General features: G+C 69.3%; 57 protein-coding genes and 1 riboswitch (2 of these 58 cut by a window edge). Of the genes, 28 read left to right on the forward strand and 29 right to left on the reverse strand.

Going from position 1 to position 55,656, the window contains the following annotated elements:
* The 4 genes from ACFSXZ_RS14000 to ACFSXZ_RS14015 form a co-directional block, all read left to right on the forward strand.
* Positions 1-30, forward strand: partial view of an ABC transporter substrate-binding protein gene (locus ACFSXZ_RS14000; RefSeq protein WP_378265198.1) — the final stretch only. Its footprint begins 936 nt before the window's first position; 30 of the gene's 966 nt are visible here — the last part of the coding sequence; its start codon lies beyond the left edge, outside the window; it ends in the stop codon at positions 28-30.
* Positions 31-186: 156 nt separating this feature from the next.
* On the forward strand, positions 187-1,824 hold the full coding sequence (locus ACFSXZ_RS14005; RefSeq protein WP_378265200.1) for a DNA repair helicase XPB: 1,638 nt from the start codon (positions 187-189) through the stop codon (positions 1,822-1,824).
* 111 nt (positions 1,825-1,935) lie between these two features.
* Positions 1,936-2,715 carry a DUF4253 domain-containing protein gene (locus ACFSXZ_RS14010; protein ID WP_378265202.1) on the forward strand — a complete coding sequence of 260 codons (780 nt, stop codon included), beginning with the start codon at positions 1,936-1,938 and terminating at the stop codon, positions 2,713-2,715.
* Between the two features lie 78 nt (positions 2,716-2,793).
* The gene (locus ACFSXZ_RS14015; protein ID WP_378266451.1) at positions 2,794-3,633 is read left to right on the forward strand and encodes a DUF72 domain-containing protein; all 840 of its coding nucleotides are present in this window, start codon (positions 2,794-2,796) and stop codon (positions 3,631-3,633) included.
* A gap of 311 nt (positions 3,634-3,944) precedes the next feature.
* On the opposite strand, the gene ACFSXZ_RS14020 is transcribed toward ACFSXZ_RS14015, so the two are convergent.
* Positions 3,945-4,517 carry a type 1 glutamine amidotransferase domain-containing protein gene (locus tag ACFSXZ_RS14020; RefSeq protein ID WP_378265204.1) on the reverse strand — a complete coding sequence of 191 codons (573 nt, stop codon included), beginning with the start codon at positions 4,515-4,517 and terminating at the stop codon, positions 3,945-3,947.
* 104 nt (positions 4,518-4,621) lie between these two features.
* Here ACFSXZ_RS14020 and ACFSXZ_RS14025 point away from each other — a divergent pair, with 104 nt between their 5' ends.
* Positions 4,622-5,593 carry an o-succinylbenzoate synthase gene (locus ACFSXZ_RS14025; protein ID WP_378265206.1) on the forward strand — a complete coding sequence of 324 codons (972 nt, stop codon included), beginning with the start codon at positions 4,622-4,624 and terminating at the stop codon, positions 5,591-5,593.
* A 118-nt stretch (positions 5,594-5,711) separates the two neighbouring features.
* Here ACFSXZ_RS14025 and ACFSXZ_RS14030 read toward each other — a convergent pair whose 3' ends face one another.
* A complete protein-coding gene (locus ACFSXZ_RS14030; RefSeq protein WP_378265208.1) occupies positions 5,712-8,090 on the reverse strand; it encodes a xanthine dehydrogenase family protein molybdopterin-binding subunit in 2,379 nt (792 codons plus the stop codon).
* Positions 8,091-8,231: 141 nt separating this feature from the next.
* Here ACFSXZ_RS14030 and ACFSXZ_RS14035 point away from each other — a divergent pair, with 141 nt between their 5' ends.
* Positions 8,232-8,450: a PspC domain-containing protein gene (locus ACFSXZ_RS14035; protein ID WP_378265210.1), complete on the forward strand. Its 219-nt coding sequence runs from the start codon at positions 8,232-8,234 to the stop codon at positions 8,448-8,450.
* 118 nt (positions 8,451-8,568) lie between these two features.
* On the opposite strand, the gene groL is transcribed toward ACFSXZ_RS14035, so the two are convergent.
* The 4 genes from groL to ACFSXZ_RS14055 all read right to left on the reverse strand — a co-directional run bounded on the left by groL (position 8,569) and on the right by ACFSXZ_RS14055 (position 13,091).
* The gene (gene groL, locus ACFSXZ_RS14040; RefSeq protein WP_378265212.1) at positions 8,569-10,197 is read right to left on the reverse strand and encodes a chaperonin GroEL; all 1,629 of its coding nucleotides are present in this window, start codon (positions 10,195-10,197) and stop codon (positions 8,569-8,571) included.
* Positions 10,198-10,623: 426 nt separating this feature from the next.
* On the reverse strand, positions 10,624-12,090 hold the full coding sequence (locus tag ACFSXZ_RS14045; protein ID WP_378265214.1) for a serine/threonine-protein kinase: 1,467 nt from the start codon (positions 12,088-12,090) through the stop codon (positions 10,624-10,626).
* Positions 12,091-12,113: 23 nt separating this feature from the next.
* Positions 12,114-12,320 (reverse strand): cold-shock protein, encoded by a 207-nt coding sequence (locus ACFSXZ_RS14050; protein WP_378265216.1) that lies wholly within the window; start codon positions 12,318-12,320, stop codon positions 12,114-12,116.
* Between the two features lie 156 nt (positions 12,321-12,476).
* Positions 12,477-13,091 carry an AIM24 family protein gene (locus ACFSXZ_RS14055; RefSeq protein ID WP_378265218.1) on the reverse strand — a complete coding sequence of 205 codons (615 nt, stop codon included), beginning with the start codon at positions 13,089-13,091 and terminating at the stop codon, positions 12,477-12,479.
* A 67-nt stretch (positions 13,092-13,158) separates the two neighbouring features.
* On the opposite strand from ACFSXZ_RS14055, the gene moeA reads away from it, so the two are divergent.
* The 4 genes from moeA (at position 13,159) to ACFSXZ_RS14075 (ending at position 18,841) form a co-directional block, all read left to right on the forward strand.
* A complete protein-coding gene (gene moeA / locus ACFSXZ_RS14060; protein WP_378265220.1) occupies positions 13,159-14,361 on the forward strand; it encodes a molybdopterin molybdotransferase MoeA in 1,203 nt (400 codons plus the stop codon).
* Between the two features lie 482 nt (positions 14,362-14,843).
* On the forward strand, positions 14,844-15,563 hold the full coding sequence (locus ACFSXZ_RS14065; RefSeq protein ID WP_378265221.1) for a phosphatidylserine decarboxylase: 720 nt from the start codon (positions 14,844-14,846) through the stop codon (positions 15,561-15,563).
* A 3-nt stretch (positions 15,564-15,566) separates the two neighbouring features.
* On the forward strand, positions 15,567-16,532 hold the full coding sequence (pssA, locus tag ACFSXZ_RS14070) for a CDP-diacylglycerol--serine O-phosphatidyltransferase (protein ID WP_378265223.1): 966 nt from the start codon (positions 15,567-15,569) through the stop codon (positions 16,530-16,532).
* 74 nt (positions 16,533-16,606) lie between these two features.
* Entirely contained in the window at positions 16,607-18,841 is a 2,235-nt protein-coding gene (locus ACFSXZ_RS14075) for an AAA family ATPase (RefSeq protein ID WP_378265225.1), read from the forward strand.
* Positions 18,842-18,848: 7 nt separating this feature from the next.
* Here the strand turns inward: ACFSXZ_RS14075 and ACFSXZ_RS14080 are convergent, their stop codons facing one another.
* The gene (locus tag ACFSXZ_RS14080) at positions 18,849-19,475 is read right to left on the reverse strand and encodes a LytR C-terminal domain-containing protein (RefSeq protein WP_378265227.1); all 627 of its coding nucleotides are present in this window, start codon (positions 19,473-19,475) and stop codon (positions 18,849-18,851) included.
* Complete coding sequence (locus ACFSXZ_RS14085; RefSeq protein ID WP_378265229.1) at positions 19,472-19,774, reverse strand: DUF3263 domain-containing protein; 303 nt, start codon at positions 19,772-19,774, stop codon at positions 19,472-19,474. Before ACFSXZ_RS14085 ends, ACFSXZ_RS14080 begins: the two co-directional genes overlap by 4 nt.
* Positions 19,775-19,904: 130 nt before the next feature.
* On the opposite strand from ACFSXZ_RS14085, the gene ACFSXZ_RS14090 reads away from it, so the two are divergent.
* The 5 genes from ACFSXZ_RS14090 to thiD (ACFSXZ_RS14110) all read left to right on the forward strand — a co-directional run bounded on the left by ACFSXZ_RS14090 (position 19,905) and on the right by thiD (ACFSXZ_RS14110) (position 25,061).
* Positions 19,905-20,477, forward strand: coding sequence for a peptide deformylase (locus ACFSXZ_RS14090; RefSeq protein WP_378265231.1), 573 nt, complete (start codon positions 19,905-19,907; stop codon positions 20,475-20,477).
* A gap of 147 nt (positions 20,478-20,624) precedes the next feature.
* Positions 20,625-21,539: a S1C family serine protease gene (locus ACFSXZ_RS14095; protein ID WP_378265233.1), complete on the forward strand. Its 915-nt coding sequence runs from the start codon at positions 20,625-20,627 to the stop codon at positions 21,537-21,539.
* Between the two features lie 180 nt (positions 21,540-21,719).
* Complete coding sequence (locus ACFSXZ_RS14100; RefSeq protein WP_378265235.1) at positions 21,720-22,286, forward strand: hypothetical protein; 567 nt, start codon at positions 21,720-21,722, stop codon at positions 22,284-22,286.
* Between the two features lie 307 nt (positions 22,287-22,593).
* Positions 22,594-24,243 carry a phosphomethylpyrimidine synthase ThiC gene (gene thiC, locus ACFSXZ_RS14105; protein WP_378265237.1) on the forward strand — a complete coding sequence of 550 codons (1,650 nt, stop codon included), beginning with the start codon at positions 22,594-22,596 and terminating at the stop codon, positions 24,241-24,243.
* The gene (thiD, locus tag ACFSXZ_RS14110) at positions 24,240-25,061 is read left to right on the forward strand and encodes a bifunctional hydroxymethylpyrimidine kinase/phosphomethylpyrimidine kinase (protein WP_378265239.1); all 822 of its coding nucleotides are present in this window, start codon (positions 24,240-24,242) and stop codon (positions 25,059-25,061) included. Before thiC ends, thiD (ACFSXZ_RS14110) begins: the two co-directional genes overlap by 4 nt.
* A gap of 130 nt (positions 25,062-25,191) precedes the next feature.
* Here the strand turns inward: thiD (ACFSXZ_RS14110) and ACFSXZ_RS14115 are convergent, their stop codons facing one another.
* Positions 25,192-25,872 (reverse strand): hypothetical protein, encoded by a 681-nt coding sequence (locus ACFSXZ_RS14115; protein WP_378265241.1) that lies wholly within the window; start codon positions 25,870-25,872, stop codon positions 25,192-25,194.
* Positions 25,873-25,901: 29 nt separating this feature from the next.
* Entirely contained in the window at positions 25,902-26,585 is a 684-nt protein-coding gene (locus ACFSXZ_RS14120) for a hypothetical protein (protein ID WP_378265243.1), read from the reverse strand.
* A gap of 133 nt (positions 26,586-26,718) precedes the next feature.
* Here ACFSXZ_RS14120 and thiD (ACFSXZ_RS14125) point away from each other — a divergent pair, with 133 nt between their 5' ends.
* Positions 26,719-27,561 (forward strand): bifunctional hydroxymethylpyrimidine kinase/phosphomethylpyrimidine kinase, encoded by an 843-nt coding sequence (thiD, locus tag ACFSXZ_RS14125; RefSeq protein WP_378265245.1) that lies wholly within the window; start codon positions 26,719-26,721, stop codon positions 27,559-27,561.
* 57 nt (positions 27,562-27,618) lie between these two features.
* Here the strand turns inward: thiD (ACFSXZ_RS14125) and ACFSXZ_RS14130 are convergent, their stop codons facing one another.
* The 4 genes from ACFSXZ_RS14130 to thiO form a co-directional block, all read right to left on the reverse strand.
* Positions 27,619-28,044 (reverse strand): MarR family winged helix-turn-helix transcriptional regulator, encoded by a 426-nt coding sequence (locus ACFSXZ_RS14130; RefSeq protein ID WP_378265247.1) that lies wholly within the window; start codon positions 28,042-28,044, stop codon positions 27,619-27,621.
* A gap of 130 nt (positions 28,045-28,174) precedes the next feature.
* Positions 28,175-28,933: a thiazole synthase gene (thiG, locus tag ACFSXZ_RS14135; protein ID WP_378265249.1), complete on the reverse strand. Its 759-nt coding sequence runs from the start codon at positions 28,931-28,933 to the stop codon at positions 28,175-28,177.
* A gap of 5 nt (positions 28,934-28,938) precedes the next feature.
* Positions 28,939-29,139 carry a sulfur carrier protein ThiS gene (gene thiS / locus ACFSXZ_RS14140; protein ID WP_378266452.1) on the reverse strand — a complete coding sequence of 67 codons (201 nt, stop codon included), beginning with the start codon at positions 29,137-29,139 and terminating at the stop codon, positions 28,939-28,941.
* Between the two features lies 1 nt (position 29,140).
* Positions 29,141-30,289, reverse strand: coding sequence for a glycine oxidase ThiO (thiO, locus tag ACFSXZ_RS14145; RefSeq protein WP_378265251.1), 1,149 nt, complete (start codon positions 30,287-30,289; stop codon positions 29,141-29,143).
* Positions 30,284-30,392: riboswitch (TPP riboswitch) on the reverse strand. It overlaps the preceding gene by 6 nt.
* A gap of 185 nt (positions 30,393-30,577) precedes the next feature.
* Between thiO and thiE the strand changes: the two genes are divergently transcribed.
* Positions 30,578-31,246: a thiamine phosphate synthase gene (gene thiE / locus ACFSXZ_RS14150; protein ID WP_378265253.1), complete on the forward strand. Its 669-nt coding sequence runs from the start codon at positions 30,578-30,580 to the stop codon at positions 31,244-31,246.
* A gap of 163 nt (positions 31,247-31,409) precedes the next feature.
* On the opposite strand, the gene ACFSXZ_RS14155 is transcribed toward thiE, so the two are convergent.
* Positions 31,410-32,483 carry an alkene reductase gene (locus tag ACFSXZ_RS14155; RefSeq protein ID WP_378265255.1) on the reverse strand — a complete coding sequence of 358 codons (1,074 nt, stop codon included), beginning with the start codon at positions 32,481-32,483 and terminating at the stop codon, positions 31,410-31,412.
* Positions 32,484-32,597: 114 nt separating this feature from the next.
* On the opposite strand from ACFSXZ_RS14155, the gene ACFSXZ_RS14160 reads away from it, so the two are divergent.
* Positions 32,598-32,996: a MerR family transcriptional regulator gene (locus ACFSXZ_RS14160; RefSeq protein WP_378265257.1), complete on the forward strand. Its 399-nt coding sequence runs from the start codon at positions 32,598-32,600 to the stop codon at positions 32,994-32,996.
* Here the strand turns inward: ACFSXZ_RS14160 and ACFSXZ_RS14165 are convergent.
* The 3 genes from ACFSXZ_RS14165 to ACFSXZ_RS14175 all read right to left on the reverse strand — a co-directional run bounded on the left by ACFSXZ_RS14165 (position 32,959) and on the right by ACFSXZ_RS14175 (position 36,123).
* Complete coding sequence (locus tag ACFSXZ_RS14165) at positions 32,959-33,777, reverse strand: hypothetical protein (RefSeq protein ID WP_378265259.1); 819 nt, start codon at positions 33,775-33,777, stop codon at positions 32,959-32,961. The two genes, ACFSXZ_RS14160 and ACFSXZ_RS14165, sit on opposite strands and share 38 nt — an antisense overlap.
* 139 nt (positions 33,778-33,916) lie before the next feature.
* Positions 33,917-35,398, reverse strand: a complete 1,482-nt coding sequence (locus tag ACFSXZ_RS14170) for an MFS transporter (RefSeq protein ID WP_378265261.1) — start codon at positions 35,396-35,398, stop codon at positions 33,917-33,919.
* Positions 35,395-36,123: a GntR family transcriptional regulator gene (locus ACFSXZ_RS14175; RefSeq protein ID WP_378265262.1), complete on the reverse strand. Its 729-nt coding sequence runs from the start codon at positions 36,121-36,123 to the stop codon at positions 35,395-35,397. Before ACFSXZ_RS14175 ends, ACFSXZ_RS14170 begins: the two co-directional genes overlap by 4 nt.
* 100 nt (positions 36,124-36,223) lie before the next feature.
* Between ACFSXZ_RS14175 and ACFSXZ_RS14180 the strand changes: the two genes are divergently transcribed.
* The 5 genes from ACFSXZ_RS14180 (at position 36,224) to ACFSXZ_RS14200 (ending at position 41,053) form a co-directional block, all read left to right on the forward strand.
* The gene (locus tag ACFSXZ_RS14180) at positions 36,224-37,258 is read left to right on the forward strand and encodes an SIS domain-containing protein (protein WP_378265264.1); all 1,035 of its coding nucleotides are present in this window, start codon (positions 36,224-36,226) and stop codon (positions 37,256-37,258) included.
* Positions 37,255-38,223, forward strand: a complete 969-nt coding sequence (locus ACFSXZ_RS14185; RefSeq protein WP_378265266.1) for an N-acetylglucosamine kinase — start codon at positions 37,255-37,257, stop codon at positions 38,221-38,223. The genes ACFSXZ_RS14180 and ACFSXZ_RS14185 overlap by 4 nt, the downstream gene beginning before the upstream one ends.
* Positions 38,224-38,643: 420 nt before the next feature.
* A complete protein-coding gene (locus ACFSXZ_RS14190) occupies positions 38,644-39,450 on the forward strand; it encodes an SGNH/GDSL hydrolase family protein (protein ID WP_378265268.1) in 807 nt (268 codons plus the stop codon).
* A gap of 245 nt (positions 39,451-39,695) precedes the next feature.
* Positions 39,696-40,175 (forward strand): DUF6932 family protein, encoded by a 480-nt coding sequence (locus ACFSXZ_RS14195; RefSeq protein ID WP_378265270.1) that lies wholly within the window; start codon positions 39,696-39,698, stop codon positions 40,173-40,175.
* A complete protein-coding gene (locus tag ACFSXZ_RS14200) occupies positions 40,175-41,053 on the forward strand; it encodes a hypothetical protein (protein ID WP_378265272.1) in 879 nt (292 codons plus the stop codon). Before ACFSXZ_RS14195 ends, ACFSXZ_RS14200 begins: the two co-directional genes overlap by 1 nt.
* Positions 41,054-41,246: 193 nt before the next feature.
* Here ACFSXZ_RS14200 and ACFSXZ_RS14205 read toward each other — a convergent pair whose 3' ends face one another.
* The 5 genes from ACFSXZ_RS14205 to ectA form a co-directional block, all read right to left on the reverse strand.
* Positions 41,247-43,991 carry an AfsR/SARP family transcriptional regulator gene (locus tag ACFSXZ_RS14205; RefSeq protein WP_378265274.1) on the reverse strand — a complete coding sequence of 915 codons (2,745 nt, stop codon included), beginning with the start codon at positions 43,989-43,991 and terminating at the stop codon, positions 41,247-41,249.
* Positions 43,992-44,300: 309 nt separating this feature from the next.
* The gene (gene thpD, locus ACFSXZ_RS14210; RefSeq protein WP_378265276.1) at positions 44,301-45,203 is read right to left on the reverse strand and encodes an ectoine hydroxylase; all 903 of its coding nucleotides are present in this window, start codon (positions 45,201-45,203) and stop codon (positions 44,301-44,303) included.
* 11 nt (positions 45,204-45,214) lie between these two features.
* The gene (locus ACFSXZ_RS14215) at positions 45,215-45,622 is read right to left on the reverse strand and encodes an ectoine synthase (protein WP_378265278.1); all 408 of its coding nucleotides are present in this window, start codon (positions 45,620-45,622) and stop codon (positions 45,215-45,217) included.
* A gap of 24 nt (positions 45,623-45,646) precedes the next feature.
* Complete coding sequence (gene ectB, locus ACFSXZ_RS14220; protein WP_378265280.1) at positions 45,647-46,900, reverse strand: diaminobutyrate--2-oxoglutarate transaminase; 1,254 nt, start codon at positions 46,898-46,900, stop codon at positions 45,647-45,649.
* Between the two features lie 38 nt (positions 46,901-46,938).
* Positions 46,939-47,439: a diaminobutyrate acetyltransferase gene (ectA, locus tag ACFSXZ_RS14225; protein ID WP_378265282.1), complete on the reverse strand. Its 501-nt coding sequence runs from the start codon at positions 47,437-47,439 to the stop codon at positions 46,939-46,941.
* On the opposite strand from ectA, the gene ACFSXZ_RS14230 reads away from it, so the two are divergent.
* A complete protein-coding gene (locus tag ACFSXZ_RS14230; protein WP_378266527.1) occupies positions 47,348-47,605 on the forward strand; it encodes a hypothetical protein in 258 nt (85 codons plus the stop codon). The two genes, ectA and ACFSXZ_RS14230, sit on opposite strands and share 92 nt — an antisense overlap.
* Positions 47,606-47,655: 50 nt before the next feature.
* On the opposite strand, the gene ACFSXZ_RS14235 is transcribed toward ACFSXZ_RS14230, so the two are convergent.
* Positions 47,656-48,231 carry an Abi-alpha family protein gene (locus ACFSXZ_RS14235; RefSeq protein ID WP_378265284.1) on the reverse strand — a complete coding sequence of 192 codons (576 nt, stop codon included), beginning with the start codon at positions 48,229-48,231 and terminating at the stop codon, positions 47,656-47,658.
* 128 nt (positions 48,232-48,359) lie between these two features.
* Here ACFSXZ_RS14235 and ACFSXZ_RS14240 point away from each other — a divergent pair, with 128 nt between their 5' ends.
* Positions 48,360-48,551, forward strand: a complete 192-nt coding sequence (locus ACFSXZ_RS14240) for a hypothetical protein (RefSeq protein ID WP_378265286.1) — start codon at positions 48,360-48,362, stop codon at positions 48,549-48,551.
* A gap of 67 nt (positions 48,552-48,618) precedes the next feature.
* Here ACFSXZ_RS14240 and ACFSXZ_RS14245 read toward each other — a convergent pair whose 3' ends face one another.
* Positions 48,619-49,581, reverse strand: coding sequence for a ring-cleaving dioxygenase (locus ACFSXZ_RS14245; RefSeq protein ID WP_378265288.1), 963 nt, complete (start codon positions 49,579-49,581; stop codon positions 48,619-48,621).
* A gap of 95 nt (positions 49,582-49,676) precedes the next feature.
* Here ACFSXZ_RS14245 and ACFSXZ_RS14250 point away from each other — a divergent pair, with 95 nt between their 5' ends.
* The 3 genes from ACFSXZ_RS14250 to ACFSXZ_RS14260 all read left to right on the forward strand — a co-directional run bounded on the left by ACFSXZ_RS14250 (position 49,677) and on the right by ACFSXZ_RS14260 (position 51,273).
* On the forward strand, positions 49,677-50,120 hold the full coding sequence (locus tag ACFSXZ_RS14250) for a MarR family winged helix-turn-helix transcriptional regulator (RefSeq protein WP_378265290.1): 444 nt from the start codon (positions 49,677-49,679) through the stop codon (positions 50,118-50,120).
* Positions 50,121-50,215: 95 nt separating this feature from the next.
* On the forward strand, positions 50,216-50,785 hold the full coding sequence (locus ACFSXZ_RS14255; RefSeq protein WP_378265292.1) for a TetR/AcrR family transcriptional regulator: 570 nt from the start codon (positions 50,216-50,218) through the stop codon (positions 50,783-50,785).
* A gap of 101 nt (positions 50,786-50,886) precedes the next feature.
* A complete protein-coding gene (locus ACFSXZ_RS14260; RefSeq protein WP_378265294.1) occupies positions 50,887-51,273 on the forward strand; it encodes a VOC family protein in 387 nt (128 codons plus the stop codon).
* 1 nt (position 51,274) lies between these two features.
* Here ACFSXZ_RS14260 and ACFSXZ_RS14265 read toward each other — a convergent pair whose 3' ends face one another.
* The 4 genes in view from ACFSXZ_RS14265 to boxC are tightly spaced (at most 60 nt apart) and all read right to left on the reverse strand, a layout consistent with a single transcriptional unit that may run on beyond the window.
* Positions 51,275-52,132 (reverse strand): amidohydrolase family protein, encoded by an 858-nt coding sequence (locus ACFSXZ_RS14265; RefSeq protein WP_378265296.1) that lies wholly within the window; start codon positions 52,130-52,132, stop codon positions 51,275-51,277.
* A complete protein-coding gene (locus ACFSXZ_RS14270; protein ID WP_378265298.1) occupies positions 52,129-53,688 on the reverse strand; it encodes a benzoate-CoA ligase family protein in 1,560 nt (519 codons plus the stop codon). The genes ACFSXZ_RS14265 and ACFSXZ_RS14270 overlap by 4 nt, the downstream gene beginning before the upstream one ends.
* A 60-nt stretch (positions 53,689-53,748) precedes the next feature.
* Positions 53,749-55,167 (reverse strand): benzoyl-CoA 2,3-epoxidase subunit BoxB, encoded by a 1,419-nt coding sequence (gene boxB / locus ACFSXZ_RS14275; RefSeq protein ID WP_378265300.1) that lies wholly within the window; start codon positions 55,165-55,167, stop codon positions 53,749-53,751.
* Between the two features lie 4 nt (positions 55,168-55,171).
* Positions 55,172-55,656: the 3' end of a 2,3-epoxybenzoyl-CoA dihydrolase gene (gene boxC / locus ACFSXZ_RS14280; RefSeq protein ID WP_378265302.1), read on the reverse strand. 1,132 nt of this gene lie beyond the right edge of the window; 485 of the gene's 1,617 nt are visible here — the last part of the coding sequence; its start codon lies off the right edge, out of view — the gene reads right to left on this strand; its stop codon occupies positions 55,172-55,174.

Genomic DNA, 55,656 nt, shown 5'->3' on the forward strand with positions numbered 1-55,656 from the left:
TCCCTGCTGCCGAAGGACGACACTTTCTGATCGCGGCACGGGCCGCGTAGGTCCACAAAGGACATTCAGCCGGCCACTGGGATGTGACGGCTCCCACGGCATCCGGTGACGGCTCTCAGCGAGGCGCGGGCCACACGCTTCGGCCCGGCGGGGGTCCGACGCGCCCGATGGCCGTATAAAGGAGTGGTGACCGATGGCCCGCTGATCGTCCAGTCCGACAAGACCGTCCTGCTCGAGGTCGAGCATGCGCTGTCGGACGACGCCAGGATCGCGATCGCACCGTTCGCCGAACTGGAACGGGCTCCGGAGCATGTGCACACCTACCGGGTGACCCCGCTGGCCCTGTGGAACGCGCGGGCCGCGGGCCACGACGCGGAGCAGGTAGTCGACGCCCTCACACGGTATTCACGCTTCCCGGTCCCACAGCCGTTGCTGATCGACATCGTCGACACCATGGCGCGGTTCGGACGGCTGCAGATCGCCAATCACCCCGCGCACGGCCTGGTGATGTCCACCACCGATCGCGCGGTCCTGGAAGAGGTGCTGCGCAACAAGAAGATCGGCCCGATGCTCGGCGCGCGCATCGACGACGACACCGTCCTGGTGCACCCCTCCGAGCGGGGACGGCTCAAGCAGGCGCTGCTGAAGGTCGGCTGGCCCGCCGAGGACCTCGCGGGTTATGTCGACGGTGAGGCGCACCCGATCTCGCTGGAAGAGAACGGCTGGTCGTTGCGGGAGTACCAGCGCCAGGCCGCGGAGGCCTTCTGGGCCGGTGGCTCGGGCGTCGTGGTGCTGCCGTGCGGCGCGGGCAAGACACTGGTCGGGGCGGCCGCGATGGCGCGCGCTCAGGCCACCACGCTGATCCTGGTCACCAACACGGTGGCCGGCCGCCAGTGGAAGCGGGAGCTGGTCGCGCGCACTTCGCTCACCGAGGACGAGATCGGTGAGTACTCCGGTGAGAAGAAGGAGATCCGCCCGGTCACCATCGCCACGTATCAGGTGATGACCCGCAAGTCGAAGGGCGAGTACCGGCACCTGGAGCTGTTCGACTCCCGCGACTGGGGCCTCGTGGTCTACGACGAGGTGCACCTGCTGCCCGCGCCGGTGTTCCGGATGACGGCCGATCTGCAGTCCCGCCGCAGGCTCGGGCTCACCGCGACACTGGTCCGCGAGGACGGGCGCGAAGGCGACGTGTTCTCGCTGATCGGCCCGAAGCGTTTCGACGTGCCATGGCGCGACATCGAGGCGCAAGGATGGATCGCGCCCGCCGAGTGCGTCGAAGTCCGCGTCACGCTCAGCGACGACGAGCGCCTGCGGTACGCGACGGCCGAGTCCGACGAGAAGTACAAGCTGGCCTCCACGGCCAGGACCAAGACCGCGATCGTGAAGTCCATTGTGGACAGACACGTCGGTGAGCCGACCCTGGTCATCGGGGCCTACCTGGAACAGCTGGAGCAACTGGGCGCCGAACTGGACGCGCCGGTGATCCAGGGCGCCACGCGTAATTCCGAGCGGGAGAAACTGTTCGACGCGTTCCGCCGCGGCGAGCTCACCCGGCTGGTGGTGTCCAAAGTGGCCAACTTCTCGATCGACCTGCCGGAGGCGTCGGTGGCCATCCAGGTGTCGGGCACGTTCGGCTCCCGCCAGGAGGAGGCGCAACGGCTCGGCCGCCTGCTCCGCCCGAAGGGCGACGGTCGTCAAGCGCATTTCTACTCGATCGTCGCGCGCGACACCCTGGACACCGAATACGCCGGGCACCGCCAGCGCTTCCTGGCCGAACAGGGCTACGCCTACACCATCCGGGACGCCGACACCTACCTCTGACCCGTTCGGCTCTCCCCCCGGGGTTCGTCACCGCAAGCGGCGTTCCAAAAATGTCGTACCCTCGAACTAGTGTTCGGACTCGTTGGCGAACACCTAGCGCGAGGGGTACCGATGACCGTCACCGTTTCTCCGCACCGGACACCGCCGGGCCTGGACCTGCCCGCCGGCCGTTGGCACGGCGCCATCTGGGTCTCCGACGCGCCGCTGGAGGAACCCGCCCGTTACCGGCAGTGCGTCACCGAGTTCGATGCCGCCACCGGGTCCGGGGCAGGCGGGCTGTGGCCCGTGCTCATCCCGCGGGACCCGCGCTTCGCGGCGAACGGTGAGGACTGGCTCGACGACCGCGAACGGCTGGCCTCCGCGGCGCACCGGATCGACGCGGTGGACGTCGCCACCACCCTGGCCCAGTGGTGGGATCCGTTCTGCTGCACCGGCGGCGTCGGCTGTCTGCGTCCGTACGGCAGGGATTTCCCCGGCCTGGCGCGGAAATCACCCCTTCGGGTTGATCCGCACGCCGAGGCGGGGAACACCGGTTCCGTCCTCGCGAGCCGGGGTACCTACCGGCTCGGGCTGGTGCCGGTGGAGCGCCCCGCCGACGTCCCGGCCGCCCTGGGCTGGACGGGGATGATCAAGTCCACCGATCAGGTTGCGGCGATCTCCGCGGTGCTGCGAAGCTGGGAAGACCGGTTCGGGGCGACGCTGATCGTGCTGGGTTTCGACGAACTCGAACTCTCCGTCGCGGCGCCGCCCCGGATCCAGGGCAGGGCGCTGCCGCTGGCCGCGGAACACCGGTCGTTCAGCGTACGGAGCTTCTCCGGTCAGCCCGGCAACCTGCGCGAGTACGCGGCAGGGCTGGTGCACCGCCGGCACTGGCGGTTCTCATGGGATTAAGTGAGGCGCCCTCCGGGAAATCCGGCCACACGCCTGAGAAATACGGACTGGGGCGGTGGTCGCATCTCCGAGGTCAGGATCGGCACCTCCGGCTGGCGGTATCCGGGCTGGCGCGGCGTTTTTTATCCGCGTGGGCTGGCCCAGCGCCGCGAGCTGGAGTACCTCTCGCGGCAGATGAACTCGGCCGAAATCAACGGCTCGTTCTACTCGCTCCAACGTCCCGAGCGGTATCGGGCCTGGTTCGAGGAGACGCCGGAGGATTTCGTGTTCGCCGTCAAGGGCGGACGGTTCATCACGCACATGAAACGGCTGCGCGGGGTCGAGATCCCGTTGGCGAACTTCCTCGCCTCCGGTGTCCTTGCGCTGGGCCACAAGCTCGGCCCGATCCTGTGGCAGCTCCCACCGAGCTTCTCCTTCGAACCCGAGCGCCTTGCGGCCTTCTTCGAACTACTGCCGAGAACGACGAACGCGGCCGCGGCTCTCGCCACGAAGCATGACGAAAAGCTCAAAGGAGACGCCTTCACCGAGCCCGGGCCCAACCGGCCCTTGCGCCACGCCCTGGAAGTCCGCCACCCCAGCTTTTCCACGCCGGATTGCGCGAAACTGTTGCGGGACAACGACATCGCGCTGGTCGTCTCGGATTCGGCGGGCACCTGGGTCGCTCTGGAGGAAGTCACCGCGGGGTTCATGTATGTGCGCCTGCACGGTGATGTGGAGCTGTACGCCAGCGGCTACGGCGACGAGGCCTTGGGCCGTTGGGCGCACAAGATCCGGAAATGGGCCCGCGCAGGCCGGGACGTCTACGTCTACTTCGACAACGACATCAAGGTACGAGCGCCCGCGGACGCCATCTCCTTGGCCGAGAAGGTGTCGGGTTCCCCTGACAAGAAACGCGACCCTCGTAGTTCGGTCCCATAAGGACTGTTCGGTGCGGCCCACCTGGCGTCGTCGGTATGCAGAAAGAAGCCGGCGCACGGTTCGCTTCCGTACACCGGCTCGTCGGTCCGGCCGCCGTCGGCCTCAGGCACAAAGGTCGGCGGCCGCTATGGGCCTACCTAGCGCGTGTCTCATAAGTCCGTGTTGGCGCATGAGGTGAGTAGGCGCGCGCGAGCGCCGAAGGCTTCGGATTTTCGGAGGCGGGGCGCCTGCCTGCGGAAAGTGACGGTGCTTCGAGAGCCACGGCCCGTCTCCGCAAATCCGATCGCGCGCCTTGGACAACACCGCCTAGACTAGGCGCTCTTGGCTTGCGCGCGGTGCTTGCCTTCGGCGATCTCTTCCACCAACTTGCCGCAGAACGCCGACAGGTCGTCTGGCTTCCGGCTGGTCACGAAACCGCTGTCGACGACCACCTGCTCGTCGACCCATTCGGCACCGGCATTGCGAAGGTCCGTCTGCAGACTCGGCCAGGACGTCATGCGGCGGCCGCGCACCACGTCCGCCTCGATCAGCGTCCACGGCGCGTGACAAATCGCGGCGACGGGCTTCTGCTGCGAGAAGAACTCGCGGGCGAACTGCACCGCCTTCGGCTTCGTCCGCAGAAAGTCCGGGTTGGCCACTCCGCCGGGCAGGACCAGGGCGTCGTAGTCGTCCGCCGAAACGTCCTCCACCACCTTGTCGACCGGGAAGGTCTCGGCCTTGTCCAGGTGATTGAAGGCCTGGATCTCACCCGACTGGGTGGACACCAGCTCCGGCCGGCCACCCGCGTCCCGCACGGCCTTCCACGGCTCGGTCAGCTCGACCTGCTCCACGCCTTCAGGCGCCACCATGAACGCCACACGCTTGCCGTTCAAGCTCTCACTCACAAGCGCCCTCCTTTCCTCCGCGGAAATCCCTTCCCCCAGGTGGTATCCCGATCCGGCCGCCACGAAACACCCGGCATCCCCCACCCGCGGCCTATGCTCGGGGCGTGATCGTCTACGCCGTTCCCCTGCACAACCGGTTCCGCGGCATCACCGTCCGGGAAGGGGTGCTGTTGCGCGGCGCGGCGGGCTGGGGTGAGTTCTGTCCGTTCGCCGACTACTCGGACGAGGAGAGCGCGCCGTGGCTGGCGGCGGCGGTCGAGGCGAGCGAACACGGCTGGCCGGAACCCGTGCGGGACCGGGTGGCGGTCAACACGACCGTGCCGGTGGTTTCGCCGGAACGCGCGCACGAACTGGTCGCGGCCTCCGGTTGCCACACCGCCAAGGTGAAGGTCGCCGACCCGGGATCGTCCCTTGTGGACGACTGCGAACGGGTCGCCGCGGTGCGCTCGGCGCTGGGTGACGGCGGGGCGATCCGGGTGGACGCGAACATGGCCTGGGACGTGGACACGGCGGTGCGGGCGATCGGTGAACTCGACCGGGCGGCGGGCGGGCTCGAATACGTCGAGCAACCGTGTCCTTCCCTGGCGGAGCTGGCGTCCGTGCGACGGCGGGTGGACGTGCGGATCGCGGCGGACGAATCGATCCGCCGGGCGGACGACCCGCTGAAGGTGGCGGTGGCCGGCGCCGCGGACATCGCGGTGATCAAGGTGGCGCCGCTGGGCGGGGTGCGGCGGGCACTCGCGGTCGCCGAGGCGTGCGGGCTGCCGTGCGTGGTGTCCTCCGCGGTCGAAACGAGCGTGGGACTGGCCGCCGGGCTGGCCCTGGCCGGGGCGCTTCCCTCGCTGGAGTTCGCCTGCGGCCTGGGCACGATGTCACTGCTGACCACGGACGTCACCAGCTCGTCACTGTCACCGGTGGACGGGCACCTGCCCGTCCCGCGCACCGCGCCGGAACCCGACCTCGCCGCCGCCGTGACGGCGGACGAGCGGACCCGGCTCGCCTGGGAGGACAGGCTCGCCCGAGTCCGCCGGGTTTGTGAGCAAGGAGCGTTCGCTCGGCCGGAGGCGCAACGGTGACCGTCCACAGCACAAGCCCTCCGCCGGAGGCCGCTGCACGCGGCCGGACACGCTTTTCGTCCGGCCGCCGATTCAACACGGACTATCCGCAGTAAACGCTCCTTGCTCCAAAACCCGCCTAAGCCACGGCTTCGTCGGCGTCGGGGCTCGGGCCCGCGGCACGGACGGGCAGGCCGGCGAAGGCCGCCGGCGGCTCGCGCCACGAGGAGACAAGCTCGCCGTCCCGAGCGGCCCGGATCGCCCGCCAGACCCGTTGCGGACTCGCCGGCATGTCGATATGGCGCACGCCGAGGTGCTTGAGCGCGTCGATGACGGCGTTCTGCACGGCCGGAGTGGACCCGATCGTGGCCGACTCGCCGATTCCCTTGGCGCCCATCGGGTTCCGGGTGGTCGGCGTCTCGGTGTTGACCGCCTCGAGGTCGGGCACGTCGGCGGCGGACGGGATCATGTAGTCGGCGAAGCTTGCCGTCACCGGGTTGCCGTCTTCGTCGTAGGAGACCTGCTCCCACAGCGCCTGCGAGATGCCCTGCACCGCGCCACCATGCTGCTGGCCCCGCACGATGAGCGGGTTGAGCACGCGCCCGCAGTCGTCGACCGCGATGTGCCGCAGGGGCCGCACGAAGCCGGTCTCGACGTCCACTTCGACGACGGAGACGTGGGCCCCGAACGGGAAGGTGGCGCCCCCGGACTTGAAGTCGGTTTCCTCGGCCAGTGGGCGGCCGTCCTCCTCGGCGGCCCGGGCGATCTCGCCCCACGACAGGCCCGATGAAGGTACGCCGACCACGCCCAGCCTGCCGTCCTGGGTGATCTCGATGTCCTCCACGGAGGCTTCCAGCCGCGCCGCGGCCAGCTCCTTCGCACGCTGGAGCACCAGGTCCGCCGCCTCACGGACGGCGCTGCCGCCGAGCTGGAGGGAGCGTGAACCACCGGTTCCGCCGCCACGCGGCACGACCGCGGTATCGGACTGCATGAAGTCGACCGACTCCAGCGGGATGCCCAGGAGGTCGGCGACGATCATGGAGAACGAAGTGGGGTGCCCTTGGCCGTGTCCCGAGGTGCCCACCTTGATCGTGGCGCGGCCGTCGGCGCCGACCCCTACCTCCGCGTACTCACCGCCCGCACCGCCACCGGTGATCTCCACGTAGGCGGCCACGCCGATGCCGAGCAGCACGTTCTCACCGGCCTCGATCCGGCGAGCCTGTTCGGCCCGCAGGTCCTCGTACCCGGCCAGCCGGAGCGCTTCCCGTAACGGCAGGTCGTAGTCACCGGTGTCGTAGCTCGCGCCGGTGAGGGTGGTGTAGGGGAATTCCTCGGGCTGGAGGAAGTTCCGGCGTCTGATCTCGACCGGGTCGAGATCGAGTTCGACGGCGGCCAGGTCCATCAGCCGTTCCAGCATCGCGGCGGCCTCCGGACGGCCCGCGCCGCGGAACGCACCCACCGGCGTGGTGTTGGTCAGCGCGGCGATCCCGTCGTAGCTGATGCGCGGGATGCGGTACACGCCCTGCGACATGGTCCTGGTCGGCCCAAGCGCGAGCACGCCGCCGAAACCGGCGTAGGCGCCCGCGTCACCGATGACCCGGCAGCGCAGCCCCACGATGGTGCCGTCGGAGCGCAACCCGAGCTCGGCGTACTGCACCTGGGCGCGGCCCTGCGGCATCGCCTGGAGGTTCTCGGAACGGGTCTCGGTCCACCTGACCGGCCGGCCGAGCCGTCGCGCCGCTTCGATGACCACGGCGTGTTCGGCGGTCACGCCGACCTTGCCGCCGAAGGCGCCGCCGACGTGCGGAGTGATCACCCGGACACGGTCGGGCTCCCAGCCGAACAGCTTCACCGCGGCGGCCTTGAAGCCGTGCGGCATCTGGGTGGCGACATGGATGGTCATGTCGAAATCGTCCGCACCGGCCGAGGGGACGGCGGCGATCACGTTGCCCTCCATGGGGGCCACCGCGAGCCGCTGGTTCTCGATTCGCGCCCGCACCACGACATCGGCACCCTCGAGGACTTTTTCGCCCGCTTCGTCCCGTTCGCCCTTCGCCACGTTGGACTCCAGGGCCGCGAACTGCACTGGCGCACCGGGCTCGAGCGCCTGTTCCACGTCGACCGCCGCGGGCAGCGGCTCGTAGTCGACATCGACCAGTTCGAGTGCGTCGGCCGCCGCCGTGGCGGATTCGGCGACGACCGCGGCCACCGGTTCCCCGGCGAACCGGGCCCGGTCCGGGGCCAGCGCGTACCGCGCGCAACTGGGGTTGAGCTCGATGAACACCGGCAGGGCCGGAAGGTCGAGGTCAGCGGCGGTGTAGACGGCGACGACACCCGGTGCCTTCTCGGCTTCCGAGGTGTCGATCCCGTTGATCAGTGCGTGCGCGAAGGGCGAGCGCACGAACCCGACGTAAAGCGGCTTGTCGAGCCGCAGGTTGTCGACATAGGACCCGCGGCCCACCAACAGTTCCGGGTCTTCGACCCGGCGGACCTCGGTTCCCAGCAAAGATCCTGGCATGAGGCCGACTCTAGGCCGTCTTTCCAGGTCGTGCGATCGGCACCTGGGGTATCGCCCCGATCCCGGAGCTCTCCGGGTTCAGGGACGGAGTCCGGGCGGTTCCCGATGTGCGGCGGGGTTCCCGTGGACGACCATCGAGTCATGACCACTCCCACACCCGCACCCACCAGGAAACTCCGCCGTAGTTCGGCCGACCGGATGCTCGCCGGCGTCTGCGGCGGCTGGGCCGAAATGCTCGGCGTCGACGCCGCGATCCTCCGGATCGTCTTCGTCGCCGCCACGATCTTCGGCGTCGGCGCGCCCGTCCTGCTCTACGCCGTCTGCTGGATCCTGATGCCCGAAGACACCGCCGACGCCTGACCGGAAACGGAGGAAGGAATGTCTACTACGGACTATCGGTGATTCCTTCCTCCCCTCGCAGGGGGCAAAAACGAAGGGCCCGGGCGCCGGAGCGCTCGGGCCCTTCGCGGGGCGCGGATCAGAAGTCCATGCCACCCATGCCACCGTCACCGGCCGGCGCGGCCGGGGCGGCCTTCTCCGGCTTGTCGGCGACAACGGCCTCGGTGGTCAGGAACAGCGCCGCGATCGAAGCGGCGTTCTGCAGCGCGGAACGGGTCACCTTCGTCGGGTCCGGCACGCCGGCGGCGAGCAGGTCCTCGTACTCACCGGTCGCGGCGTTGAGGCCGTGTCCGGCGGGGAGGCCCTTGACCTTCTCCACGACGACGCCGCCTTCGAGGCCGGCGTTGACCGCGATCTGCTTGAGCGGAGCCTCGACCGCCACCTTGACGATGTTGGCACCGGTGGCCTCGTCGCCCGTCAGGCGAAGGCCCTCGAACGCGATCTGGGCGGCCTGCAGCAGGGCCACGCCGCCACCGGCGACGATGCCCTCTTCGACGGCGGCCTTGGCGTTGCGCACCGCGTCCTCGATGCGGTGCTTGCGCTCCTTGAGCTCGACCTCGGTGGCGGCACCGGCCTTGATGACGGCCACGCCGCCGGCCAGCTTCGCCAGCCGCTCCTGCAGCTTCTCGCGGTCGTAGTCGGAGTCGGAGTTCTCGATCTCCGCCCGGATCTGGTTGACCCGGCCCTGGATCTGCTCCGCGTCGCCCGCACCTTCGACGATGGTGGTCTCGTCCTTGGTGATGACGGCCTTGCGCGCGCGGCCCAGCAGCGTCAGGTCGGCGTTCTCGAGCTTGAGCCCGACGTCCTCGCTGACCACGGTGCCGCCGGTCAGGATCGCGATGTCCTGCAGGATGGCCTTGCGGCGGTCACCGAAGCCCGGCGCCTTGACGGCGACGGACTTGAAGGTGCCACGGATCTTGTTGACGACCAGGGTGGCCAGGGCCTCGCCCTCGACGTCCTCGGCGATGATCAGCAGCGGCTTGCCCGACTGCATGACCTTCTCCAGGACCGGGAGCAGGTCCTTGACGTTGGAGATCTTCGAGCCGAACAGGAGGATGTAGGGGTCCTCCATGACGGCTTCCTGACGCTCCGCGTCGGTCACGAAGTAACCCGAGATGTAGCCCTTGTCGAAGCGCATACCCTCGGTGAGCTCGAGCTCCAGGCCGAAGGTGTTCGACTCCTCGACGGTGACGACGCCTTCCTTGCCGACCTTGTCCAGCGCCTCGGCGATCAGCTCACCGATGGTGCGGTCCGCGGCCGAGATCGAGGCGGTGGCAGCGATCTGCTCCTTGGTCTCGACCTCCTTGGCGGCCTTGTGGAGCTGCTCGACGACGGCCTCGACGGCGGTTTCGATACCGCGCTTGAGGCTGATCGGGTCGGCACCCGCGGCGACGTTGCGCAGGCCCTCGCGCACGAGCGCCTGGGCGAGCACGGTCGCGGTGGTGGTGCCGTCACCGGCGACATCGTCGGTCTTCTTGGCTACTTCCTTGACGAGCTCGGCCCCGATCTTCTCCCACGGGTCCTCGAGCTCGATCTCCTTGGCGATGGAGACGCCGTCGTTGGTGATGGTCGGCGCGCCCCACTTCTTTTCGAGCACGACGTTGCGGCCACGGGGGCCAAGCGTCACCTTGACGGCTTCGGCGAGGGTGTTCAAGCCGCGCTCGAGTCCGCGGCGGGCGTCCTCGTCGAACGCGATCAGTTTGGCCATTGCGGTGTTGTCCTCCGGTATTGGGCGCTGCGTGGCCGTGCTAGCCGCCAGCAGCAGGACATGTCCTCGGCCAGGCTCGGTGCCCGCGACGGACGACCTCGCCCGGACCCCCGGACGTGGCCTCACCGTCCCGACCTTCAGGTGAGCGATCGGCGACCGCCCACCTGGCACTCGACGGTGCCGAGTGCCAATGCCGTGTTTAGCACTCTCGGCGGGAGAGTGCAAGAACACCAGGTCAGGCAGGCCCTGTCCGTGCCTCGAAAGAGAGCAAGGTGGCTTTACTACGGATAGTCCGTGCCTAATCGGCGGCCGGACGAAAAGCGTGTCCGGCCGCGTGCAGCGGCCTCCGGCGGACGATCAGAGCGATGGGCGGCCGCCGTCGCCGCCTCCGGCCGAGCAAACACACCTTGCTCCAAAACCCGAGGCTCAGGACGAGGGGCGGATCGAGATGGTGGCGGGCGGGGGGCGTTTCGCCGGAGACGACGTCGAGGAGGACGAACCGCCGTCGGGGCCCACCGGAATGTTGGGCGCGGTGGTCTGGGCCGGCGGCGAGCCGCCACCTCCGAACAGGAGGATCGCGGTGAGCACGCCGCCGGCCACCACGAGGACGGCGAGCGAGATCCACAGCCAGGTGAGCCCCTTCTTCTTCCCCGGTCGCTGCTGCGGCGGCGGGTACCCGGGAGGCGGGTAGCCGGGCGCACCGTAGGGCGGAGGGCTGCCGAAGGGTGGCGTGCCGTAGTGCTGCTGCGGATAACCACCGGGCGGGCCGTAACCCGGACGCTGCTGGGGATAGCCGACAGGCTGGGTCGGCTGTGGCGGCATGGGTGGCCCCTGCCGCGGCGGCCCGTAGCCGGGCTGTTGCCCCCAGCCGGACTGGTGCGGCTGGTGTGGTGGATACGGCGGCGGGCCGGCTTCCCCCCTCGGCTGGGGCCCGGACGGTCCCTGGGAGGTCTGAAGGTTCTCGGTGCTCTGTGACGACGAAAACGGGTCCTGGGGGTTTTGCGCCGAAACCAGCTGCTGCGTCTCCCGCGAGGAGTTCTCCGGACTCGCGGCGGGCCCGAGCGCCTTGCGCGCCGCGGAGATCATTTCGCCGCAGTTGTCGTAGCGCTCCTGGGGGTTCTTGGCCATCCCCTTGCGGACCACGTCGTCGATCGCGGACGGCAGCCCGGTGAGCTGGGACACCCGTGGCGGGTCGCCGGCCAGGTGCCCCTTGATCACCGCGGGCACGTCACCGGAGAACGGCGGGTTCCCGGTCAGGCACGCGAACAGCACACAGGCGAGCGCGTACTGGTCGGTACGCCCGTCCAGCGGCTCGCCGCGCAGGTGCTCCGGCGCCGCGTAGGTGGGCGAACCGAGGAAGTCGCCGCCGCGGGTCCGGTGCCCGGTGGCACCACGGCGGGTCAACCCGAAATCGGCCACGTAGACGTGCTCGCGCGCCGACTCCCGGCTGGTGACCAGCACGTTGGCCGGCTTGACGTCCAGGTGCACCAGACCACGGTTGTGCAACGAGTCCAGCGCGTCGGCGACCTGGTCCAGCAACCTGAGCGTACGGTCCGGGGCGATCGGGCCCGCGGTGATCAGGCTGGCCAGGTCGGCGCCGTCGACCAGACGCATGGCGATGTAATGCATGCCGTCGATCTCGCCGAAGTCGTAAAGGGGCACGACATTGGCGTGGTCGATGGCGGAGGTGTTGCGGGCCTCGTCGACGAACCGCTCGCGGAATTCGGCGTCGGCGCCAAGGTGCTCACCGATCACCTTCAAGGCCACCTTGCGCCCGAGCCGGACGTCGGTGGCCCTGTACATCACGCTCATGCCGCCTTTGCCGAGCACTCCGTCTATGCGGTAGTTGCCCAACCGGCGACCGGTGAGGTCCCCCGACACATCGCCTGTCACACAGCGCAGCCTAGCCGTAGACGTCAGGAGAGCTTGCGGACGTCCGCTGCCTGGCTACGGCCGTCCCGGCCCGCCTGGATCTCGAACTCGACCTTGTCACCTTCGTCCAGAGTCCGGAATCCTTCCGACTGAATGGCCGAGTAATGCACGAAAACGTCCGGGCCGTCCGGAGACGCGATGAACCCGTAACCTTTTTCCGAATTGAACCACTTGACCGTGCCGACTGCCACGGGCGTCCTCCTTGCCACCGAAGAACACTGGGAGGCCGTGCAATCGGCTCCCGGATGCGATCACGCTACCGGAATAACGCCCACGATCAATGCCCAATTCACACGAGGTTGTCGCACTGATGAGACGTGGGCGCGTCCTGGACCAGGCCGCCCGATTCACCGAGGTTTGCGCGCCTGCACCAGGACGGGCCCCGGGCCGGCGAAGTCCAGCACCAGCCCCTCGCCCGTCCGGATCGACTGCGGCGCCGACGGATCCACCGCGCGCAGGCGCACCTGGAGGGTGTCCGGGTAGGCGAGCAGGAACCCCGGCCGGACCGTGATGATCTCGCCGCTGTCGAGCATGAGCTGGTCGACGGGGCCGGCGCAGGAGAGCACGAGCGAGCCGGTACCGCTGTAGTGCTCCAGGAATCCGCTGTCCCCGCCGAAGAGTGTCTGCAACGCCTGCCAGCCCGCGTCGTGGCGGACCGTGGACGGACGGGCGAGGAACGCGTCCTTGGCCACGCACCAGCCGGTGCGCCCGTCGAACTCCAGGGGATGGACGTCGCCCGGCCCGTCGGGGGCGAGATCGATCCAGCCGCCCTTGGCCGGCGCGGTGAACACCGACGGCGCGCCCTTCCCGTGCGCGCGCAGACCCCCGCGTGAGCCGGGCACCTCGGTGATCCCGAAACTGCTCGCGATCATCGCGTCCGAGGGCGCCTGCACCGCTTCGCCGGGCCCGAGCAGCACGCGCGCCACACCGAAGCCGGGCGTGTGCCGGGTTTGCACTCGCACTTCGACCCTCCCCCTCTCACAGCGGGGAGAGTGTTGCACGCGGGCCCGGGCGAGGGAGGATGGTCCGGTGATTTCCGTCGACGAATACCGGGCCGCCGTCACCGCGCTGCTGGGCACGGCCGCGCCGATCAGCCTTCCGCTCGCCGACTGCGCGGGGCTGGTGCTGGCCGAAGACGTGCGCGCGGGTGTCTCTCTGCCGCCGTTCGACAACTCCGCGATGGACGGCTACGCGGTCTTCTCGGCCGACGTCGCGGGGGCGTCCCCGGAGCATCCGGTGGAACTTCCGGTGACCGAGGACATTCCGGCCGGCCGCACCGACATACCGGAACTGACGCGGGGTACCGCGCACCGGATCATGACCGGAGCGCCGGTTCCGCACGGCGCGGACTCCGTCGTGATGGTGGAACACACCGACGGAGGCAAGGAGAAGGTGCGCGTCGAGAGGGCCGCCGAGCCCGGCGCGCACCTGCGGCACACCGGTGAAGACGTGCGGGAGGGCACGGTCGCGCTGTCGGCGGGAACGGTGCTGGGCCCGGCACAACTCGGGCTCGCCTCCGCCGTGGGCAGGGAGCGGCTGCCCGTCCGCCGGCCGTTGCGGGTACTGGTGGTCTCCACCGGATCGGAACTGGTGGTCCCTCCGCGGACGCTGCGGCAGGGCCAGATCTACGAGTCGAACAGCGTGATGCTCGCGACCGCCATCCGCGGCCTCGGCTGTCAGGCCGAGGTGGCGATCAGCATCGACGACGTGGCGTCCTTCCGCTGGGAGATCGAACCAAGGCTCGGGGAATTCGACCTCGTCGTCACTTCGGGCGGAGTGAGCGCCGGGGCGTACGAGGTGGTGAAGGACGCGCTGACCGGGCTCGGAGTCGACTTCACGAAGGTCGCCATGCAACCCGGCGGCCCGCAGGGAAGCGGCCGCTGGAACGGGGTGCCCGTGGTGTCCCTCCCGGGAAACCCGGTGAGTGTGCTGGTGTCCTACGAGGTCTTCCTGCGGCCTGCCCTGCTCTCCGCGCTCGGCCACACCGATGTCGACCGGAGGAGGGTGCGCGCCCGGCTGACCGAACGGCTCTCCTCGCCGCGGGATCGACGGCAGTTCCGGCGCGGCTACTACTGGCAAGCGGACGGGGAGGTGACCGGCGAGGTCGGCCCGCGTGGGGGTCCCGGCTCGCACCTGCTCGCCGCGTTCACCCAGGCGAACTGCCTGATCGTGCTTCCCGAAGAGGTCACCGAAGCACCCGAAGGCAGCGAAGTGGACGTTCTTCTGCTGTAGCCGGTGACCCGCCCCGGCGGCACGATCGCGGGGGCGCGCCCGCAACTCGCGGCTCCCACAACGACCACACCGCGCGCCCCTCTTTGCCCGCTAGCGGGGCGGCAGGGCGCCCAATCCCCAACGGCAACGCAGGTCGGACAGGAGCGCCCTGTCGACACGGTCGCGGGGCGCGCGAACCCGCGACAAAACAGCGTGACCGTTGGTAACGTTTCTCGTACGAGGGGTCAGAATCGCCGCTCAGCGGGCTAAACTCGTGGTGGATTTCCGGCATTCGCCCGCAAAGCCCCGGGCGGGTGTGTCGTCGGGGGACGCATCCGCCCGGCATTTGTTTCGGTTGTGCTGTGAGCCATCTCACTATCCTGCCCGGTCCGCTTCGCCGTGGGGACGGCAGAATCCGGGACGCGGCCCGGCTCGGGCCGGGCCTGGCGGTAGCGTGGTGAACCGAACAGGTCACTCCTAGACCAAACGGGAACCCGCACCAGATGACCCCCAACCCGCCGGAGCAGGCGAGCAATCCGATCGCGCACGCCCTGCATCTGGCCCGTGAAACCCTTCCTCCGATGCATCCCGCAGGCAGGCCCTTCGTGGCCGGTGGTCTCGCCGCCACTCTGGTCCTGCGGCGGATGTCCAAGCCGCTCGGCGCGCTGGCCGGCCTCGCCACCCTCGCCACGGCCGCGTTCTTCCGCGAACCGCGCCGTGTCCCGCCGGCCCGGGGCGGTCTCGCCGTCGCGGCGGCGGACGGTCTGGTGTCGCTGATCGAGGAAGCCGCGCCACCGCCCGAACTCGGCCTCCCGGCCACACCACGGATGCGGATCAGCGTGTTCCTGTCCGTGTTCGACGTGCACGTCCAGCGAGTCCCGGCGAGCGGAGTGATCGAGCGGGTCGCCTACCGCCCCGGCAAGTTCCTGTCCGCGGATCTCGACAAGGCCAGCGACGACAACGAGCGCAACTCCGTGCTGCTGCGCACCGACGACGGCCATGAACTCGCGGTCGTCCAGATCGCCGGGCTCGTCGCGCGCCGCATCGTGTGCCAGATCGCCGTCGGCGACCGGGTGGACGCCGGGCAGACCTACGGCCTGATCCGCTTCGGCTCCCGCGTCGATCTCTACCTTCCTCCGGGAAGCCGGGTGCTGGTGAGCAGGGGTCAGCGCACGATCGGCGGCGAAACCCCGCTCGCCGAGCTTCCGAGCAGTAAGGAATAACCCATGGTTCGCGCCATGACTCCCAGCGTCCGACTGCTACCCAACGCCATCACCGTGCTCGCCCTGTGCGCGGGCCTGTCCGCGGTCCAGTTCGCCCTGCACCACCAGTACACGCTCGCCATCGGGGCGATCGGCGTGGCGGCCGTGCTCGACAGTCTCGACGGCCGGATCGCGCGGCTGCTGGACGCGACTTCGAAGATGGGCGCGGAACTGGACTCGCTGTCCGACGCGGTGTCCTTCGGTGTCGCGCCGGCGCTGGTGATCTACGTCTGGCGCGGCGACATCCAGGGGATCGGCTGGATCGCGTCGCTGGTCTTCGCGGTCTGCATGGTGCTCCGCCTCGCGCGCTTCAACACCCTCCTCGACGTGGAGAAACCGCCGTACGCCAAGGAGTTCTTCGTCGGGGTGCCCGCCCCGGCCGGCGGCCTGCTGGCGCTGTTGCCGCTGATCGCCACCATCGAGTGGGGCGAGGGCTGGTGGTCCACGCGGCCCGTGGTCTGGCTTTGGACCGTCGCGATCGCCCTGCTGCTGATCAGCCGCATCCCCACGCTGTCGCTCAAGACGGTCAAGGCACCGGCGAAGGCCGCCGCGCCCCTGCTGGTCGTGGTGTGCCTGCTGGCCGCGGCGATCATCCAGTACCCGCTCGTCGCGCTGGCCGCGGCGCTCGTGCTGTACCTGGTGCACATTCCGTACGCGGTCCGCCGGTATCAGTGGCTGGCCGGACATCCCGAGGCCTGGGGCGTCCCGCTGAGCGAACGCCGCGCGATCCGCCGGGCCCGCGGCACGGGCCGGATCCGCCTGCGGCGGCCGAGGTTCCCGCGCGTGGCCGGCGGTGCCCGGCTGGGTGTCCGGCTGCCGCGGCCCGAGCACGTCGTCCGGAGCAGGCGCGCCTACCCGGCCGACGGAGGGGACCGCACGCGGCGCCGCAGCTGGCGGCGCATGGGACTCCGGCGCGGCGGCAACCGCTGACCCCACCACCCTCGACGGACACGCGCGCGGCGGTCACACCCCGACCGGAGGCCGACCGGTCCTAAGGTGGGCACGTGAGCGCGCCCCAGATCACCCTGACCATCCGGCACACCCCGTCCGCCCTCGATTCCCGCCGCGGCATCGTCCGGTTGCACCGTGAGGTGCTCGACGCGCTCGGACTGCGGGCCTGGGACGCGGTGCACCTCACCGGTGCGCGGGTGAGCGCGGCGCTGGCCGTTCCCGCCGACGCCGGGGGCATGCCCGGCGTGGTGCTGGCCGACGACGTCACGATGTCGAACCTCGGGCTCGCCGAAGGCGCGGAGGTGGTGATCGCGCCGGCCAGGGTGGCCGGCGCGCGCACGGTCACCGTCGCCGGTTCCCGCCTGGCCAGCGCCTCGGTCTCGCCGCACACGCTGCGGCTGGCGCTGATCGGCAAGGTGCTCACGGTCGGGGACGCGGTGTCACTGCTGCCGCAGGATCTCGCGCCGCCGCCGGGCTCGGACGTCGCCTCGGTGCGGGGCCAGCTGTCCCGGGCGATCGGCGCGACCTGGACCAGCGAGCTGCTCACCGTCACCTCGACCGAACCCAGTGGCGTCGTCGCGGTAGGACAGTCCACAGTGGTCGAATGGCGGGACTCGGTGACCCGCGCGGCACAGGTTCCCGATCCGGGTCCGGCGAAGACCACCGAAGAGTCCATTATGGACTACATCGGCGCCGAGACGGTTTCCGAGGAAACGGTGGTGCCGGTGACAGGCCTGGTCGGTGTGGAAGCGCCCGCGCGGAGGCTCGGTGAGTGGTTCGATCTCGCGTTCCACCGTCCCGACCTGCTGGCCCGGCTCGGCACTTCGGCACGCCTCGGCGTGCTCCTGTCGGGTCCCGAGGGCGTCGGCAAGGCGACGCTGGTGCGGTCGGTCGCGGCCGCGGAGAAGGTGCGGGTGGTCTGCCTCGCCGCCCCGACCATCGCGGTGCTGGAACCCGGAGCGGCGGCAGGCAAGCTGCACGAGACCCTGGCCAGGGCGACCGCCGAGAATCCCACGACGCTGCTGCTCACGGACATCGACGCCCTCCTGCCCGCGTCCCAGCCACCGCCGGTGGCGACCATCGTCCTGGAAGAGTTACGGGCCGCACTGGCGAAGCCCGGTTTCGCGCTGATCGCGACGACGTCCCGTCCCGAGGCGTGCGACCCCCGGCTCCGGTCCGCCGACCTGCTCGACCGCGAACTGACCATCCCGTTGCCGGACGCGAAGATCCGGACCGAGCTGCTGCGCGTGCTGCTCAAGGACGTACCGCTGGAATCCACTGTGGACGAGGCGGCGATAGCCGCGCGGACACCGGGTTTCGTCGCCGCGGACCTGATCGCACTCCGGCGTGACGCCGCGGTGCGGGCGGCGTTGCGCCAGCGCGACGCGGAGGAACCGCGCGTCGGCCAGCAGGACCTGCTCGACGCACTGGAATCCGTCCGGCCCATCTCCATGTCCACTTCGGACACCCTGGCCACCGGTGGGCTGAGCCTGGACGACGTCGGCGACATGACGGAAATCAAGCAGTCACTCACCGAGGCGGTGCTCTGGCCGCTGCGTTACCCGGACTCGTTCGCGCGACTGGGTGTCGCGCCGCCGCGCGGGTTGCTGCTGTACGGGCCGCCGGGTGGCGGCAAGACGTTCCTGGTGCGAGCGCTGGCGGGCACCGGCGCGTTGAACGTGTTCGCGGTCAAGGGCGCGGAGCTGATGGACAAGTGGGTCGGGGAATCCGAACGGGCCGTCCGGGAGCTGTTCCGGCGCGCGGCCGAAGCGGCACCGTCACTCGTCTTTCTCGACGAGATCGACGCGCTCGCGCCCCGGCGCGGCCAGTCCGGTGACTCCGGTGTGGCCGACCGGGTGGTCGCGGCGCTGCTCACCGAACTGGACGGGGTCGAGCCGATGCGGGAGGTCGTGGTCCTGGGCGCGACCAACCGGCCGGAACTGGTCGACCCGGCGCTGCTGCGGCCCGGGCGGCTGGAGCGACTGGTTTACGTGCCTCCCCCCGATGCCGGCGCGCGAGCCGCCATTCTCCGCGCGAGCGCGAAGAACACCCCACTGGCGTCCGATGTGGACATCGACGACATCGCGTCTACTTTGGACGGTTATTCGGCGGCCGACTGCGCCGCTCTGGTCCGCGAGGCCGCGCTCACCGCGATGCGAGAGTCGCTGGAGGCGACCGAAGTGACCGCGGCCCACCTCGCCAAGGCGCGCGAAGCCGTCCGGCCCTCGCTGGACCCGGCACAACTCGCCGCGCTCGAGGCTTACGCGGAAAGCCGCCGGAACTCCTGAGTCGCGCTCAGCCGTCCTTGGTGTGCGCGCCGTCCTTGGTGTGCGCGCCCTGGTAGTCGTTGGTGAGGATGACGATCACGCCGGGGCTGGAGCCCTTGATGCCGTCGAAGCGCTCCTGCGCCTGCATGCCGAACGCCGCGGCCAGGGCCTTCGCGGCGGTTTCTTCGTCGGTGCCCGGGGTATAGTACGCGGTCGTCGTCGGGATGATGCCGGAGGAGTAGGGGGCCACCTGGGTGACGTTCCAGCCGTCCGCGCGGAACTCGTCGGCGGCGCGAGCGGCCAGGCCCTGAATGGTGCCGTTGTTGTAGACCCGCACCGGAACCCACTTCGCGTCGGTCTGCCCTGGCTTCGGGCCGGCGGGGCCGGGAGGCGGGGCGGGCGCCGGAGTCGTACCGGGCGGCGGAGGGGCGGGAGCGGTGCTGCCGGTGCTCACCGAAGGAGCGGGCGGCGGTGGCGCGCTGCCCGGCCCCGGCCCCGGCGCGGCACTGGCCGAAGTGGACGGTGCCGCGTTCTGGGTCTGCCCGCCGCCGCTGGTCGCGGTGACCACGCCGATCACGCCTGCCACGAGTCCGACACCGATCAGCACCACACCGGCCAGGCGGGTCGGCCGGGAAAGTCCCTGCAAGAAGCTCATCGTCCCTCGATCCCCAGCCGCCGCGCCACCCGCTTGCGCGCTCGCGCCGACCGCGTCTTGCGCAGCCGCTTGACCAGCATCGGATCGGCGCGCAGGGCTTCGGGCTTTTCGAGCAACTGGTTCAGTAACTGGTAGTAACGGGTGGGGGACACACCGAACTGGTCGCGGATGGCGTTCTCCTTGGCGCCGGCGTAACGCCACCACTGACGTTCGAAGGCCAGGATCGCTCGCTCGCGGTCAGAGAGCCCGCCAGCCTGGCTGGGCTCGTCCCCACCGCCCAGGCTCTCCGCGGCTTCCATCCGACTCCCTCAGTTGGCCGAACCACACCGTGGTTATTTCCGCGGCCGCCATTCAACCATGCGGCCGGGCGGCCGTGGGGGGATCACGGCCCGGCGCGTCACGCCGCTCGGCTCGGTACGATCGCGGGTTGTGACGATTCACCCCATCCTCATCGCCGGTGATCCCGTGCTGCACAACCCGACCCGGGAAGTCGACCGGTTCGATGACGAGTTACGCACGCTCACCGACGACATGTTCGAGACGATGTACGCGGCGGAGGGCGTCGGGCTCGCGGCGAACCAGATCGGTGTCGCGCTGCGCGTGTTCGTCTACGACTGCCCCGACGACGAGGGCAACCGGTTCAAGGGACTGGTGGTGAACCCGAAGCTGGAGACCTCGGAGGTCCCGGAAACGATGCCGGACCCGGACGACGACTGGGAGGGCTGCCTGTCGGCGCCGGGCGAGTCCTTCCCCACGGGCCGGGCCGCGTGGGCCAAGGTCGCCGGCTTCGACCTCGACGGGAACCCGATCGAAGTGGAAGGCACCGGCTACTTCGCCCGCTGCCTCCAGCACGAGACGGATCACCTGGACGGCTACCTGTACCTGGACCGGCTCGTCGGGCGGCACGCGCGCGAGGCGAAACGGATGCTGAAAAAGAACAAATGGGGCGTTCCGGGACTGTCGTGGCTTCCCGAACCCTCCGCGGAGGACGAGAGCGGGTAGCGAAGTCCGCGTTTTCGCCCAGCGTGAACGGACGGGCCACACCGGGTACATCGAGCGCACACTGGGTTGTAACGGTGTAAGCAAGGTGTGGGCACTTGTCCCAGCGGGGTGCGGGGCCGTGTCCCACCGAGCACGGGGTGGTGGCTCATGGATTCCGAAGCGCTCGACGCCTACTCGCTGGCCGTGACCACCGTGGCGGCCGAGATGACCCCGCACGTGGCGAGCGTGCGGCTCGCCCGCGGTGGCGGCTCGGCGGTGGTGTTCGCCGACGACGGGCACCTCATCACCAACGCGCACGTGGTCGGCCGCGACCGGCGGGGCACGGCGACGTTTTCCGACGGCACCGAACGGTCTTTCGCCGTGGTGGGCACCGATCCGCTGTCCGACCTCGCCGTCCTGGCCACCGAAGGTGACGCGCCCGGCGCGGCCCGGCTCGGCGACGCCGACAAGCTCGTCGTCGGGCAACTCGTGGTCGCGGTCGGCAGCCCGCTCGGGCTCGCGGGGTCCGTCACGGCCGGTGTGGTGAGCGCGCTCGGCCGGTCGCTGCCGGTGCGGACCGGCAACGCGGGCCGTGTGATCGAGAACGTGATCCAGACCGACGCCGCGCTGAACCCGGGCAACTCGGGCGGCGCGCTGGCCGACTCCGCCGGACGCGTGGTGGGCGTCAACACCGCCGTGGCCGGGTTCGGGCTCGGTCTGGCCGTGCCGGTCAACGCGACCACGCGCCGGATCATCGACACGCTGCTCGTCGAAGGCCGGGTTCGCCGGGCTTACCTCGGGGTGGTCGGGGTGCCCGCACCGCTGCCCGACGAGGTGGCCGAACACACCGGTCAGCGGGCCGGGTTGCGGGTGGTCGAAGTGGTGCCCGGCGGTCCGGCGCAGCAGGCCGGGCTGCACGCGGGCGACCTCATTCTCACCGTCGGGCGGGCGCGGGTGGCCGACGCCCAGGACATCCAGCGGCAACTGTTCGGCGAGGTGATCGGAACCCGGTTGCCGGTGACCGTGCTGCGCAACGGCGCGATGGTCGACGTCATCGCCAACCCCGCCGAACTGGCCGCTTGACAGCTCCGAACGCCGCGGACATCCTTGCCTCAGGCGTTGATCCGCCGCCCAACCTCCTTCGGTTCTCCCCGGCAGGGCCGCTCGGTGGAGGCAAAGGGGAGCACATCCTCGGATCGTTGTCATCCGCCTGTCACGGGCTCGTTCGCCGGGGGTCGAGTCGCGTGATGCCGAGGGCCTGAGATGACAGCGAACAAGAACTTCAAGCGGCGTGTCCGCGAGCGCGCCCGCCGCACCGGTGAGTCTTACACGGCTGCTCTCAGCCACCTTCGGCGTTTGCACAGCGAGGAGAAGCTGATGCGGCCGGACGAATGGCAGCGCATCGAAAAGACCGATTTCGGCTACGCCGTCCTGATTCCGCAGGGCTGGGCCGAGCGACCACCAGATCTGAAGAACAGTCCGTGGGAGACGGCCCGCTTCATCGACCCGTCCGACCGGCGGCACTCCATGACGGTCTTCCGTAGTCCCACGCGAGCGAACAGAACCGCTCAGGAGGCGGCCGAGCGGGTCCGGCCCGCACTGGAGTCGTCCGGTTTCACCGACTTCGAACTCTCGGGGTCCACGCTCGCCGAGCGGCCGGCCGTGCTGATGAAGTGCGCACGGCACGACGCGGGACGGGTTTGGACGATCCACGAGTACATCGCGGTCGTGGACATGGCGGTCTTCTGCCTCGTCTGCGGCTCGATCGTCGTCGACGAGGACGCCCCCCTCTTCGAAGCCCTGGTCGACGGCTTCGAACTGACCGGGTAGCTCGTTCACCCACACGCGCCTCAGGAGCACCATCTAATGGAAGCAAGGTGTGTTTACTACGGATGATCCGTAGTAAACACACCTTGCTCCGATACGGGGCAGCGGGTGTTGGCGGTGGGCCAGTCCGGGTGTGGTTGTGATCGGCTGCACTTGAGGTCCGTGCTCAGGCATGGCATGGTCGGTGGACAAGTCAAAACGCGGGAGCTCGCGCCTTGGCGGGCTGAGAGGGTGGCTGGTGTCCGTTCGGACCAGGTGCCACCGACCGCCGAACCTGACCGGGTAATGCCGGCGTAGGGAGTGATTTTTCGTGACCACACTGGAAAACGACGTTCAGCCGAGCGTGACCACCGGGCCGATCACCGGTTCGGTCAAGGTGTATCACGAGACAGAGTCCGGCCTGCGGGTTCCCGCCCGCCGCGTGGCACTGTCCAATGGCGGCCATTTCGACATCTACGACACCTCCGGGCCCTACACCGACCCGGACGTGAACATTGACGTCCACAGTGGACTGTTTCCGCTCCGGGCGGACTGGGCGGAAGGGCGTGGGCACAACACCCAGCTCGGCTGGGCCAAGGCGGGCGTGATCACCCGGGAGATGGAGTTCGTGGCCGCGCGTGAGCGGGTCAGCCCGGAGTTCGTCCGCGACGAGGTGGCGCGCGGTCGTGCCGTGATCCCGGTCAACCGCAGGCATCCGGAGAGCGAGCCCGCGATCATCGGGAAGAACTTCCTGGTGAAGGTCAACGCGAACATGGGCAACTCGTCCGTGTGGTCCTCGGTCGAGGAAGAGGTGGACAAGATGGTGTGGGCGGCCCGCTGGGGCGCGGACACCATCATGGACCTCTCGACCGGGAAGCGTATTCACGAGACTCGCGAGTGGATCCTGCGCAACTCGCCCGTGCCGGTCGGCACGGTGCCGATCTACCAGGCGCTGGAAAAGGTCGGCGGTGAGCCGGAAAAGCTGTCCTGGGAGGCTTACCGGGACACCGTGATCGAGCAGTGCGAACAAGGCGTGGACTACATGACCGTGCACGCCGGGGTCCTGCTGCGGTACGTTCCGCTGACCGCCAAGCGCGTGACCGGGATCGTCTCGCGTGGCGGCTCGATCATGGCGGCCTGGTGCCTGGCGCACCACCGGGAATCGTTCCTCTACACGCATTTCGAGGAACTCTGCGAAATTCTGCATGCCTACGATGTCACCTTCTCCCTCGGCGACGGCCTGCGTCCCGGTTCCATCGCCGACGCCAACGACCGAGCCCAGTTCGCCGAGTTGGAGACCCTGGGCGAACTGACGCACATCGCGCGGAGCCATGACGTGCAGGTGATGATCGAGGGTCCCGGCCACGTGCCGATGCACAAGATCAAGGAGAACGTGGAGCTGGAGGAGAAGCTCTGCGGCGAGGCGCCGTTCTACACGCTGGGCCCACTCGCCACCGACATCGCCCCGGCGTACGACCACATCACCTCCGCCATCGGCGCCGCGCAGATCGGCTGGTACGGCACGGCGATGTTGTGCTACGTCACCCCGAAGGAGCACCTCGGCCTGCCGAACCGGGAAGACGTGAAGACCGGCGTGATCACCTACAAGATCGCCGCGCACAGCGCCGATCTCGCAAAGGGGCACCAGTACGCGCAGGAATGGGACGACGAACTTTCCAAGGCGCGCTTCGAATTCCGCTGGAACGACCAGTTCAACCTCGCGCTCGACCCGGACACGGCCCGGTCGTTCCACGACGAGACGCTGCCCGCCGAACCCGCGAAGACCGCGCACTTCTGTTCCATGTGCGGGCCGAAGTTCTGCTCCATGCGGATCACGCAGGACGTCCGCAGGTACGCCGAAGAGCACGGATTGTCCACAGTGGATGCCATCGAAGCCGGGATGCGCGAGAAGTCCGAGGAGTTCGGCGAGCACGGCAACCGCGTGTACCTGCCGATCGCCGACGGGCAGGACGCTTCGTGAACGCGACCCCGCGCACCGCACTGACCATCGCCGGCTCCGATTCCGGTGGCGGCGCGGGCATTCAGGCCGATCTGCGCACCTTCTTCGCCTGCGGGGTGCACGGGATGACCGCCGTCACCGCGGTCACCGTGCAGAACTCGCTGGGCGTGGAGGGTTTCACCGAGATCCCGGCGGACGTGGTCGCCGCGCAGATCAAGGCCGTCGCGGGTGACATGGGCGTGGACGCGGCGAAAACCGGGATGCTGGCGACCGCGGACATCATCCTGGAGGTGTCGAAGACCCTCGACGAAGCCGACATCGGACGCGACGCGCACAGTCCGCTGGTGGTCGATCCGGTCGCCGCCTCGATGCACGGGGATCCGCTCCTGCGTGAGGAGGCGCTCGAAGCGATTCGCACCGAACTCTTCCCGCGCGCCACGGTGGTCACGCCGAATCTCGACGAGGTCCGGCTGCTCACCGGCCTCGAGGTGACCGACCGGGACAGCCAGCGCCGCGCTGCCGACGCCCTGCTGGAGTTCGGGCCCCGGTGGGTCCTGGTCAAGGGCGGTCACCTCTACGACGACCCGGAGTGCGTGGACCTGCTCTCGGACGGAGTGCAGTACCTCGAACTGTCCGGCCGCCGCTACGAAACACCGCACACGCACGGCGGCGGCGACACCTTCGCGGCCGCCATCACGGCGTCGCTCGCCCTTGCGCTCGGCGTCCCCGACGCGGTGGCCGAAGGCAAGCGGTTCATCGAACGTTCGGTGGCCGAGTCCTACCCGCTCGGCGGGGGCGTCGGCCCGGTCTCGCCGTTCTGGAGGCTGGACCGAGGATGAGGGCCCGGGCTCCCGCCGAGACGATCCGGGCGCGCGAGTGCCGAAGGCTTCGCGCGGGGAAAGAGTTCTGACGCGGCAACGCGGTCGACCCGGTGGGACGTCCACCGGGTCGACCGCGCGAACGTGCCGATCAGCTCCGTGCCCCCTCGGGCTTCGGGATTCCAACGCAGGGGAAGCGGTCGGAGTCGTACACCCGTTCTTTGGTGGGGCCGCACAACTCCATGCTCCCGACGATGTCGGCATCGTCCGCGATGTGGAAACCGACAACGCCTATCAGGGTCTCACCGGCCTTGACGTCGGTCCGGGTGATGCCCACCGCGGACCAGGTCCGGGAGCGCCACGTGTTGTCGGCGATTTCCCCTTCGAGCCCGGTGGCCGGGTTCGCCTTGCGGAAGCAGAAATCGGGGGTGCCGGTCGAGTACTCGTCGCAGGTCCCCTTTCCGAGCTTGAACTTGGCCTGCAGGAAATCGAGCCTGGCCCCTCGCACGCCACGGTCGGCCAGTTCGCCGGTCACGGCGACGTAGACGGCGAGGTAGTGCTCGCCCGGCTGGGCCGACTTTCCGGCCAGTTCCGGGGTCCACACCACGTCGATGGGCTTCACCTGAATCCCCACCGGCGCGCCTGGTTCCGTGGTGACGAGAGCCTGGCCGGGGAAGTCGGGGAACGCCGTGTATTTCGGACCGGACTTGCTCGTGGCCGGGTTTCCGGGCGCTGGATCGCCGGTGCCCGTCGAGGCGTTGCCACCTCCCGCGCACGCGCTGACCAGTACCGCGAGGCCCGCGATGACCGCGGGCAGTGAACGTGTTGCCATGTAAGGTCCTCCGTCGCGACGATCGCCGGTCAGCTCCGGGAGCCTTCCGGCTTCGGGACCGGAACACACGGGAAACCAGCCGTGTCGACCGAGTCCTCCTTGGTCGGCCCGCACAGCTGGATGCCGTCGATGTTCTCGCTGTCCGCGATGCCGAAGCCGACAACGCCGATCGCGGTCTCGCCCCGGTCGAGATCGTCGCCCAGGGTGGAGTCCGCCTGCCAGTCCTGGTCGCGCCAGGTGTGATCAGCGACTCCGGTCTTGAGGTCAGTGGCGGGGTATGCCTCACGGAAGCAGTACTGGGGGACCTTGCCTGGCGAGTACGAGTCGCAGCTCTTCCGGGCCGTGTTGTCGTAACGGAGCCGCAGATACTTGATCTTGGCCTTCGGTACGCCGCGATCGGCAAGCTGGCCGGTTACGGCCACATAAACCGCGACGTAGTGCGTTCCTCCCTTGGCCGGCACACCGGCCAGTTCGGGGGCCCAGACCGCGTCGACGGGCTTGACCTTTATGCCCAGGTCCAAACCCGGTTCCGTGGTGACGAGGGCCTGGCCGGGGAAGTCGGCGAACTGGGTGTGTTTCGGGCCCGGCTGGGCCGTGACCGACGTACCGGACGCCGGATCACCTCCGTTCGTCGCGTTGTTGCCACCGCCGGAACACGCGGTGACCAGCAGGGCAATGCCCGCGACAAGCGCGGGCACGAGCCGAGTCGACATGTGATGCCCCTCAGTCGGATCAGTGTGACATTCCAGTACTGACTGTCACTGCGACGCGGTAGGGACCGAAACCGTTCCCCGGAAACGGGGTTTCCGCGTCGCGGGATCGTGCCGATAGGAGAGACTGGCTCCCATGACCGACGCGAGCCCGCCGACCGCACTCACCATCGCCGGCTCGGACTCCGGGGGCGCGGCGGGCCTCCAGGCCGACCTGCGAACGTTTCTGACCTGCGGTGTGCACGGTCTCGTCGCGGTCACCGCGGTGACCGTGCAGAACACCCTCGGGGTGCACGATCGCGCGGACCTGCCCCCGCGGATCGTGGCCGGGCAGATCGAAGCGGTGGCCGCGGACATGGGCGTCGGCGCGGCGAAAACCGGCATGCTCGCCTCCGCCGAGATCATCACCGCGGTCTGCCAGGCCTGTGACCGGGCCGGGATCGGGCGGGACGGGGAGGTGCCCTTCGTCGTCGATCCGGTGGCCGCGTCGATGCACGGGCATCCGCTCTTCGACGAGGATGGCCTCGCCGCGCTACGAGACCTGCTCCTGCCTCGCGCCACCGTGCTCACGCCGAACCTCGACGAGGTGCGGCTGCTCACCGGCCTCACCGTCACCGACCGCGAACTGATGCGGAAGGCCGCGGTCGCCCTGCACGCGCTCGGCCCGCGCTATGTGCTGGTGAAAAGCGGCCACCTCACCGAAGACCCCGAGTGCGTCGATCTGCTCTACGACGGCGAGGATTTCCTCGAACTGCCGGGCAAGCGAGTGTCCACTCCGCACACGCACGGCGCCGGCGACACGATGGCCTCGGCGCTGACCGCCGGGCTGGCGCGCGGGATGACGGTGCCCGAGGCCGCGCGCTTCGGCAAGTGGTTCGTCGCGAACGCGGTGACGCACTCCTATCGCATGGGCGCCAAGGTGGGTCCGGTCTCGGCTTTCTGGCGCCTGGCAACGGAAGATCGCCCCGCGAACGGCTGAGCGTGCCACCGCCTCGACGGTTACACCACCGTCTTCGACGTAGTCGGCGCGCCGGAACTATTCGACGAGAAGGGCTTCGAGTGCGGGCAAGGCGGCCCCGAGCGCGTCACGGTAGCTCTCGGGAAGCCGTTCGATGCGGCGGTTCAACTCATGTACCCGTGTCGACCGCACACCGAGCAGCGTGCGTTCGCCTTCCTCGGTCGCCGTCGCGAGCCACGCCCGCCGATCGACCGGATCGGGCTCGCGGGTGGCGTAACCGGCGTCGACCAGCGACGCCACGATCCTCGACATGGTGGCCGCGGCGACACCTTCCTTCGCGGCGAGATCGCCCAGCCGCATCGGCCCGAGTGCGACGAGGGTGGCCAGCGCGGAGACCGCCCCGTGGCCGGGGCCCGGGCTGCCCGCCTGCCGTAGCGCCCTGGACAACCTGCCGACGGCCAGGTACAGCCGTCCCGCGACGTCTCCGGTTGACGACTCGTCCACCTTCGAGCTCCTTCTTTCTTCGGACGCCGCCGCGTGGCGGGCCGGGCGGGTGTCCGGCGCGAGGAGATGGTCCCCCGACCAGGGTGCGGATCACCATACGTGTTCCGCGGGACGAACCTCGGGAAGGTCGTCAGCGCGGCGGGCTCGACGCCTGTGCCCAGAAACGCTGAGGGACCCGGCCGGCGCCCCTGGCCAGCCATCCCGCGTGAACGGCCGCGCGCATCGCGGCCGCCATCCGCTCCGGGTCCTGCGCGCGGGTGACCGCGGTCGACAACAGCACCCCTTCGCAGCCCAGCTCCATGGCGAGCGCGGCGTCGGAGGCGGTACCGATGCCCGCGTCGAGGATGATCGGCACGCCGGCCCTGGCCACGATGAGCTCGATGTTGTGCGGGTTGCGGATGCCGAGCCCGGTACCGATCGGCGCGCCCAGCGGCATGACCGCGGCGCATCCGGCCTCCTCCAGCCGCAGGGCGAGCACCGGGTCGTCGTTGGTGTAGGCGAGCACGGTGAACCCGTCGGCGACGAGTTGTTCCGCCGCGTCGAGGGTTTCGATCGGGTCCGGCAGGAGCGTGCGGTCGTCGGCGTGGACTTCGAGCTTGATCAGATCGGTGTCGAGCGCCTCGCGGGCGAGGCGCGCGGTGAGGACGGCCTCGGCCGCGCTGCGGCAGCCCGCGGTGTTGGGCAGTAACCGGATTCCCAAGCGCCGCAACAGTTCCAGCACCCCCGAGCCGCCCTCGGTGTCGGCGCGCCGCATGGCCACAGTGGTCAGTTCCGTCCCCGACGCGACCAGAGCCCGTTCCAGCACCGAGAGGTTCGCCGCGCCACCGGTACCGATGATCAGGCGTGAGGACAGTTTGTGCTCACCGATCGCGAGCGTTTCGTCGAGCATGTGTTTCACCCACCTTGCACCGCGGTCAGGATCTCCAACTTCGCGCCCGGTGGCACGACCACCTCGGCCCACGCGCTCCGCCGGACGACCTCACCGTCCAGCGCGACCGCGACACCACGCGCGGTGGCACCGACGCTCTCCAGCAACCGGGCGACCGTGGTCCCTTCCGGGACGGTCCGCCAGTCCCCGTTGACCTGAACTTCCACTTCACTGCCCTTCGTCACGGTGGCGATCGAGCCGCGCGGGCTCCGCGGCTTCGACCCCCTCGGGTGGCTTCTCACCGGCCAAGAACGCTACGACGGCGTCGGCGGTGACCGGCGCCATCAGCAGCCCGTTCCGGTGGTGACCGGTGGCGGCGAGCACGCCGGGAGCGAGTTCACCGATGAACGGCATGGTGTCCACGCTCGCCGCGCGTAACCCCGCCGCGGTCTCCACCAACTCGAACTCGGCGATGCCGGGAAAGATCCGTTCGGCGCTGTCGAGCAGCTCGCGCACGCCGCCGGCGGTCACGCTCTCGTCGAAACCGGCCTCGTACTGGGTCGCGCCCAGCACGAGTTCGCCACCCGCGCGGGGCACGAGGTAGACCGGCCGTCCCTCCACGACCGCGCGGACGGTACGCGAGGGCGGGGGCAAACTCGTCCGGCGCGCTCGCAATCGGAGGATCTCGCCCTTCAACGGCCGCACCGCACCGGCGAGCGCCGGGTGGAGGCGCCCGCTGTGCGCACCCGCCGCGACGACGACCACGTCACACTCCACCGTGCCCGAACCGGTCGTGACCACGCCGGACTCGATGGCTTCCGCCTTTCGCTCCACGAACTCCACGCCGTGCCGCGCGGCCGCGGCGTGCAGCGAGCGCAGCAGCTTCCGGTTGTCCACGGCCAAATCGCCGGGTACGAGCAGACCGCCCCGGACCGCCCCGGCGAGGCCGGGCTCGACGGCCCGCAGGCGCCTGCTGGTGATCTGCTCGACGGTTCGTCCCACCGAGGCGAGATAGTCGGCCAGAACGGTGAGCTGACCCGCGTCACCGCGGTCGAGGGCCACCACGACCGTCCCTTCGGTGGACAGCCCGGGATCCCCGCCGTCGGTGGCGAGCGCCCGCGCGAACTCCGGCCACCGGCGCAGCGATTCCTCGCCGAGGCGCAGCGATTCCTCCTCACCCGGCCAGGCTTCGGTGACCGGCGCCAACATGCCGCCCGCGACCCAGGACGCCCCGTATCCGGGGCGGGGATCGACGACCGTCACCGGATGCCCGGCGGCAGCGGCCCGCCAGGCCACGGACAGGCCGATCACCCCGCCACCGACGACGGCGACCTTCCGCCGGGCGGCAACGGCCCCGGCACGGCTGGTGCTGGACAAGAGAATCACGCTCCCTGCGCCGGCATGATCCGGATCAGGTTCCACGGTCGGAGCGGCTCCGGCTCCCTCTCAGCCCGTGCCCCGGGCTCCCGTGCGGACCTTTCCAGCATACTCGCTGAACATAAGGCCAAACGCGAGGTTGCCGCATTGGTGGGGTGGACGCACCCGCGAAGCTACGGGGACGGGGAGGCAGGTCGCCGTACCGCGCAACTGGCGCCCCACGGGGATCTCACGACCTGGCCACCCGTCCACGTGCGCGCGTTCTCAATAAGGCAAGCTGGAGAAACTATGCCTGGTCTTGACGGTGAGCAGCTCCGGAAACGGCTTTCCTCGGCACAGTTGTACCTGTGCACCGACGCGCGCCGGGACCGGGGCGATCTCGCCGCGTTCGCGGACGCCGCGCTGTCCGGCGGTGTGGACATCATTCAGTTGCGGGACAAGGCCGACGGTGTGCCGCTCGAGGCGAAACAGGAGCTCGCGGCACTCGAAACGCTCGCCGAGGCATGCGCGCGGCACGGTGCGCTGCTCGCCGTGAACGACCGCGCGGATGTGGCACTGGCGGTCGACGCCGACGTCCTGCATCTGGGCCAGGACGACCTGCCGGTCAGCGTGGCCCGCCGGATCCTCGGGGACGGACCGTTGATCGGCCGCTCCACCCACGCGACCGAGGAGGCCCGGACGGCGGCGGACGAGCCCGGTGTGGACTACTTCTGCACCGGCCCGTGCTGGCCGACTCCGACGAAGCCCGGCCGTCCCGCACCGGGCCTGGACCTGGTGCGGGAGGCGGCGGGCTTCGGCACGTCCCGGCCGTGGTTCGCGATCGGCGGGATCGACGAAGCCCGGTTGCCGGAGGTCCTCGCGGCGGGCGCGGAGCGCGTGGTCGTCGTGCGCGCCATCACGCAGGCGGAGGACCCGGAGGCCGCGGCTCGCGCGATCCGTCGACGGCTTGCCGAGTGACGGGCTTCACTTCCGCATGTGCCGTCCCCAACAGCGTTCGGTCGAGTGACCGAACGGCAGGTACCCGGGGTGGGCGTCGAGGTCGTTGGGCTTGTTGTCCAGACCTCTTCCCGTTCGAGCGGAAATGTCCGTCCGGCCGGCGAAATCGGAGTTTCGAGCTTCCTCAGGCCGCGTGCTGGTAGGACGGGTAGGTCAGGTAACCCGCGTCGCCCCCTTGGTAGAAGGTCGCCTCGTCGACCGGAGCGATCGGCAGCCCGGTGCGCAGGCGCTCGACGAGGTCCGGATTGGCGAGAAAGCCGCGGCCGAAGCTGATGAGGTCGGCGCCCAGCCCGAGCCAGTGGTCGGCTTCGGCACGGCCGGCCTGTTTCGGCCCCATCGGCAGCGTCGGGTTCACCATGAAGGTGCCCGGCCACGCGCGGCGCAACTCGACGAGGATTTCCTCGTCGATGGTCGCTTCGAAGTGCACGTAGGCGATCTCGAGGCGGGCCAACTCCGCCAGCAGCGCCTGGTAGAGCTCGGGCGCATCGGTTTCCTCGACGCCCCAGAACGTCGCTCCCGGAGAAAGACGAATGCCGGTCCTGGCCGCACCGATGGCCTCGACGGTCGCGGAGACGGCTTCGACGGCGAACCGGACCCGGTTGGCCACCGACCCGCCGTAGCGGTCCGTGCGCAGATTGGCGTTGGACGAAAGGAACTGCGAAATCAGGTAGCCGTTGGCACCATGCAGTTCGACCCCGTCGAAGCCGGCGTCGATGGCCCGGCGCGCGGCCAGGGCGTAGGACTCGGCCTGCTCAGGAACTTCGCTGGTGTCCAGCGCGCGCGGGGTCGGCGCGGACTGGGGACCGCTCGGAGTGAACACTTCGCCGACCGCCGCCACCGCCGAGGGCCCGACGGGCACCGTGCCGGTGGTCTCGGGATGCGAAACCCGGCCGCCGTGCATGATCTGCGCGAAGATCCGGCCGCCGTTGGTGTGCACCGCGGCGGTCACCGGGCGCCACGAGGCGACCTGCTCGTCGGTGTGCAGTCCGGGCGTGCCAGGGTTCGACTGCCCGATCAGGCTCGGCTGCACACCCTCGCTCACGATCAGGCCCGCCGTCGCTCGCTGGGCGTAGTAGGTCGCCATCGACGGCGTCGCCAGACCTCCGGCGGCCGCCCGGACCCGTGTCATCGGGGCCATCACCGTCCGGTTGGGCAAGGTCAGTTCGCCAAGCCGATAACTGTCGAACAGGGTCGTCACGTCAGGCTCCTTCGTAGTTCGTGACGCCCGGAAAGCGGGCGCATGCGTTACGCTAAAACCTGACATTGACGTCAGATGCAAGAGTTATGTCACGGGTCACAGCGGGAGGACGACGTGCGGATCGGGGAACTCGCCTCACAGGCCGGGGTCAGCGTCCGGTCATTGCGCTACTACGAAGAGCAGGGGCTGCTGACCAGCACGCGCAGCGCGAGCGGGCAGCGGCACTACCAGGAAGACGACGTCGAGCGGGTCAGGTTCCTCCAGCGCTTGTACACCGCCGGGCTGTCGAGCCGCACCATCGCCGAACTGCTGCCGTGCGTCGATTCACCCAGCGAGGAGACCAGCGACGCGGCATTGGCACGGATGGCGCAGGAGCGCGAACGGCTTTCCGAACACATCGACGACCTCATGCGCACCCGGGACGCTCTCGACGGCCTCATGGCCGGCGCCCGGGCGCATCGCGAGGGTCTGCGGGTCAGCGACTCGACGGAGGCGCACTCGATGGCGCACTGACGGACGACGATGGCGGGCTCGTCGTCGAGGTCGCGGGAGAAGACCCTGGGGAGACCGTCGTCGTGGTGCTGGTCTCGGTCGTCGTCGTGCTGACAGGTGGAGAACTGCCGGCCGGTTCCCGGGTGACGGTCGCCGGAGATGACGGGGCCGTGGCCGGCGCGGAGGGTGGTGGGCCCTGGATGAGCTGGCCGACCGTGGTGCCCGTGCCCCCCGAGACGGCATGTCCGGTGAGCGCCTCGAACCCGGTGATCGCCAGGATGCCGACCGCGAACGCGACCACGCTGAGCCCGGCGGCCAGCATCCAGCGACTCGCCCCCCAGGGCTTCTTCGGCCGCACCGCGCCCGACGGAGACGACACCGCCGTCGGATCGCCCGTCGACGGTGAAAGGAAAACCGTGGGCTCCTCGCTCGACGCCCCGCCCTGGCCCGGCCGCGGCAGGTACACGGTCTCGTCGTCAGGGCGCGGGGCGTCCGGCCGGACAAGCGGGTTCGGAGGCGGGGGTGGTGGCTCCAGCAGCCGAGTCTCCTGGCGGAGCCGGGTATCCGGGCCCGCCAGGATCATCCTGGTCTTGCGGGCGGCCTCCCGCGTTCTTCGCAACGACCGCAGGTAGACCTCGCTACCGATCGTGGTGATCACGCTCGCTACACCCGCTCCGGCGATCGTTCCGGCGACGCCGAGCGTCGACCCCAGGAACGCCGCGGTGACCGCCGCCAGCGCCGAGGCGCACACCTGCGCCGGTTTGAGGCCCTTCTCTTTGGAGTTTTCGGCTTTCTGAACCATGGTTCCGTTCTGCTCGCGCACTTTTACCAATCCGACCTCACGCACGTTCAACGGGGTAACCCGCCGGATAACTTCCTATTCCGGCGGATTCGTGAGCATTGCCACTCAATTGTCCACAATAGACACACGAACGAAGGGACTACCTGGTGGCGCGCAGGTGGGTCGGCGGTGAGGCGACTCCGCAATGCAGGCTCTCGGCCGGTCGCGCGGCCGGCGGAGTGGGCTCTTTTCGCTTACCGAGAACGTCGTTCCGCACACCGGATCCCAGCAGTCCGCCGATGATCGCCAAAACCGCGCAGACGAGCAACGAAACGCGCCATCCGGCGGTCAGCGCGGCCGGGTCGGCGTACGACTCACCGGTCAGCCCGGCGATGGCGGGCAACACCGCGATGGCCAGCAGGCCGCCCGCCCGTGCGATCGCGTTGTTCACCCCGGAGGCGACCCCGGCGTTCCGGTCCGGCGCGGCCGCCAGCACGGTGGCGGTCACCGGCGCCACCACCGTCACCAGACCCAGCCCGAACACGATTACGGCGGGCAGGACCACGCCGACGTAGGACGCGCCGGGGGCGATGCGCAGCATGAGCAGCATCCCGCCGGCGATGAGGAGCGGCCCGATCACGAGTTGTGTGCGCGGTCCGACCCGCTGCGCCAGCGCGCCGGACCGGCTGGAGCCCACCAGCATGATCACGGTCACCGGGAGGCTGGCCAGCCCCGCGACGAGAGGCGAGTAGCCCAGCGAGACCTGCAACTGCAGCACCAGCAACCAGAACACGCTGCCCAGCGCCGCGTAGACGACGAAGGTCAGCCCGTTGGCCAGGGTGAAACTCCGGTTGCCGAACAGCGACGGCGGCACCAACGGGTCGGCCGAAGTGAACTGTGACCGCACGAACGCGGCCATCCCCGCCACACCGAGCACCGCGCTGACCAGCACCACCGGACTGGCGGCGCCTTGCGCGGGGGCTTCCACGAGCGCGGCGGTGATCCCGGCGAGGCCAAGGGCGCCGAGCGCGGCCGCCCGGACATCCGGCCGCTGCCCCTCCCGCTGGTCACACGATTCCGGGACATACCGGCGGGTGAAGAACACGCAGGCCGCCGCGATGGGCACGTTGATCAGGAACGCCAGGCGCCAGGACCACACCTGGACCAGCAGACCGCCCACCAGCGGACCGACCGCCGCCGCGAGTCCGCCGAACCCGGACCAGGCGCCGATCGCGCGGGCGCGGTCCTCACGGGCGAACGCCGTCTCCAGGATGGCCAGCGAGCCCGGTGTCAGCAGCGCTCCACCGACGCCCTGCAGCACCCGGGTCGCCACCAGCATCGACGTCGACACGGCCAAGCCGGACAGCACCGAGGCCACGCCGAACCAGACCACGCCGATCGTGAACACCCGCCGCCGCCCGTAACGGTCGCCGAGCGACCCGGCGATCAGGATGAGCGAAGCCAGCGCGAGCAGATAGCCGTCGAGAATCCACTGCAGTCCGGCCACCGAAGCACCGAGTTCGGTGCCGATGCGGGGCAGCGCGACGTTGACGATCGTCCCGTCGAGCATGGCCATCCCCGAGCCGAGGATGGTCGCGACGAGCACGCCGTGTGCCTGGCCACTGCCCCACCGGACGGTCATGGCCTGGTCAGTGTGGTAACAAATTTATAACGATCTCCACGATAGATCGAGCGCACGTACTCCACCGGCTTCCCGTCCGTGGCGAACGAGTGCCGCGACAGCAGCAGCATCGGCATCCCGACATCGGCACCGAGCAGGTCGGCCTCCTGCGGCCCGGCCAGCGCGGTCTCGATGGTCTCCTCGGCTCGCTCCATCTCTACACCGTATTGGTCGTGCAGGGCCTCGTACAGGGATCCACCTGCGGAAACCGTCCTGCGCAGCCCTCGGAAGCGCGCGAGCGGGAGATGCGTGGTCTCCAGCGCCATCGGCTCGTTGTCGGCGAGCCGCAGCCGGCGCATCCGCAGCACCTTGGCGCCGGTCCGGATGCCCAGCAGTTTGGCCAGGTCGTGCTCACTCGGGAACTCGTCGATCTCGAGCAGCTTCGACGACGGCTCACGGCCCTGCGCCTTCATATCCTCGGTGTAGGAGGACAACTGGAGCCGCTGGGCCAGCTTCGGCTCGGCGGCGAAGGTGCCCTTGCCCTGGACCCGGTGCAACCGCCCCTCGGCGGTGAGGTCGGCGAGCGCCTGCCGGACCGTCGTCCTCGACACGGCGAACTCGGTCGCCAGTGAGCGCTCGGTGGGGATGGGAGCGCCCGGGGGCAGAGCGTCGAGGAGGTCCAGGAGATGCTGCTTCAACGCCCAGAACTTCGGCTCGCGCTGACCGCGCGTGATCGTGTCCACCATGACTCACTCCTCCTCGAACCCACACACCCAGTGCAGCAAGAAACTACCCTTTTCGCATGCTGGCCTGCTCGGGGTAGCGTTGGTCTAGACCTATGAAGGGATGTCGATGGCTTCGCCCGGACAGCACATGGCCGCCGAGATCGCCGAACAGCCCGCCGTGCTGGCCGGGTTGGTGGCTCGCCGCACGGAGTTCGCCGAGGTGGCGAAGGTGATCGCGCGACGACCGCCCCGGTTCTCGTTGCTGGCCGCCCGCGGCTCCAGCGACCATGCCGCGTTGTACGCGAAGTACCTGATCGAGGTACTCCTCGGACTACCGGCCGGGCTAGTCTCGCCGTCGACCGTCACACTCTACGGTGCGCGTCCCGATCTCCGTGATGTGCTGCTGATTTCGGTGAGCCAGAGCGGCGGTTCACCCGATCTGGTCGAGTTCACCGAGACCGCGCGCGAACAGGGCGCGCTGACCGTGGCGGTGACCAACACCCCGGGCTCACCGCTGGACCAGGCGGCCGAACTGACCGCGCACCTCGGTGCCGGCCCCGAGCGGGCCGTCGCCGCGACCAAGACCTATTCGGCCACCCTGCTCGCCCTGTATCTGCTCCTCGACGCCGTCCGGGGCGGCGACGGCCGCGACGCCGCCGGACTGGGCGAACTCGCCGAGCAGGCGCTGGAGGCCTCCGTGCAGCGCGCCGTCGACCGTTACCGGTTCGTCGACCGGGTCATCACCACGGGCCGGGGCTACTCCTACGCGACCGCACTCGAATCCGCGCTCAAACTCGCCGAGACCAGTTACGTCGCGGCCCGTGCCTACAGCGGTGCGGACCTGCTGCACGGTCCGGTCGCCGCGATCGACGAGGACACCGCGGTCCTCGCGATCACCGGCTCCGGCCGGGGTGGCGAGGCCATGCGGCACGTGCTCACCGCGGTCTCGGAGCGCGGCGCCGACGTGCTCGCCCTGGGCTCGGCGAGCGAGCAGGTGCCCGCTTCGGTGCGTTTGCCGGTGCCTTCGGTCCCCGAAGAGCTGGCGCCGGTCCTGGAGGTGTTGCCGGTGCAGAACCTGGCCCTCGGCCTCGCCCTGGCCCGCGGCGGCGACCCCGACCGGCCCCGCGGGCTGCTCAAGGTGACGAAGACGCGATGACGGTGGAGTTCGGAGATCCGGTGCCGGCGCGGCAGGGCTTCGTCGTCGGCGTCGACGCGGGGGGCTCCTCGACGCGTGCGCTGGCCGTCGCAGGCGACGGGGCCGTACTCGGCCGCGGCGGTGCGGGTGGCGCCAACCCGAACTCCCATCCGGTGGAACTCGCCGCGGCACGAATCGGTGAAGCGATCACGGCCGCGGTCACGGCGGCCGGCATCGAACCCCAGGCAGCAAACGCTTGCGTCATCGGGATGGCGGGGAGCAGCAAGCTGACCGACCCCACCGTGGCCGCTCTGTTCGACGACACGTGGCGAACGCTCGGGCTCCCCCGGGTCCTGGTGCTCTCCGATGCGGAAGTCGCCTTCGCCTCGGCCACGTCCGCCCCGGACGGCACCGTGCTGGTGGCGGGCACGGGCTCGATCGCGGGCCGCATCCGGCACCACCGCATGGTGGCCACCTCCGGTGGCTACGGCTGGCTGCTCGGCGACGAAGGTTCGGCGTTCTGGCTGGGACGGGAAGCGGTCCGGCGAACACTCGACGAACTCAGCGGCGGGAAGGATCTCGGCGCGCTGTCGAGGTCGGTGCTGGCCGAAACCGGGGTCGATCCCGGCGACCGGCTTCAGGCTTGGCGTGGGCTCATCACCGTCGCCAACAGCGAGCCACCGATCCGGCTGGCCCGCTTCGCCCCGCTGGCCACCGCCGCACCGGACGGTGACCCGATCGTGGAACGCGCGGCCACTCTCCTGGTGGACCTGGCGATGGCGACCCGTGACCAGGGCGAATCGACGCCGGTGGTGCTGTGCGGCAGCGTGCTTGCCGGACCGGTCGGCGCGAGGGTGCGGGAAAAGCTCGCCGGGCACGAGGTCCACACCAGCGCCGACGGGGTGATCGGCGCGGCCTGGCTGGCGGCCGTGGAGGCGTTCGGACGGAAGGCCGTACGCCCGGAAGCAAAAGATTTGATGAACTGACCGCCCGCTGGACTGTCCGGTTCGGTGCCCCTCGCGTACCGTGGAACGTGGCCCCCGGACCTCCCCCTCGCCGGGGGCCGTCTTATGCCCGCGGTCGTCCAGTCCACCGCCGCGGTGGTGGCGCCTTCGCGCCCGAATCCCGGCACCGCCCACAGTGGACAGCCGGCACCGGTTCGGGTGCTTTTGGTAAACCTGCGCCTACGTACTGTCGGGAGAACATATCCGGCACCCGGACGGGCGAGATATTTGCCACACGATCGGGGCTATCACCGGTAATGGTGATGCGCGACCAACCGATTGAAGAAGAAACTATGTCTTTCCATCCACCGGGTCGTGAACCGCCGGTGGCGTAGGTCGGGATGACCGGAGCACCCTCGCGTGTTGCACTGGGCATTCAGGCTGGCGAAAGGGGACCGCGGCGTGTATGGCTACGAAAGCTACGTGGCATTGGGGGACAGCTTCACCGAAGGTCTCAACGACGCGCTTCCCGACGGCGCGTTCCGTGGCTGGGCCGACCGGCTCGCGGAGATCCTGGCGGCGGGAAGACCGGGCTTCCGGTACGCCAACCTCGCGCTGCGCGGGAAGATGCTCGCCGAGATCATCGCCGAGCAGGTCCCGATCGCCCTGGAGGTCCGGCCCGACCTGGTCACCCTGTGCGGCGGCGGCAACGACGTGATCGTGCCCGGCACCGACGTCGACGAGATCTGCCGGCAGATCGACGAGGTCGTCGCGCGACTGCGCGGCGCGGGCATCGAGGTCGTGCTGTTCAACGGTCCGGACCCGAAGGTGCTGTCGGTGGTGAACGTGCTCCGCGGCAAGATCGGGATCTACAACGCGAACCTGTGGGCCATCGCGCACCGCCACGGCGCCAAGGTGGTCGATCTGTGGGCCATGGACGTGTTGCGCGACCACCGTGCCTGGAGCGACGACCGGCTGCACTTCACCTCCGAGGCGCACCGGCGGATCGCGCTGCGCACGGCCGAAGTGCTGGAGGTACCGACCTCCGAGGACTGGCGCGAGCCGTGGCCCGTCCTCGAGAACCACGACAACTGGATCGCCTCGCGCCGCTCGGATCTGGCGTGGACCAGGGCCCATCTGCTCCCCTGGATCAGCCGCCACCTCCGCGGCCAGTCGATGGGTGACGGCCTCGCCCCCAAGCGCCCCGAACTCTCCCCGCTCACGCCGCTGCCCGCACCCCCAGCCGAGGACCGCGCCACCGCGACCTGACCCGCCGGCCCGGCGCCCTGGTTTGTCGAGGAAGGAGTGTTTGCTCGGCCGGAGGCGGCGACGGTGGCCGCCCACCGCGTTGATCGTCCGCCGGAGGCCGCTGCACGCGGCCGGGCACGCTTTTCGTCCGGCCGCCGATTAGGCACGGATGATCCGTAGTAAACACTCCTTGCTTCCGAATCCCCACCCGTCGCCCACCACCACCCTCAACGGAGACGCTGCGCGTCGCTGCTAAATTTCTGGGCATGCCGCTCCCGCATTGGACCCTGGAGGGGCTTCTCCCACCGGGGCGGCTCCCCGCCGATCTTGCCGACATCTACGAACGCCTGGTCTTCGATGCCCCGCACCAGAACGAACGCGAAATCCTGTTCAGCGCCCTCAACAGCTACCTCGGCGCGGTCGCGAGGATCATCCCGTCCGGGCGTGCCTGGATCGGCGGCGCGTTCATCGCGCGCACCGAAGCCGTGCCGAGTGGTCTCGACGTGGTGCTGATTCCCGACGACTGGGGCAGCCTCAAGCGCATGACCGGCCCGGCCCGCGGATCCCTCTACGGCCTGCTCACCCTGCGCGGAGTGATGGTCGGCAGGCCCGCGATGTACCTGGACAAGGTTCAACCGGTCGGCGGCCTGCTGGACGGTTTCCTCTGCTTCCCCGGCGACGAGGAGACCTGGGCCCGGACCTGGTCCGACCAGGGCGGGCGCGGTTTTCCCGAGGTGGTGTGGTGATGGACTTCCGCCGGATCGCCGAAGACATTCCGGGCGGCACCTGGCTGGACGACCTGGCGCGCGCGTCCGCGATGGCCGCGCACGCCAAGTTCGAACGCACCACCGCCTCGCCGCTGCTCAAGGTGTCGATGCTCGGGCCCACCCATCTGGACGCCTACACCTTTTCGGACATCAGCCGCGCGCTGCAGGACGCGACCGCGAAGATCGGCCACATCATCCGGAACCCGCAGGGGGAGATCACCTACGTCCAGCCGGCCGACCGGGACAAGGCGCCGCTGCTGCAACGCGGCCAGGCGGGGAACACGATCTTCTTCGGATTTCCCGAGCCCGCGGCCGATGACGCGCTGATCCATGACGGCATCGAGACCCTTTCCGAGCGCGCGGTCAAGGAACTGTGCGACTTCCTGCCCGCCAACGGATCCGACGAAGGCGCGCTGGACGCGGTGCTGCTGCAACGGGACACCGTCCGCAACGCGGTCAGCGACATCGTCAACGCGGTCGTCAAGAACACCGGCATCGGCCTCGAGCTGACCCCGACCTCCGGCGAGGAAGTGGCCCGGAGCATGACCCTGGACCAGGCGAAGGTGCTGCACAGCAGCCTGCGGGAGTCGAGGGAAGCGGTCGGCTACGAGACGGTGACCGGCAGGCTCGACGGCGTCCGCACCCGGCGGAGGATCTTCTACCTGGAGCGGGAATCGGGCGGCACGATCCAGGGCGCGGTCTCGCCGGATCTTCTCGGCCAGATCAAGGAAAACCTGGACCGGCCGGTGACGGCCCGGCTGCGGGTAGTGCGCACCACCACCATCGACGGCAGGCGTGGCCGACCCGTGCACGAGCTACTCGCGATCACGCCGGAAGTCACGCTTTTCACCCAGTGAACGCCGACGGTCATGGGTGTCGAGATGCGACGAATTGTGGGAAATTTCCTGCCGTAAGACGAAAGTAGGCGACCGTCTGACGCTCCCCCATTGCGTCAGACGGTCTAAAGCGAACCCTACGCCAACAGCAAAACCGGAGACTAAGAATTCGCTAACCGATGCTTCAAGCGGCCTTTCGCGGTAGAGCCGCTCTCTAACCGCGATCGAGGGACTCCAGTTCCGCCAGCACTCCGGGCGCCGGCCTCGGGGCCACCCTCCGGTACAGGTCGCGGGACAGGACGAGCTGCACCCGGGCCTCCTCGACGTCGCCCCGGGCGCGCATGATCCGGCCCAGGGTGAGCCGGGAAACCGCTTCCTGGAGCAGCAATCCCCGGTTCTCGGCCATGCCGATGGCGGCTCGCGCCCGGCGCTCACCCGCTTCGAAATCGCCGGCGCTCAGATGCAGCGCGGCGAGATTGTTCAGGGAAACGGCCACCGAACTGTCGTCTCCGAGTCTCCGGTCGACCTCCAGCGCGGCGAGCTGATGCTTGACCGCCGCCGTGTGGTTTCCGGCTCTTCGCTCCGCTTCGGCGCAGGCGTTCAGCGCTTGACCGTGCAGGTGGAGGTCGCCCGCGCGCAGGGTCTCGGCGACCACGCCGAGCAAGCGGTCGATCGCCTCGTCGTACCGTCCGTCCAGGGTGAGCGCCCAACCGAGGTGGACCTCCGCCGAGACGATCAGCCGTGCCTCGCCCAGCGAGTTCGCGATCTCCAGCGCTCGCGCGGCGTCGGCGAGACCGTCGGCGGCGAGCTCGAAGGTCAGCGCGAAGGCGCACCGGGAGAGAAGCATCCAGCAACGGGCCTCGCCGCTCCCCGATGCCTCGGCCGAAGCCGAACCGAGCGACACCAGCCGGGTCCACTCGTCCCACAACGGGCGCACCTCGCGGTAGGTGTGCACCACGCGAGCCAGCCGCCACACCTCGTCATGGTGCCCGGCCGCCTGGGCGGCGGTCAGGGTCTGGAGCAGGTTGGGCCACTCGGCGGCGAACCACGCGAGCGCGTCGTCGACGTTGCCCGGGTCGGGCGTTTCCACCGCCAGGTCCCGGAAATCGAGCGGGTCGACCACGTGCGGCAGACATCGGCGCGCCCGGTCGGCGGCGGCTCGGTAGTACCGCATCGAGCGGGTGAGGACCAGCGCGCGCTCCTCGGGCGTGACCAGTTCCCGCTGGTAGAGCCGCACCAGGTCGTGCTGGGTGAACACGTCTCGGCCATTGGAGATCAACAGATGGTGTTCGGCGAGGATCCGCAGCCGGCGCCGCGCCTCTGCCAAGCCGATCTCCCCGGTCACGGCGACCAGATGCGAGCCGAAGGTGTTCGCGGTGAGCGCGCCGAGAATCCGGAAGGTCTCCGCCACGTCCTTCGGAAGCCTGCGGCGGGACACGTCGAGCGCGGCGCGGACACCGGCGTCGTCCACGTCCAGCGCGGTCAGCCTGGTGCATTCGCTGGCGAGCTCCGCCAGAAAACCCTCGACCTCCCAGGGCGGACTCGTGGCCAGGCGCGCTCCGGCGATACGCAACGCGAGGGGCAGATCCCCGCACAGTTCGGCGAGTCTTTCGTGATGCTCCGCCGCGTCTTCACCGGCGAGGGCCGCGATCAGCCGGACCGAATCCGGCCGGGAGAGCGGGTCCAGTCCACGCACCTTGGCGGCGTTCGAAACGACCAGGCCATCGAGGCGCGCCCGGCTCGTGATGAGGGCCGTCGACCCGCTTCCGGGCGGCAGGAGCGGGCGCACCTGGTCGGCGTCGGCCGCGTCGTCGAGCACGACCAGCATGCGGCGGCCCGCGACCAGCGACCGGTAAAGCGCCACGCGCTCGGCCGGCCGCTCGGGCAGGTCCGCGAGCCGGACACCGAGACCCAGCAAGAACTGGGAGATCACTTCGGCGGGTTCGGCAGGCGGATGGTGCGGGTCGAACCCCGCCAGCGCGGCGAACAGCACGCCGTCCGGGAACCGCGCGGCGGCCCGGTGTGCCCAGGACAACGCCAGCGCGCTCTTCCCGACCCCGGCGATGCCGGTGATCACCACGACGGCGCCGTCACTCAGCCCGTCGAGCCAGTCCAGTTCGGTGCGCCGCCCGGCCAGCGCGCCGAAATCCCGCGGCAACTGCCGGGGCACGATCCTGGCGAGGTCGACCTCCACGCGTGGCGACGGCAAGGTGACCGGTGCCGCGAGGTCGTCGTTGAGGATGCGCTCCTGGAGTTCACGCAGTTCGGGTCCCGGGTCGATACCGAACCTGCTCGAGGAAAACCGGGCCGCCTGACGATAGGCCTCGAGCGCGTCGGCACGGCGGCCCGAGTAGTACAGCGCCCGCATGAGCTGACCCACCGTGCGTTCGGCGCGCGGATTTTCTCGCACCACGGCGGTCAGTTCCGCGATCAGCTCGGCGTGACGGCCGAGGACGAGTTCGACGTCCACCCGCGCGCCGTGCACCGCCATGCGCAGATCCGTGAGTTCGGGCGCACGCACCGAATCCGGCACTCCGGACAACTCCGGCCCCTGAAACAGGGCATATGCCTGGGAAAGCACCGAAGCGCGGGCGAGCAGCGGCATCCGGGCGGCCCGGTCGAGCAGCGTCCGCGCCCGGTGCACGTCGATCCGCTCGGGATCGATCACCAGCCGGTAGCCGGGCGAAGCCGTTTCGATCCGGGCCGTGTCCGGTTCCTCCAGCGAGCGGAACGCACGCCGGAGAAGCGAAACGTTGCCGTGCACGATGGTCCGCGCGCTGGCCGGCGGACTGTGGGCCCAGAGCGCGTCGATCAGGTCCTCGAGCGCGACGATGCGGTTGGGCTCGAGCGCGAGCAACGCGAGCAGGCCGCGCACGCCGGGGCCGCCGACCGCCACCGGGCGGCCGGAATCGAGTAGTTGCACCGGTCCGAGAAGCTGGATGCGCAAGCCGTCCCCCACGGCCACCTCCCAGCCGGAGACTATTTCACACGAAACGGCCCCACGCCACTGGTCCCGATCCGGTGGCGTAGGGCCGTTCCGATGAAACTGGTAGCGGGGCCGGATGCTCCCCGCCGTTGCCGGCATATGGCGACGGGGACTCACCCCGAGCTAAGGAGAACCCGGGCCGCCGGCCGGCAAAGGGGCCGCTCCGGGCTCGTCGCCGTCGCGGTGGCGACACGGTAACAGGCTGCTACCCGCTTGCTACAGGCGACCCGCGCAAGCGAGTTTGTGATGTGCGCCCGACTCGTCGAGCACGCGTCAGGTGAGTCAGCGCGTCACCGGGGTGAAGTCACGGGAGGCGATGAACGCCGGCCGCGGCTTGGCCGCCCCGAAGGGATCCACGAGCGCGTTCTCCACACTGTTGAACACCAGGAAGATGTTCGACCGCGGGTAGGGCGTGATGTTGTTGCCCGAACCGTGCATGATGTTCGAGTCGAACCACAGCGCCGACCCCGCGGGCCCGGTGAACTGGTCGATCCCGTACTCCGCGGCGAGCGTGGTGATGTCGTGCTCGGTGGGCACGCCGATCTCCTGCTCCTTCAGCGACGCCTTGTAGTTGTCCGCCGGCGTTTCACCGGCGCACTGCACGAACGTCCGCTGCGAGCCGGGCATGACCATCAGCCCGCCGTTGAACGGGTAGTTGTCGGTCAGCGCGATGGAGCAACTCACCGCCCGCGGCCGGGGCATCCCGTCCTCGGCGTGCCAGGTCTCGAAGTCGGAGTGCCAGTAGAACCCGGTGCCCCGGAAGCCGGGCATGTAGTTGACCCGGCTCTGGTGGATGTAGACGTCCGACCCCAGGATCTGCCGTGCCCGGTCGAGGATCCGGGGGTCACGGACCAGTTCCGCGATCAGCTCGCTGATCTTGTGCACCTCGAAGATCGAGCGGACCTCGCCGCTGCGCTTCTCGGTGATCACGCGCTCGTCGGCGGCGAGTTCCTGGTCGCCGGAGAGCCGGACCAGCTCCTGCCAGTAGGTCTGTACCTCCGCCGGAGACAGCAGCCCCTCGGCGATGTGATAGCCCTTCGCCTCGTGCGAGGCGAGCGTGGCCGGGTCGACCGGCCCGTCGCCAGGGGCACCCCAGACCGTCGGATCGGTCCGGTCGATCGGATGTACCTTTCCGGTCACCCGGGTCGGGTAGAAGTCTTCGACTCCGGTGTCGATGATGGTCAACGCGATCCCTCCTATACGCTCGCGGGTTCGTCATCCTCGGTCACCAGGGGGTACACCCCGTGCTCGTCGTGCACCTCCCGGCCGGTGACCGGCGGGTTGAACACGCAGACGGTGCGCATGTCGGTTTTCGGCCGCACCTGGTGCTTGTCATGGTTGTTGAGCAGGTACAGGGAGCCGGGCTTCAGCTGGAAGGTCTCCCCGGTCTCCTTGTTGGTGATCTCGCCTTCGCCCTCGAAGACGAACACGGCCTCGATGTGGTTGGCGTACCAGAAGTCGTTCACGGTCCCGGCGTAGAGCGTGGTCTCGTGCACCGAGAATCCGACCTTCTCCTTGGCCAGCACGATGCGCTTGCTGCGCCAGTTCGGCGTCTGGATGTCGGCTTCGGTGTCGGTGATCTCGTCGAGAGTCCGGACGATCACGTGCGCTCCTTGTCTTGGCTGTACTTATTTGGCGAGTACGGATTTGACGGATTCTTCGATGATGGCCAGTCCCTCGTCGACCTCCGCGTCGGTGAGGGTCAGCGGCGGCAGCAGCTTCATGACCTCGCCGTCGGGCCCCGAGGTCTCCATCAGCAGGCCACGCTCGAACGCCGCCGCGCACACCCGGCCGGCCAGCGCGCCGCTGGTGAACTCCAGGCCACGAGCCAGACCGCGGCCCTTGGCCGTGAGTTCGGCGTCCGGGTAGCCCTTCGCGATGCCGTCGAGCGCGGCACCGAACCGTTCGCCCTTGGCGCGCGTCGACTTCTCCAGTTCGTCGTCGCTCCAGTACACCCGCAGCGCCTCGGAGGCGGTGACGAACGCCGGGTTGATGCCGCGGAAGGTGCCGTTGTGCTCGCCCGGCTCCCACACGTCGAGCTCGGGCTTGATCAGCGTGAGCGCGAGCGGAAGGCCGTACCCGCCGATCGACTTCGACAGGCACACGATGTCCGGCACGATCCCGGCCTCTTCGAAGGAGAAGAACGGGCCGGTCCGCCCACAGCCCATCTGCACGTCGTCGACGATGAGCAGGATCCCGTGCCGGTGGCACAGGTCCGCCAGGCCACGCAGCCAGTCCACGCGCGCGGCGTTGATGCCGCCCTCGCCCTGCACCGTCTCCACGATCACCGCGGCAGGCTCGTTCAGCCCGCTGCCGGCGTCCTCCAGCAGCCGCTCGAAGTAGAGGAAGTCCGGGTACACCCCGTCGAAGTACTTGTCGTAGGGCATCGGGGTGGCGTGCACCAGCGGGATCCCGGCGCCGCTGCGCTTCATGGAGTTCCCGGTCACCGACAACGCGCCCAGGGTCATGCCGTGGAAGGCGTTGGTGAAGTTGATGACCGATTCCTTGCCGGTCACCTTGCGCGCCAGCTTGAGCGCGGCTTCGACCGCGTTCGCCCCGCCCGGCCCGGGGAAGATCACCTTGTAGTCGAGGTCACGGGGCGCGAGGATCTTCTCCTGCAACGTCTCCAGCAGATCCCGTTTGGCGACGGTGAACATGTCGAGCGCGTGGGTCACGCCGTCACGCGCGAGGTAGTCCAGGAGTGCCTGTTTCAGCTGGGGGTTGTTGTGCCCGTAGTTCAGGGCACCCGCCCCGGCGAAGAAGTCCAGATAGGCGTTGCCGTTCTCGTCGTAGATCCGGCTGCCGACCGCGCGGTCGAAGACGACCGGCCATCCCCTGCTGTAGCTGCGCACCTCGGACTCGAGCTCTTCGAAGATACTCACTGAATTCCCATCTCCCGACTGATGGTTGGTTTTCCTTGCTAGGTCAGGGAAAGCGGTCCGATACGGAACAGGTCCTCCTGCTCGTGCGCCTCGCCGTCGGACGGGAAGTCCGTCCGGGTGAACAAGGTCGAGCTTTCCAGGGCCGCGTCCCACCGTCTCGCGAACGAGGTGAACAGGTTGATCGACGCCTTGTTGTCGGGCGTGATGGTTGTCTCGAGATAACGCACGCCCTGCCCGGTCAGCCGTTTGAACAGCTCGTCGAGCAACGTCCCGGCCAGGCCCTGGCCGCGTTGCGACGCGTCCACGGCCACCTGCCACACCAGCGCCGTGTCCGGCGCCTGTGGTCTACGGTACGCGATCACGAAACCAACCGGCGAACCATCCACTTTGGCCACAACGGATGTTTCGGCGAAATCACGGCACCACAACAGGTACGCATAAGGCGAGTTGAGATCCAACTTCTGGGAATCCCGTGCGATTCGCCACAGCGCGGCACCGTCGGCTTTCGTTGGAGATTCGATCAACCGCGTTCCGGACATGTCAAAAGAAACTAACAGAGTCTTTTATCCAGTTCAGCGCGACGCGCCGGGCGCAGGCTACCTACCTGCAATGACAATGAAACGCTGTGATAATGCCAACAAAACCATTGTGATCACGCCGGAAAACGTGGTAAGCGCCGCGCGCACCACCCTCGGCGCTTACTGACTACAGAAAGCGCCGAAGCGTGTTGTCGTGTTACAAGGTAGTGGTGGCGCTCACAGCGCGCGACTTTTCGCCGGATCGCAAGCCGCCCAGAAGCGGGAGCCGAACCCCGAGATGCGCGCCGTCCGCCGGACCAGTTTCCCCCGTTTGGCCGAGGCCAGGGCCGTGCGAACGAGTGAAGAGGTCGCCAAAATCTCGTACTGGGCGCCAAGTTCGGCGTTTTCCCCGTCGATGTCGACCAGGCCCAGACCGGCCAGTCTCGTCAGGTAGGCAGGCACCTCTTCGAGCAGCACGACACCGGCCGCCTCGCCCACGGTGGATGCGTTCCGTAACACCACGCGGTCCCGGCCGACCACGTCGACCGCGGGAAACGCCACGCCGGTGGCCAGCACCGACACGATGCGTGCCTCGTCCGGCGTCAGCTGCCGCAGCACCGTGACGTAGAGGTCCTCACGAGCCTGTTCATGGTCGAACTCGGCGGAGGCGTCCAGCAGGTCCTTCATCGCGACGCGCAGCGGGTCGGCAGCGGAGACCGCGCCGTCGGGATCTCCGAGCGCGGACGAGCCCGCCAGCACCACTCCGACGAGCCGGGCCGCTCTCCGCAGCACACTTTCGTCTTCGCCGGCCACCCGCCGAGTATCGCAGCTGTCCACGGTCGGCTGTCCAGGTGACCGCGGAGCGCGGCCACTTTCCGTCCAGCGGCACGCCGACCCAGCACACAGGGTGACGATCACCTTGGGTACCAAGGTGAAAACGTATGGTGATCACCGTTTCGCCGCAGCCGGTGGGCATTATTCCGCCGCTGCCGGTCAAGAATCTTTTTCGCGGCCGTCACGGTGGCGGTGATCCGTTTCACGACCGTCTTTTTCGGAGTACACCCGGTGCCGAGAAAAGATCGGCGAAATTCCGGGTGGTCACGGTTTCGGGGAGGAGGAAATCCTCGCTGTGACGGAATCCCCGGCGCCGATGGCGCCGGGGAACGTCACTGGTCCATTATGGACAGACCCGCACCGGTGTCACACCCGCTCGGGGTTGTTCTCGGCCGGCAGGCGGAGCACGGGCAGCGCGTGCTCGATCTGCTCGCGGTCCGGCTCCAGCCACGGCGGAAGCTTGAGTGCCCGGCCCAGCTCCAGAAGGGGCTCGTCGACCGAGAACCCGGGTTGGTCGGTGGCCACCTCCAGCAACGTGCCGCCCGGTTCCCGGAAGTAGATCGAGCGGAAGTACTGACGGTCCAAAATGGACGTCACCGACACGCCGCGGTCGACCAGTTCGGCCCGCCAGGCGGCCTGGGTGGGCTCGTCGGGTGCCCGCCAGGCGACGTGATGCACGGTTCCGGCGGCGACCAGACCCCGCGGCGCACCCGGGGTGACGAGGATGTCGACGATCGCGCCCGGCCCGCCCTCGCCCGCGCTGAACCGCAGGCGGTTGCCCTCGGAAGTGGTGAAGCTCAGTCCCAGCTCGCGGAACATCTCGGCGGTCGCGTCCTCCTCGGCCACCGACAGCGTCACCGAATGCAGGCCGCGGATCGCGTGCTCGGCGGGCACGTGGCCGTTGTCCCATGGATCGCGCGGGTCGCCCTGCGGATGCGCGACCAGTGCCAGCTGGAGGCCGTCGGGATCATGGAAGGTCAGCACGTCCTCGCCGTCGCGGCCGGCGATCCGGCCGGCGCTCACGCCCGCCTCGGTGAGCCGCTGCTGCCACCATCCGATCGAACGCTCCGGCACGGAGAACGAGGTCGTGGTGGCCTGCCCGGTGCCGCGGCGGCCGCTCGGCGCGTCCCGCCACGGGAAGAACGTCATGAGCGTGCCGGGCTTGCCCGACTGGTCGCCGTAATAGAGGTGGTAGGTGCCCGGGTCGTCGAAGTTGACGGTCGTCTTCACCAGGCGCAGACCGAGGGTGCGCAGATAGAAGTCGGCGTTGCGCTGCGGGTCGCCGCCGATGGCGGTCACGTGGTGCAGGCCGCTGGTCTTGATGGACATCCGGTCCTCCTTCGAGGGGCGTATCTCCAACGTAACCCGCAAACCTCTCGCGCGCAAGATATCTTCCCGAAAGATAAAAGCGCTATAGTGTCCCTGTGGCCGATGACGACGAGATCGTGACCTGGTGGGGCCTGGTGATCGAGGGCTATCTGGCGACCCAGGAGGCGCTCATGCGGGAGATCGCCGAGCGCTTCGATCTCACGCCCGCCACCTTCGACATCCTGTTGCGTCTCGTCCGCACCCCCGACCACCAGATGCCGATGACCCGCCTGGCCACCGAGGCCGCGCTCTCCAGCGGCGGGTTCACCAAGGTCGCGGACCGGATGGTCGCCGCCGGCCTGATCCGGCGCTCACCCAGCCCGGACGACCGCCGGGTCACCTTCGCCTGCCTGACCGAACACGGCCGTGACGTCGCGGAGAAGGCGCGTCAGGCGTGCGCTGAGATCCTGCGGCGCCGCGTCCTGGACCCGCTCGGCCCCGAGGGTGCCGCGTCCCTGGCGGAAACCATGCGGTCCCTTCGCGAGGTCAACGCGGATTGAGCCGGGCGAAGGCCGGTTCCGCCGCCTGGGTTCACGCAACACCAGCACTAGAATCGATTCGGAGGTCATCTCCATTTGCCAACCCGAGGTAGTGCATGATCGCCGACAAGCCGCTGCGGGCCGACGCCCGGCGCAAGCGCGAGGCCCTGCTCGCCACGGCCCGAAAAGTCTTCGACGCCGGAAACTTCTTCGACCTGCGCTTCGATGACTTCGCTTCCCTGGCCGGGGTGGGCACGGGCACGCTGTACCGCCACTTCCCCACCCGGGAGGCGCTGGCCGAGGCCGTCTACCGCGAGGAGGTCGCCACACTGTGCGAACGCGCCCGCCGGCTCCAGGCCACCATGCCTGCGGACGAAGCCCTGGCGACCTTCCTCCGTGACATGGTCGACCACATGGACGCCCATCAGGGCCTGGCCCGGACGTTGGCCACGCTCATGGCCGATCGCTCGAGTGCCCTCGCCGAGGGCAGCCAGGCACTGGAGCAGGCTGTCACCGACATCGTGGCCGCCGCCGTGCGGGACGGAGCCATCCGCGACGACGTGGAAGCCGGTGCCGTCATGATGGCGCTGCACGGCATCGGCGCGGCCCATGACCGCCCCGGTTGGCGGGCCGAGGCCGACGGTGTCATCACCCTCGTGCTGGACGGAATGCGCCGCCGGCAGTGAAGTCCCACCACCACACCGCCGTTGCCATTGCGCCATTTGGAGTAGCACGATGGTTTCGTCGCGCCGCGGCCGATCGCGGCGCCTTGACGTGAGGAGGCGCAATGCTCAACGAGTCACCCATCACCACCATGCTTCCGGTCAAGGACGTGAGCCGGGCCAGCGAGTTCTACGCCGAGAAGCTGCGCCTGCACCTGGCGACCACGGGTTCGGACGGAACCTGCTATTTCGAGATCGGTCACGGCGACGCCATCGGCCTGCGCCCGCTTCCCGGCGTCGAACCCAGCGAGAACACGGCCATGAGCTTCGAGGTCCACGACATCGCGGCCGAAGTCGCCGAACTGGAAGGAAGAGGAGTCAGCTTCCAGGACTTCGAGGCCGGTGAAATCCGGACGATCGACCACATCGCCACCCTCGGCGACGAGAAGGCCGCGTGGTTCACCGACAGCGAAGGCAACGTCCTTTGCCTGCACGAGGTGGTCGCCAGGTAATTCAGATGTCCAGGCGCGGGAACACCTTTGCCGCGTGGCCCGACAGCACCCCGGTCAGCACGTCCTCGGGCAGCCCGAGCGCGGCGAGTTCGCGGACGTTGCGGCGGGTACCGGGCACGCCGGGCCAGTCCGTGCCGAAGATGAACCTCCCGGCCAGCCGGGTGAGATCGAAGCGCGCGTAGTACTCGGGCAGCTTCCTCGGCGGCAGACCGGACAGGTCCAGCCAGACATTGTCCCGCCCTAGCGCGAGGCCGGCCGCCACGTCGTACCACCGGCCACGGCCGCCGTGCGCGAGCACGAACCGCACCCCGGGGAAGTCCTCGACCACGTCGGACAACAGCTCCGGATTGCCGAAAGCCGCTCGAGCGCCGGGAAAGGTACTGGGACCGGAGTGCACGATCACCGGTACGTCGCGGTCCGCGCACACCTGGTAGGCGGCGTAGAGCTCCTTGTCCGCCGGGGAGAACGCGCCGTGTACCGGATGTATTTTCAGCGCCACCGCCCCGAGATCGAGTTGCCGTTCCGCCTCGGCGGCCACCGGATGATGCAGGTACGGGTTGACGTTCGCGACCAGCCGGAACCGGACCGGGTTGTGCGCCACGATCGGCAGCAGGTCCTCGATCGGCTGGATACCGGTCGCGCGCGGGCTGTACTCGCTGAACAGCAGTGCCCGGTCCACGCCCTCCGCCTCCAGCAACGCGTCCAGCGCGGCCGGCACGGGATCGCCGTTGTCATCGTAGGCCGAGCGCCAGTCATGCGGGCCCGAGAAGTGATCGGCCCACTCGAACCAGGCCGGCTTGAGCGTGGCGAGTCGTGGCACGTGCACGTGGGCGTCGACCACGGTACGAGAGTCGATCACGTCAGTGCTCCCGGGCGAAGCGCGTCGCGGACCTGCTCACGGATCACGTTCCGGCGGATCTTGCCGGTCGCGGTCTTCGGCAGTTCGGCCAGGCGTACCACGGCACGCGGCCGCTTGAACGCCGCCAGTTCGTCACGGCAGAAGTCGATCAGCTCCCGCTCGCCGACCTCCTGACCCGACGCCGGAACCACGCAGGCGACCGGTTTGTCGATGCCGTCCGCGTCGGGCGCGGCCACCACGGCGGCCTCGGCCACGCCGGGATGCCGGAGCAGGCATTGCTCCACTTCGGACGGTGAAACCCAGATGCCGCCCGCCTTCAGCATGTCGTCGAAGCGGCCCAGGCAGCTGAAGGTGCCGTCGGCGTTGCGGACGAAGCTGTCCCCGGTGCGCAGCCACTCGCCCTGGAAGACGCGTTTGGTCGTCTCGTAACGGCTCCAGTACCCGAAGGCGGTCGACGGGCCTCGCACGAACAGCTCACCGGCCTCGCCGGTGCCGGTGATCGGCGCGCCCGAGGTGTCGCGGAGCTCGATGTCGTAACCGGGCACAGCCACCCCCGTGGTTCCCGGCACCACCTCGCCCGGGCGATTCGACAGGAAGATGTGCAGGGCTTCGGTGGACCCGATGCCGTCCAGAATCTCCACCCCGAACCGGTCGGCGAACCGCTCGAAGAGCACCGCGGGCAAGGGCTCGCCCGCCGAAACCGCTTGGCGCACCGAAGAAAACGTGTCATCGGGAATGTCACTGGAGAGCAGTGCCGCGTAGAACGTGGGCACGCCGAAGAACAGGGTCGGGGCCTGGTCGCGCACCCGCTCGGCGACCGATGCGGGCGTGGGCCGTTCCGGCTCCAGGATCGTGGCCGCGCCGGCCGACAGGGGGAAGAACGCCGAATTCCCTATTCCATAGGCGAAGAACAACTTCGCCACGGAGAAGCACCGGTCGTTGTCGCGGACGCCGAGCACCTGCCTGCCGTAGGTCTCGCACACCGCGCGAATGCTCGCGTGGCGGTGCATCGCGCCCTTGGGCTCACCCGTGGTACCCGAGGTGTAGAGCCAGAGCGCGGGCGAATCCTCCCAAGTGGAGTAGGTCTGGAGAGGCTCCGATGTGGACAGTCCCGCCCAGTCGTGGGTGCGGCCCGTGAACCCGGCCGGATCGGCGCGATCGAGTACGACGTCGGTGACCTCGCCGGCGCGTTCCAGTGCTTCCGCCGCGGCCGTGGTGAACTCGCCCGAAACGCAGAGCACCCGCGCGCGCGAATCGGCCAGTACCTTGCCCAGTTCCACGCCGGTGACCATGGTGGACACCGGGACCGCGACCGCGCCCAGGTACATGGCGCCGAGGATCCCGGTGAGCAGTTCGATGCCGTCGACCATGCACAGCATGACCCGTTCCTCGGGGCGCACGCCCAGCGCGGCCAGGCCCCCCGCGACGCGGCGCGCCTCGTCGGCGAGTTCGGCGTAGGTGAGCGTCCGGCCGCCCGCGACGACGGCGACCCGGCCGCCCGCGCCCTCGCGCACGTGACGGTCGAGCAGATACTCCGCCGCATTGAACCGGGTCATGCTCGCCTCAATTCCTCCGCGAGTTTGCGCGCCCCCGCGATCGCGTCGACAGGGCGCTCCCTACAGGTACACGTACTCGTAGTCGAACGGTTTGCCGTTGATGCCCTGCCGCGGCGGGGCAACCCAGCTCGCGATCTTCCCGCGCTCGTAGACCGGGTGCATGAGGGAACGGACGAACGTCAGATCCTCGCTGGTCGGCAACCAGTTCTTCACACCGGCCCGCCAGGTCGCCGCATCGACGATCGTCCCGTCGGGAGTGATGTGGTGGCCGGAGTTTATGCCGACCTTCCGGTTGAAACCAGGGTGCGGGAGCGCGAAGCGGAAGGAGATCTCGGCTTCCTCCAGAATCCGGTTCCACCGTTTCACGCCCGATTCGCAGTCGGCGATGTACTCGCCCCGCAGATCGAGGTTCAGCAGGAGGATCTTCTGCACCTCGTCGCGGGTCCAGGTGCCGTCGTCGCGGGGCCGTTCGAGCTCACCGCTGTCGTCGGTGAGCCGGTGGTCGTCCTTGCGGCGCGTCTCCGACCACCGGCCCTTGAGCCCGGCGGTGAAGTAGTTGGCGGCGTTGGTGGAAGTTTCACTGCCGAACAGGTCGAGCGAAACGGTGTAGTGGAAGTTGAGATACCGCTGGACGACCTCCAGCGGTATCCCGCCGTACGCGCCGATGTCCATCGTGTCGTGTTCACGGATCAGCTCGGCGGAGCGCAGCACCACGCGGTCGACACCGGTGGTGCCGACGAACATGTGATGGGCCTCTTCCTTGAGCATGAACTCGCAGGTGCGCGACAACGGGTCGAACGCGGACTCCTTGAGCGTGCCCAACTGGTACTTGCCGTCGCGGTCGGTGAAGTAGGTGAACATGAAGAAGGCGAGCCAGTCGGCCGTTTCCTCGTTGAACGCCCCGAGAATGCGCGGCGCGTCGGGGCTGCCCGAGTTCCGGTACAGCAGGGCTTCGGCCTCTTCGCGTCCCTCGCGGCCGAAGTAGGCGTGGAGCAGGTAGACCATCGCCCACAGATGCCGGCCCTCTTCGACGTTGACCTGGAACAGGTTCCGCAGGTCGTACAGGCTCGGCGCGGTCAGGCCGAGCAGTCTCTGCTGTTCCACCGACGCGGGCTCGGTGTCACCCTGGATCACGATCAGCCGTTGCAGATCGGCCCGGTACTCGCCGGGCACCTGCTGCCAAACCGGTTCTCCCCGGTGCTCCCCGAAGGCGATCACGCGGTCGGGGTCCCGTTCGGCGAGGAACACGCCCCAGCGGTAGTCGGGCACCTCGACATGGTCGAAATGTGCCCAGCCCTCACGCCCGACGCTCACCGCGGTGCGCAGGTACACGCCGTGCGTCGCCAGGGTGGGGCCCATCTCGCCCCACCAGTTCAGGAATTTCGGCTGCCAGCCCTCCAGCGCGCGTTGCAGCCGGCGATCTTCGGACAGGTTGACGTTGTTGGGGATCTTGGCGTCGTAGTCGATCTGGTCCGGCATCGCGTCACCCTCGTTCGCGGTCGAAGGTCGCCTTCTGCCCGGTGCCGTACCGGCGCAGCGCGCCCTGTGGCCCCGAGGCGTTCGGCCTGCTGAAGATCCAGTTCTGCCAGGCGGACAGGCGCCCGAAGATCTTGGTTTCCATCGTCTCCGGCCCGGCGAAGCGGTGGTTGGCCTCCATCCCGGTCAGCGCGTCCGGGGACAGCGCGGCCCGGCCTTCGAGCACGATCCTGATCTCGTCGGCCCAGTCGAGGTCATCCGGCGCGGCGGTGACCAAACCCAGCTTCACCGCGTCGGGCGCCTGGAGCCCGCGGTCACGCTCTCGCTTGAGCGCGTCCAGATGAGCGCGATCGCCGTAAAAGCGGGACTCCAGCCGGGACAGCCCGTTGCCCATCGGAAAAGCGCCGAAGTTGGCGTCGGTCAGGATGATCGTGGCCCGTTCTTCACTGTCCTCGTCGTCGATCGGAGGACCGTCGAGCAGGTACTGCCGGT

Origin of the sequence: Amycolatopsis pigmentata (assembly GCF_042684065.1) — a bacterium.
GTDB classification, from domain to species: Bacteria; Actinomycetota; Actinomycetes; order Mycobacteriales; family Pseudonocardiaceae; genus Amycolatopsis_E; species Amycolatopsis_E pigmentata.

Coding starts and splice junctions, on each gene's coding strand:
- ACFSXZ_RS14010 (WP_378265202.1), top strand. CDS start 1,936: ATGACCGTCACCGTTTCTCCGCACCGGACACCGCCGGGCCTGGACCTG.
- ACFSXZ_RS14030 (WP_378265208.1), bottom strand. CDS start 8,090: ATGCCAGGATCTTTGCTGGGAACCGAGGTCCGCCGGGTCGAAGACCCG.
- ACFSXZ_RS14035 (WP_378265210.1), top strand. CDS start 8,232: ATGACCACTCCCACACCCGCACCCACCAGGAAACTCCGCCGTAGTTCG.
- groL (WP_378265212.1), bottom strand. CDS start 10,197: ATGGCCAAACTGATCGCGTTCGACGAGGACGCCCGCCGCGGACTCGAG.
- ACFSXZ_RS14065 (WP_378265221.1), top strand. CDS start 14,844: ATGACCCCCAACCCGCCGGAGCAGGCGAGCAATCCGATCGCGCACGCC.
- pssA (WP_378265223.1), top strand. CDS start 15,567: ATGGTTCGCGCCATGACTCCCAGCGTCCGACTGCTACCCAACGCCATC.
- ACFSXZ_RS14080 (WP_378265227.1), bottom strand. CDS start 19,475: ATGAGCTTCTTGCAGGGACTTTCCCGGCCGACCCGCCTGGCCGGTGTG.
- ACFSXZ_RS14085 (WP_378265229.1), bottom strand. CDS start 19,774: ATGGAAGCCGCGGAGAGCCTGGGCGGTGGGGACGAGCCCAGCCAGGCT.
- ACFSXZ_RS14095 (WP_378265233.1), top strand. CDS start 20,625: ATGGATTCCGAAGCGCTCGACGCCTACTCGCTGGCCGTGACCACCGTG.
- ACFSXZ_RS14100 (WP_378265235.1), top strand. CDS start 21,720: ATGACAGCGAACAAGAACTTCAAGCGGCGTGTCCGCGAGCGCGCCCGC.
- ACFSXZ_RS14115 (WP_378265241.1), bottom strand. CDS start 25,872: ATGGCAACACGTTCACTGCCCGCGGTCATCGCGGGCCTCGCGGTACTG.
- ACFSXZ_RS14120 (WP_378265243.1), bottom strand. CDS start 26,585: ATGTCGACTCGGCTCGTGCCCGCGCTTGTCGCGGGCATTGCCCTGCTG.
- thiD (WP_378265245.1), top strand. CDS start 26,719: ATGACCGACGCGAGCCCGCCGACCGCACTCACCATCGCCGGCTCGGAC.
- thiG (WP_378265249.1), bottom strand. CDS start 28,933: ATGCTCGACGAAACGCTCGCGATCGGTGAGCACAAACTGTCCTCACGC.
- thiE (WP_378265253.1), top strand. CDS start 30,578: ATGCCTGGTCTTGACGGTGAGCAGCTCCGGAAACGGCTTTCCTCGGCA.
- ACFSXZ_RS14165 (WP_378265259.1), bottom strand. CDS start 33,777: ATGGTTCAGAAAGCCGAAAACTCCAAAGAGAAGGGCCTCAAACCGGCG.
- ACFSXZ_RS14170 (WP_378265261.1), bottom strand. CDS start 35,398: ATGACCGTCCGGTGGGGCAGTGGCCAGGCACACGGCGTGCTCGTCGCG.
- ACFSXZ_RS14175 (WP_378265262.1), bottom strand. CDS start 36,123: ATGGTGGACACGATCACGCGCGGTCAGCGCGAGCCGAAGTTCTGGGCG.
- ACFSXZ_RS14180 (WP_378265264.1), top strand. CDS start 36,224: ATGTCGATGGCTTCGCCCGGACAGCACATGGCCGCCGAGATCGCCGAA.
- ACFSXZ_RS14185 (WP_378265266.1), top strand. CDS start 37,255: ATGACGGTGGAGTTCGGAGATCCGGTGCCGGCGCGGCAGGGCTTCGTC.
- ACFSXZ_RS14195 (WP_378265270.1), top strand. CDS start 39,696: ATGCCGCTCCCGCATTGGACCCTGGAGGGGCTTCTCCCACCGGGGCGG.
- ACFSXZ_RS14200 (WP_378265272.1), top strand. CDS start 40,175: ATGGACTTCCGCCGGATCGCCGAAGACATTCCGGGCGGCACCTGGCTG.
- ectA (WP_378265282.1), bottom strand. CDS start 47,439: ATGTCCGGAACGCGGTTGATCGAATCTCCAACGAAAGCCGACGGTGCC.
- ACFSXZ_RS14240 (WP_378265286.1), top strand. CDS start 48,360: ATGGTGATCACCGTTTCGCCGCAGCCGGTGGGCATTATTCCGCCGCTG.
- ACFSXZ_RS14245 (WP_378265288.1), bottom strand. CDS start 49,581: ATGTCCATCAAGACCAGCGGCCTGCACCACGTGACCGCCATCGGCGGC.
- ACFSXZ_RS14255 (WP_378265292.1), top strand. CDS start 50,216: ATGATCGCCGACAAGCCGCTGCGGGCCGACGCCCGGCGCAAGCGCGAG.
- ACFSXZ_RS14260 (WP_378265294.1), top strand. CDS start 50,887: ATGCTCAACGAGTCACCCATCACCACCATGCTTCCGGTCAAGGACGTG.
- ACFSXZ_RS14270 (WP_378265298.1), bottom strand. CDS start 53,688: ATGACCCGGTTCAATGCGGCGGAGTATCTGCTCGACCGTCACGTGCGC.
- boxB (WP_378265300.1), bottom strand. CDS start 55,167: ATGCCGGACCAGATCGACTACGACGCCAAGATCCCCAACAACGTCAAC.